Annotated in this window: 54 protein-coding genes (1 of these 54 only partly in view); 28 read left to right on the forward strand and 26 right to left on the reverse strand. The window is 66.7% G+C overall.

Going from position 1 to position 55776, the window contains the following annotated elements:
* Positions 1-41 precede the first annotated feature (41 nt).
* Entirely contained in the window at positions 42-203 is a 162-nt protein-coding gene (locus tag NMG10_RS09550; RefSeq protein WP_254464240.1) for a hypothetical protein, read from the reverse strand.
* A 202-nt stretch (positions 204-405) separates the two neighbouring features.
* On the opposite strand from NMG10_RS09550, the gene NMG10_RS09555 reads away from it, so the two are divergent.
* From NMG10_RS09555 to NMG10_RS09590, 8 genes are all read left to right on the forward strand, one after another.
* Positions 406-1428 (forward strand): LacI family DNA-binding transcriptional regulator, encoded by a 1023-nt coding sequence (locus tag NMG10_RS09555; RefSeq protein WP_203652434.1) that lies wholly within the window; start codon positions 406-408, stop codon positions 1426-1428.
* A 72-nt stretch (positions 1429-1500) separates the two neighbouring features.
* On the forward strand, positions 1501-2271 hold the full coding sequence (locus NMG10_RS09560) for a sugar phosphate isomerase/epimerase (RefSeq protein WP_203652435.1): 771 nt from the start codon (positions 1501-1503) through the stop codon (positions 2269-2271).
* Positions 2264-3223, forward strand: coding sequence for a sugar kinase (locus NMG10_RS09565; RefSeq protein ID WP_254464241.1), 960 nt, complete (start codon positions 2264-2266; stop codon positions 3221-3223). Before NMG10_RS09560 ends, NMG10_RS09565 begins: the two co-directional genes overlap by 8 nt.
* Before the next feature lie 57 nt (positions 3224-3280).
* Positions 3281-4558 (forward strand): MFS transporter, encoded by a 1278-nt coding sequence (locus NMG10_RS09570; RefSeq protein ID WP_028692135.1) that lies wholly within the window; start codon positions 3281-3283, stop codon positions 4556-4558.
* Between the two features lie 10 nt (positions 4559-4568).
* Entirely contained in the window at positions 4569-5555 is a 987-nt protein-coding gene (locus tag NMG10_RS09575) for a D-glycerate dehydrogenase (protein ID WP_254464242.1), read from the forward strand.
* 202 nt (positions 5556-5757) lie between these two features.
* Entirely contained in the window at positions 5758-6504 is a 747-nt protein-coding gene (locus NMG10_RS09580) for a gluconate 2-dehydrogenase subunit 3 family protein (RefSeq protein ID WP_254464243.1), read from the forward strand.
* Between the two features lie 3 nt (positions 6505-6507).
* The gene (locus NMG10_RS09585; RefSeq protein WP_254464244.1) at positions 6508-8295 is read left to right on the forward strand and encodes a GMC family oxidoreductase; all 1788 of its coding nucleotides are present in this window, start codon (positions 6508-6510) and stop codon (positions 8293-8295) included.
* Positions 8296-8306: 11 nt separating this feature from the next.
* The gene (locus tag NMG10_RS09590; RefSeq protein WP_203652439.1) at positions 8307-9620 is read left to right on the forward strand and encodes a cytochrome c; all 1314 of its coding nucleotides are present in this window, start codon (positions 8307-8309) and stop codon (positions 9618-9620) included.
* Between the two features lie 51 nt (positions 9621-9671).
* Here the strand turns inward: NMG10_RS09590 and NMG10_RS09595 are convergent, their stop codons facing one another.
* The 5 genes from NMG10_RS09595 to NMG10_RS09615 form a co-directional block, all read right to left on the reverse strand.
* Positions 9672-10322, reverse strand: coding sequence for a TIGR04211 family SH3 domain-containing protein (locus NMG10_RS09595; protein WP_203652440.1), 651 nt, complete (start codon positions 10320-10322; stop codon positions 9672-9674).
* A 288-nt stretch (positions 10323-10610) separates the two neighbouring features.
* Positions 10611-11984, reverse strand: coding sequence for a nucleotide 5'-monophosphate nucleosidase PpnN (gene ppnN / locus NMG10_RS09600; protein WP_203652441.1), 1374 nt, complete (start codon positions 11982-11984; stop codon positions 10611-10613).
* Positions 11985-12140: 156 nt separating this feature from the next.
* Positions 12141-12929, reverse strand: a complete 789-nt coding sequence (locus tag NMG10_RS09605; protein ID WP_254464245.1) for a hypothetical protein — start codon at positions 12927-12929, stop codon at positions 12141-12143.
* A 69-nt stretch (positions 12930-12998) separates the two neighbouring features.
* Positions 12999-14195, reverse strand: coding sequence for a nicotinate phosphoribosyltransferase (gene pncB / locus NMG10_RS09610; protein WP_254464246.1), 1197 nt, complete (start codon positions 14193-14195; stop codon positions 12999-13001).
* Positions 14192-14842, reverse strand: a complete 651-nt coding sequence (locus tag NMG10_RS09615) for a nicotinamidase (RefSeq protein ID WP_232856144.1) — start codon at positions 14840-14842, stop codon at positions 14192-14194. The genes pncB and NMG10_RS09615 overlap by 4 nt, the downstream gene beginning before the upstream one ends.
* Positions 14843-14984: 142 nt before the next feature.
* Here NMG10_RS09615 and NMG10_RS09620 point away from each other — a divergent pair, with 142 nt between their 5' ends.
* Together NMG10_RS09620 and NMG10_RS09625 are read left to right on the forward strand one after the other, a co-directional pair.
* Complete coding sequence (locus NMG10_RS09620; RefSeq protein WP_203652446.1) at positions 14985-15686, forward strand: NUDIX hydrolase; 702 nt, start codon at positions 14985-14987, stop codon at positions 15684-15686.
* A gap of 56 nt (positions 15687-15742) precedes the next feature.
* Complete coding sequence (locus NMG10_RS09625; RefSeq protein ID WP_232856143.1) at positions 15743-16138, forward strand: hypothetical protein; 396 nt, start codon at positions 15743-15745, stop codon at positions 16136-16138.
* Positions 16139-16141: 3 nt separating this feature from the next.
* Here NMG10_RS09625 and NMG10_RS09630 read toward each other — a convergent pair whose 3' ends face one another.
* On the reverse strand, positions 16142-16759 hold the full coding sequence (locus NMG10_RS09630; protein WP_232856142.1) for a LysE family transporter: 618 nt from the start codon (positions 16757-16759) through the stop codon (positions 16142-16144).
* A gap of 92 nt (positions 16760-16851) precedes the next feature.
* On the opposite strand from NMG10_RS09630, the gene NMG10_RS09635 reads away from it, so the two are divergent.
* Positions 16852-17091 carry a helix-hairpin-helix domain-containing protein gene (locus NMG10_RS09635; RefSeq protein WP_110738643.1) on the forward strand — a complete coding sequence of 80 codons (240 nt, stop codon included), beginning with the start codon at positions 16852-16854 and terminating at the stop codon, positions 17089-17091.
* Positions 17092-17360: 269 nt separating this feature from the next.
* On the opposite strand, the gene NMG10_RS09640 is transcribed toward NMG10_RS09635, so the two are convergent.
* From NMG10_RS09640 to NMG10_RS09660, 5 genes are all read right to left on the reverse strand, one after another.
* Entirely contained in the window at positions 17361-18776 is a 1416-nt protein-coding gene (locus NMG10_RS09640) for an efflux transporter outer membrane subunit (protein ID WP_254464247.1), read from the reverse strand.
* Positions 18773-21952 carry an efflux RND transporter permease subunit gene (locus tag NMG10_RS09645; RefSeq protein WP_203652451.1) on the reverse strand — a complete coding sequence of 1060 codons (3180 nt, stop codon included), beginning with the start codon at positions 21950-21952 and terminating at the stop codon, positions 18773-18775. The genes NMG10_RS09640 and NMG10_RS09645 overlap by 4 nt, the downstream gene beginning before the upstream one ends.
* Before the next feature lie 12 nt (positions 21953-21964).
* Complete coding sequence (gene mexE / locus NMG10_RS09650; RefSeq protein WP_203652452.1) at positions 21965-23206, reverse strand: multidrug efflux RND transporter periplasmic adaptor subunit MexE; 1242 nt, start codon at positions 23204-23206, stop codon at positions 21965-21967.
* Positions 23207-23498: 292 nt separating this feature from the next.
* Positions 23499-24092 (reverse strand): DUF4157 domain-containing protein, encoded by a 594-nt coding sequence (locus tag NMG10_RS09655; RefSeq protein ID WP_234560908.1) that lies wholly within the window; start codon positions 24090-24092, stop codon positions 23499-23501.
* Positions 24079-24642, reverse strand: a complete 564-nt coding sequence (locus NMG10_RS09660; RefSeq protein WP_232856139.1) for a TetR/AcrR family transcriptional regulator — start codon at positions 24640-24642, stop codon at positions 24079-24081. Before NMG10_RS09660 ends, NMG10_RS09655 begins: the two co-directional genes overlap by 14 nt.
* Positions 24643-24731: 89 nt before the next feature.
* On the opposite strand from NMG10_RS09660, the gene NMG10_RS09665 reads away from it, so the two are divergent.
* The gene (locus NMG10_RS09665; protein ID WP_254464248.1) at positions 24732-25463 is read left to right on the forward strand and encodes an SDR family oxidoreductase; all 732 of its coding nucleotides are present in this window, start codon (positions 24732-24734) and stop codon (positions 25461-25463) included.
* A gap of 27 nt (positions 25464-25490) precedes the next feature.
* Positions 25491-26090, forward strand: coding sequence for a 2-hydroxychromene-2-carboxylate isomerase (locus NMG10_RS09670; RefSeq protein WP_232856137.1), 600 nt, complete (start codon positions 25491-25493; stop codon positions 26088-26090).
* Positions 26091-26234: 144 nt separating this feature from the next.
* Here the strand turns inward: NMG10_RS09670 and NMG10_RS09675 are convergent, their stop codons facing one another.
* The 5 genes from NMG10_RS09675 to NMG10_RS09695 all read right to left on the reverse strand — a co-directional run bounded on the left by NMG10_RS09675 (position 26235) and on the right by NMG10_RS09695 (position 30015).
* Complete coding sequence (locus tag NMG10_RS09675; RefSeq protein WP_203652456.1) at positions 26235-26522, reverse strand: hypothetical protein; 288 nt, start codon at positions 26520-26522, stop codon at positions 26235-26237.
* 7 nt (positions 26523-26529) lie between these two features.
* Positions 26530-27075, reverse strand: coding sequence for a cupin domain-containing protein (locus tag NMG10_RS09680; RefSeq protein WP_050705832.1), 546 nt, complete (start codon positions 27073-27075; stop codon positions 26530-26532).
* Between the two features lie 79 nt (positions 27076-27154).
* Positions 27155-28360 carry an MFS transporter gene (locus NMG10_RS09685; RefSeq protein WP_203652457.1) on the reverse strand — a complete coding sequence of 402 codons (1206 nt, stop codon included), beginning with the start codon at positions 28358-28360 and terminating at the stop codon, positions 27155-27157.
* 78 nt (positions 28361-28438) lie between these two features.
* Positions 28439-28972 carry a cytochrome b gene (locus NMG10_RS09690; RefSeq protein ID WP_232856135.1) on the reverse strand — a complete coding sequence of 178 codons (534 nt, stop codon included), beginning with the start codon at positions 28970-28972 and terminating at the stop codon, positions 28439-28441.
* Positions 28969-30015, reverse strand: a complete 1047-nt coding sequence (locus NMG10_RS09695) for a catalase family peroxidase (RefSeq protein ID WP_254464249.1) — start codon at positions 30013-30015, stop codon at positions 28969-28971. The genes NMG10_RS09690 and NMG10_RS09695 overlap by 4 nt, the downstream gene beginning before the upstream one ends.
* A 133-nt stretch (positions 30016-30148) precedes the next feature.
* Between NMG10_RS09695 and NMG10_RS09700 the strand changes: the two genes are divergently transcribed.
* Together NMG10_RS09700 and NMG10_RS09705 are read left to right on the forward strand one after the other, a co-directional pair.
* Positions 30149-30667 (forward strand): sigma-70 family RNA polymerase sigma factor, encoded by a 519-nt coding sequence (locus tag NMG10_RS09700; RefSeq protein ID WP_232856133.1) that lies wholly within the window; start codon positions 30149-30151, stop codon positions 30665-30667.
* Positions 30664-31416: an anti-sigma factor gene (locus tag NMG10_RS09705; RefSeq protein ID WP_203652458.1), complete on the forward strand. Its 753-nt coding sequence runs from the start codon at positions 30664-30666 to the stop codon at positions 31414-31416. The genes NMG10_RS09700 and NMG10_RS09705 overlap by 4 nt, the downstream gene beginning before the upstream one ends.
* A gap of 5 nt (positions 31417-31421) precedes the next feature.
* On the opposite strand, the gene NMG10_RS09710 is transcribed toward NMG10_RS09705, so the two are convergent.
* The 3 genes from NMG10_RS09710 to NMG10_RS09720 all read right to left on the reverse strand — a co-directional run bounded on the left by NMG10_RS09710 (position 31422) and on the right by NMG10_RS09720 (position 34751).
* The gene (locus NMG10_RS09710) at positions 31422-32552 is read right to left on the reverse strand and encodes an HlyD family secretion protein (RefSeq protein WP_254464250.1); all 1131 of its coding nucleotides are present in this window, start codon (positions 32550-32552) and stop codon (positions 31422-31424) included.
* Positions 32549-34177 carry an MFS transporter gene (locus tag NMG10_RS09715; protein ID WP_254464251.1) on the reverse strand — a complete coding sequence of 543 codons (1629 nt, stop codon included), beginning with the start codon at positions 34175-34177 and terminating at the stop codon, positions 32549-32551. The genes NMG10_RS09710 and NMG10_RS09715 overlap by 4 nt, the downstream gene beginning before the upstream one ends.
* 64 nt (positions 34178-34241) lie before the next feature.
* The gene (locus tag NMG10_RS09720) at positions 34242-34751 is read right to left on the reverse strand and encodes a GNAT family N-acetyltransferase (RefSeq protein ID WP_254464252.1); all 510 of its coding nucleotides are present in this window, start codon (positions 34749-34751) and stop codon (positions 34242-34244) included.
* Between the two features lie 268 nt (positions 34752-35019).
* Between NMG10_RS09720 and NMG10_RS09725 the strand changes: the two genes are divergently transcribed.
* The 3 genes from NMG10_RS09725 (at position 35020) to dksA (ending at position 37548) form a co-directional block, all read left to right on the forward strand.
* On the forward strand, positions 35020-35580 hold the full coding sequence (locus NMG10_RS09725) for a carbonate dehydratase (protein ID WP_062362175.1): 561 nt from the start codon (positions 35020-35022) through the stop codon (positions 35578-35580).
* Positions 35581-35582: 2 nt separating this feature from the next.
* Positions 35583-36920 carry a dihydroorotase gene (locus tag NMG10_RS09730; protein WP_254464253.1) on the forward strand — a complete coding sequence of 446 codons (1338 nt, stop codon included), beginning with the start codon at positions 35583-35585 and terminating at the stop codon, positions 36918-36920.
* A 220-nt stretch (positions 36921-37140) separates the two neighbouring features.
* A complete protein-coding gene (dksA, locus tag NMG10_RS09735) occupies positions 37141-37548 on the forward strand; it encodes an RNA polymerase-binding protein DksA (protein ID WP_203652463.1) in 408 nt (135 codons plus the stop codon).
* Here dksA and NMG10_RS09740 read toward each other — a convergent pair.
* Positions 37545-38258, reverse strand: a complete 714-nt coding sequence (locus NMG10_RS09740; protein WP_203652464.1) for an MgtC/SapB family protein — start codon at positions 38256-38258, stop codon at positions 37545-37547. The genes dksA and NMG10_RS09740 overlap by 4 nt on opposite strands.
* Positions 38259-38596: 338 nt before the next feature.
* Positions 38597-39367 (reverse strand): class I SAM-dependent methyltransferase, encoded by a 771-nt coding sequence (locus NMG10_RS09745; protein WP_232856126.1) that lies wholly within the window; start codon positions 39365-39367, stop codon positions 38597-38599.
* Between the two features lie 73 nt (positions 39368-39440).
* Here NMG10_RS09745 and NMG10_RS09750 point away from each other — a divergent pair, with 73 nt between their 5' ends.
* The gene (locus tag NMG10_RS09750; protein ID WP_186712493.1) at positions 39441-39902 is read left to right on the forward strand and encodes a sterol desaturase family protein; all 462 of its coding nucleotides are present in this window, start codon (positions 39441-39443) and stop codon (positions 39900-39902) included.
* Between the two features lie 37 nt (positions 39903-39939).
* Here the strand turns inward: NMG10_RS09750 and NMG10_RS09755 are convergent, their stop codons facing one another.
* On the reverse strand, positions 39940-41256 hold the full coding sequence (locus NMG10_RS09755) for a hypothetical protein (protein ID WP_254464254.1): 1317 nt from the start codon (positions 41254-41256) through the stop codon (positions 39940-39942).
* 210 nt (positions 41257-41466) lie between these two features.
* Between NMG10_RS09755 and NMG10_RS09760 the strand changes: the two genes are divergently transcribed.
* From NMG10_RS09760 to NMG10_RS09795, 8 genes are all read left to right on the forward strand, one after another.
* Positions 41467-42681 (forward strand): sugar transporter, encoded by a 1215-nt coding sequence (locus NMG10_RS09760; protein WP_203652468.1) that lies wholly within the window; start codon positions 41467-41469, stop codon positions 42679-42681.
* Positions 42682-42965: 284 nt separating this feature from the next.
* Entirely contained in the window at positions 42966-43451 is a 486-nt protein-coding gene (locus tag NMG10_RS09765) for a DUF2165 family protein (RefSeq protein ID WP_203652469.1), read from the forward strand.
* A gap of 14 nt (positions 43452-43465) precedes the next feature.
* The gene (locus NMG10_RS09770; protein ID WP_203652470.1) at positions 43466-44560 is read left to right on the forward strand and encodes an efflux RND transporter periplasmic adaptor subunit; all 1095 of its coding nucleotides are present in this window, start codon (positions 43466-43468) and stop codon (positions 44558-44560) included.
* A gap of 18 nt (positions 44561-44578) precedes the next feature.
* Positions 44579-47662, forward strand: a complete 3084-nt coding sequence (locus tag NMG10_RS09775) for a MexW/MexI family multidrug efflux RND transporter permease subunit (protein WP_254464255.1) — start codon at positions 44579-44581, stop codon at positions 47660-47662.
* Entirely contained in the window at positions 47659-49050 is a 1392-nt protein-coding gene (locus tag NMG10_RS09780) for an efflux transporter outer membrane subunit (protein WP_254464256.1), read from the forward strand. The genes NMG10_RS09775 and NMG10_RS09780 overlap by 4 nt, the downstream gene beginning before the upstream one ends.
* Positions 49051-49291: 241 nt before the next feature.
* Positions 49292-49513: an MbtH family protein gene (locus tag NMG10_RS09785; protein ID WP_003256222.1), complete on the forward strand. Its 222-nt coding sequence runs from the start codon at positions 49292-49294 to the stop codon at positions 49511-49513.
* Positions 49514-49517: 4 nt separating this feature from the next.
* Positions 49518-50237: a thioesterase II family protein gene (locus NMG10_RS09790; RefSeq protein ID WP_203652473.1), complete on the forward strand. Its 720-nt coding sequence runs from the start codon at positions 49518-49520 to the stop codon at positions 50235-50237.
* Between the two features lie 170 nt (positions 50238-50407).
* Positions 50408-51169 carry an RHS repeat-associated core domain-containing protein gene (locus NMG10_RS09795; RefSeq protein ID WP_254464257.1) on the forward strand — a complete coding sequence of 254 codons (762 nt, stop codon included), beginning with the start codon at positions 50408-50410 and terminating at the stop codon, positions 51167-51169.
* 118 nt (positions 51170-51287) lie between these two features.
* Here the strand turns inward: NMG10_RS09795 and mrdA are convergent, their stop codons facing one another.
* Positions 51288-53174, reverse strand: coding sequence for a penicillin-binding protein 2 (gene mrdA / locus NMG10_RS09800; RefSeq protein WP_254464258.1), 1887 nt, complete (start codon positions 53172-53174; stop codon positions 51288-51290).
* 233 nt (positions 53175-53407) lie between these two features.
* Here mrdA and NMG10_RS09805 point away from each other — a divergent pair, with 233 nt between their 5' ends.
* Positions 53408-53827, forward strand: a complete 420-nt coding sequence (locus tag NMG10_RS09805) for a TonB-dependent receptor (protein WP_254464259.1) — start codon at positions 53408-53410, stop codon at positions 53825-53827.
* A 423-nt stretch (positions 53828-54250) separates the two neighbouring features.
* On the opposite strand, the gene NMG10_RS09810 is transcribed toward NMG10_RS09805, so the two are convergent.
* Both NMG10_RS09810 and NMG10_RS09815 read right to left on the reverse strand, forming a co-directional pair.
* Entirely contained in the window at positions 54251-54973 is a 723-nt protein-coding gene (locus NMG10_RS09810) for a DUF4198 domain-containing protein (RefSeq protein ID WP_254464260.1), read from the reverse strand.
* Positions 54974-54995: 22 nt separating this feature from the next.
* A protein-coding gene (locus NMG10_RS09815) for a TonB-dependent siderophore receptor (RefSeq protein WP_254464261.1) crosses the window boundary here: on the reverse strand, positions 54996-55776 show its 3' portion. Its footprint extends 1310 nt past the window's final position; 781 of the gene's 2091 nt are visible here — the last part of the coding sequence; the start codon falls outside the window, past its right edge — the gene reads right to left on this strand; its stop codon occupies positions 54996-54998.

A 55776-nucleotide genomic window follows, 5' to 3' on the forward strand; every position in this document is an offset into this window, starting at 1 on the left:
CTAGAACAATCACCAAAAAACCAGAACCAGAACCAGAACCTTCAGGCAATAAACTCCGACTCCACCTCACCATCATCCTGCCGAACACTAAGCACCACAGCCCCCCCACACAACCCAACCAACCCCACACTGGCCACCACGATATCCCCCATCCCCATACCGGCAAGCAGCAAAATCAAACTGATCCTAAACAGTGCGGTCATGGCCATCTCCAAGGCAGGTCGAACGAGCTCCATAAAACCACCATAACCCCGAAGCCCCCCATGTACAGCGCCAGGACAAGCGATTGGCACTGAATCCACCCGCTTTGGCAGAAAGCCCGTCACTTGACGCCACCCCCCATCCCTGATTTCATTGAAACCGTTTTCATCAACCCTGCAAAAGCGCAAACAAGAAGGAAACAGGGTGAACAAAGAGCCAACATCCGTCCGCGGTCGGGTCACCATCAGCGAGGTCGCCAAGGCCGCCGGCGTGTCCAAGGCCACGGTCTCGCGCTATATGGGCGAAGACCGGCAACTGCTCGCCGAAGCCACCGCGCAACGCATCGAGGCCGTCGTCGAACGCCTCGGCTATCGCCCCAACCGCATGGCCAGCGCCCTCAAGCGCGGCCGCACCGGGCTGATCGGCATGCTCCTGGCTGATATCCGCAACCCCTATTCGGTGGCGGTGATGCACGGCGTCGAGACTGCCTGCCGCCAGCACGGCTACAGCCTGGTGGTGTGCAACACCGACTACGACGACGACCAGGAACGCAGCCACCTGCAAGCCCTGCAGTCGTACAACGTCGACGGCCTGATCGTGAACACCCTCGGCCACCGCGCCGACGAGCTGGCCAAGCTGGCCCTCGACCTGCCGATGGTGCTGGTCGACCGGCAACTGGCCGGCCTGGCAGTCGACCTGGTGGGGTTGGACAACACCGATGCCGTCGAGCAGGCCCTTGATCACCTGCAGCGTTGCGGTTATCGCGACATCCTCGCCGTGACCGAGCCGCTCGACGGCACCAGCTCCCGCCAGGAGCGAGTTGACGCCTTCCAGGCCTCCATCGCCCGGCGCCGTGGCCTGCGTGGGCAGGTGCTGGAGGTGGGGGCGGACTTGCCGGAGCAGCTGGGCAGCTTCATCGCCGGGGCAGGGCACGGCCCGCAGGCCTTGTTCACCTGTAACGGCGTTGCCACCCTGGAGGTGGTACGCGTGCTGCACGCCCGTGGCGGAACGCTGTTCCAGGACGTCGGCCTGCTGGCGCTCGACGAGCTGGACTGGTACCCGTTGGTGGGCAGCGGCATCACCGCCCTGGCCCAGCCCACCGGGCGGATCGGTGCCGCAGCGTTCCAATGCCTGCTGGAGCGCCTGCAAGGCAGCGGTTCGCCGGCGCGGCGCCTGGATTTGCAAGCCGAGCTGATCCCGCGAGGCTCCACCCGATCACAAGCCTGACGGCGTCCTTGACGCCGTTGCTGCTGGCGAAAAATGAAACCGGTTTCATCTACAAGAACAAGGACCACACACATGCAATCGCCCATTGTCTCCATCAGCTTGTCGAGTTTCGGTGCCGATGCCGTGCGGCGCCTGGGTCAGGCCAGCTACCTGCCGTTGCTGGCCGCCGCCGGTGCGCGGCGGGTGGAATGGCGTGAGGAACTGTTCGACGCCACGCCCGCTGTCACCACCCTGGCCAACCTGGCCGCCGAGCATGGCCTGCAGAGCCTTTACTCCACGCCACTGGAGCTGTGGCGCGAGGATGGCAGCCTGGAGCCGGCCATCGCCCAGCGCCTGCAACTGGCAAGCGAAATCGGCGCGGTGGCGCTGAAGGTGTCGCTGGGGCATTACCAGCCAGGCTGTGACTTGCAGGCCCTGGCGCCATTGCTGGGGCACAAGACAGCGCTGTATGTGGAAAACGACCAGACGCCTTACGGCGGACGGCTGCAGGTCCTGGAACGATTCTTCCGCGAGGCGCAGGAGCAGGGCGTGGCACCGGGCATGACCTTCGATATCGGTAACTGGTACTGGCATGACGAATCACCGCTGCTGGCGGCACAGCTGCTGGGCCGTTGGGTGCGCTATGTGCACTGCAAGGCCGTGGCCCGGCGTGCAGACGGGCGCCTGGTCGCGGTCGTGCCCCAGGCGCTTGACCTGGCCCAGTGGCGCGAGCTGATGACCTATTTCGCCCCGGACCTGCCGCGGGCCATCGAATACCCCCTGGCCGGTGATGACCTGCTGGCGCTGACCGCGCGGCAGGTCGCGCAACTGGCGCAGCTGGAAGGGCAGGTGTGCCATGGCTGAGCGCGACGTCCTGTGTTTCGGTGAAACCATGGCCATGTTCGTGGCCGCGCAGCCGGGCGAACTGGCCCAGGTCGAGGGTTTCGGCAAGCGCATCGCCGGTGCCGACAGCAACGTGGCCATCGGCCTGGCGCGCCTGGGCCTGGGGGTGCGCTGGCTGAGCCGGGTGGGTAACGACTCGCTCGGCGCCTTCGTGCTCGACACCCTGCGCCAGGAAGGGCTGGACTGTTCGAGCGTCGAGATCGATGACGAGCATCCCACTGGGTTCCAGCTCAAGGAGCGCTGCGATGACGGCCGCGATCCGCAAGTCGAGTATTTCCGTCGTGGCTCGGCGGCCAGCCGGTTGTCGCCGGCCCAGCTGCAACCCACGTTGCTGGAGGCCCGGCACCTGCACGCCACCGGCATTCCGCCGGCCTTGTCGGCCAGCTGCCGCGCGCTCTGCCACCAGTTGCTGGACGACATGCGCGCCCATGGCCGCAGCATTTCCTTCGACCCCAACCTGCGGCCTTCGCTATGGCCGGACCGCCCGACCATGGTGCGCGAGATCAACGCCCTGGCGTTCAAGGCCGACTGGGTCCTGCCGGGGCTTGAGGAGGGGCGCCTGCTCAGCGGCCGCCAGTCGCCGCAGGCCATCGCCGAGTTCTACCTCGAGCAGGGCGTGCAATGCGTAGCGATCAAACTCGGCGCCGAAGGTGCCTACTGGCGCGACGCCCAAGGTCAGCACGGTGTGGTCCCCGGTTTTCCGGTGGCCCGGGTGGTTGACACCGTGGGCGCGGGTGACGCCTTCGCCGTCGGCGTGATCAGCGCCTTGCTCGAAGGGCTGCCGCTGCGCCGGGCCGTGGCCCGGGGCAACTGGTGCGGCAGCCGGGCGGTGCAGAGCCGGGGCGACATGGAGGGCCTGCCGCAACGCCACGAACTGGACCTGCACGAACACGCTTCGATCCAACCACGCTGAATCGCCGGACCGTCCGGCACCTGATGTGACAAGAACAACAAGACCAGGAGAATCCCCATGCAGCTTGATCGACTCGCTCCCAGACGCTGGTGGTACATCATGCCCATCGTCTTCATCACCTACAGCCTGGCCTACCTCGACCGGGCCAACTATGGCTTTGCCGCGGCCTCGGGCATGGCCGACGACCTGAAGATCACCCCGGCGCTGTCGTCGCTGCTCGGCGCGCTGTTCTTCCTTGGCTACTTCTTCTTCCAGGTGCCGGGCGCCCTCTATGCGCAGAAGCGCAGCGTGAAGAAGCTGATCTTCGCCAGCCTGATCCTCTGGGGTGGCCTGGCGACGCTGACCGGCGTGGTGCATGACGTCTACCTGCTGATCGTCATCCGCTTCCTGCTGGGCGTGGTGGAGGCGGCGGTGATGCCGGCCATGCTCATCTACCTCTGCCACTGGTTCACCCGCGCCGAGCGCTCGCGGGCCAACACCTTCCTGATCCTCGGCAACCCGGTGACCATCCTGTGGATGTCGGTGGTTTCGGGCTACCTGGTGCAGCAGTTCGACTGGCGCTGGATGTTCATCATCGAAGGCGCGCCGGCGATTCTCTGGGCCTTCATCTGGTGGCGCCTGGTGGATGACCGTCCGGAGCAGGCCAAGTGGCTGGATGCCCGCGAGAAGGCGGCGCTGCGCCAGGCGCTGGACGCCGAGCAGCAGGGTATCAAGCCGGTGAAGAACTACCGCGAGGCGTTCCGCTCGCCTACGGTGTTGATCCTGTCGCTGCAGTACTTCTGCTGGAGCATCGGCGTGTACGGCTTCGTGCTCTGGCTGCCGTCGATCCTCAAGCAGGCGGCGGCGCTGGACATCGTCACCGCCGGCTGGTTGTCGGCGGTGCCGTACCTGGGGGCGGTGGTGGCCATGCTCGGCGTGTCCTGGGCCTCGGACCGCCTGCAGAAGCGCAAGCGTTTCGTCTGGCCGCCGCTGCTGATCGCCGCCCTGGCGTTTTACGGCTCGTACAGCCTGGGCACCGAGCATTTCTGGTGGTCCTACGCCTTGCTGGTGATCGCCGGGGCCTGCATGTACGCGCCCTACGGGCCGTTCTTCGCCATCGTCCCCGAGCTGCTGCCGGCCAACGTCGCCGGGGGCGCCATGGCGCTGATCAACAGCATGGGCGCGCTGGGCTCGTTTTCCGGCTCGTGGCTGGTGGGCTACCTCAATGGCGCCACCGGCGGACCCGGCGCCTCCTACCTGTTCATGTGCGTGGCGCTGCTGCTGGCCGTGGCCCTGACCGCCGTTCTCAACCCCTTGCAACAGACACGCCGGCAAAGCCTGGCGCCCAGCCGATAGGTACCGTGCAATGAAGAAACGCATCGTCCTCTACAAACGCCTCTCCGACGCGCTCATGGCCCGCCTGCAGGCGCACGCCGAGGTGACCCTGGTCGAATCGCCCAGTGCCGACGGCCTCGCCCGCCTGCGTGCGGCGCTGCCGGGCGCCCATGGGCTGCTCGGCGCCAGCCTGCGCCTGGACGCCCCCTTGCTCGACCTGGCGCCGCAGCTGGAAGTGGTCTCCAGTGTATCGGTTGGCGTCGACAACTACGATATCGACGCCTTCGACCAGCGCGGCGTGCTGTTGACCAACACCCCCGACGTGCTCACCGAAACCACCGCCGACACCGGCTTCGCCCTGATCCTCGCCTGTGCCCGGCGGGTCGTCGAGCTCGACGGCTGGATCCGCGCCGGCCACTGGCAGGCAGGTATCGGGCCGGCGCAGTTCGGTTGCGATGTGCAGGGCAAGACCCTGGGCATCGTCGGCATGGGCCGTATCGGCGAGGCCCTGGCCCGCCGCGCCCATGCCGGTTTCGGCATGCGCGTGCTGTACCACACCCGCCAGCCACGGCCCGAGGTGGAGGCGCGGTTCGCCGCCGCGCATCGCAGCCTGGAGGCATTGCTGGCCGAATCTGATTTCGTCTGCCTGTGCCTGCCGTTGACCGCCGCGACCGAGAACCTGATCGGCGCACCACAGCTGGCGCTGATGAAGCCGTCGGCGATCCTGGTGAATATCTCCCGTGGTCGGGTGCTGGACGAGTCGGCATTGTTCCAGGCCCTGGCCGAGCGGCGCATTCGCGGCGCCGGCCTGGACGTGTTCGTGCGCGAGCCGTTGCCCGCCGATTCACCCTTGCTGCAACTGGACAACCTGGTGGTGACGCCGCACATCGGCTCGGCCACCGAGGAGACCCGCGAGGCCATGGCCCGTTGCGCCGTTGAAAACCTGCTGGCCGCCTTGGCCGGCGAGCGACCGCAGAACCTGGTCAACCCGCTTGCCTGGTCGCGGCGAAACCCATGAGCGGGGCGAGCACTGTGCTCGCCCCGTGCTTGCCATAACAACAGCCCTTGCCCGATTCGATATCCCGGGGTCGTGCCGCGACCCTTTGGCAAAACAAGGCCGCTCCGCCGAGACAGCGCTGTCTCGGCCTGTGGCCCCGGGATCTTCAGCGGTGAAAAGGGCGACGATTTCCGTATGACCTGATCAACAGAGAGACATCCTCATGTCTAAGGACCAACCCGCCTCCGTGCAACCGGCGCGCCGGGCGTTCCTGCGCCAATCCCTGACCCTGATCCCGGTGGCGACCCTCGCCAGCACAGGGCTGGGCGGCGCAGTGCTCGCCGACAGCGCCACCCCGGCACCCGCCGAACCGGCCCGAGCGGCCCCGGCACGGGCCTACCAGCCGAGCTTCTTCACCCGCGAGGAGTGGGCCTTCGTCAGCGCCGCCGTGGCCGTGCTGATCCCCACCGACGCCCTCGGCCCCGGTGCGGCCGATGCCGGCGTGCCCGAGTTCATCGACCGTCAGCTCAACACCCGCTACGGCAGCGGTGGGCTGTGGTACATGCAGGGGCCATTCCGCCCCGACGCGCCCAGCGAGCTGGGTTACCAGCTCAAGCTCAGCCCCCAGGAGATCTACCGGCTGGGCATCGGCGAAACCGACGCCTGGTGCCAGGCGCAGTTCGGCAAGGCGTTCGCCCAGCTCGGCCTTGAACAACAGCAGCAGGTGCTCGAGGCCCTGGACGGCGGCAAGCCGGTCTTTGCCACGGTGCCGGCGGCCACCTTCCTCGGCATGCTCTGGCTCAACACCCGTGAGGGCTTTTTCAGCGACCCCCTGCACGGCGGCAACCAGGGCCTGGCCGGCTGGAAGCTGGTCGGCTTCCCCGGCGCCCGCGCCGATTTCATGGACTGGGTGGAGCGCGACGAGCGCTATCCCTTCCCGTCAGTGTCCATCAGCGGCGAGCGAGGTTGAGCCATGAGCCAAGTGATGAAGAAAGTCGATGTGGTCATCGTCGGGTTCGGCTGGGCCGGGGCGATCATGGCCAAGGAACTGACCGAGGCCGGCCTGCAGGTGCTGGCCCTGGAGCGCGGCCCTGCCCGCGACACCTACCCGGACGGCGTCTACCCGCAGACCATGGACGAGCTGACCTACAACTCGCGCAAGAAGCTGTTCATGGACATCTCCCGCGAGACCGTGACCCTGCGCCACAGCGTCAACGACGTGGCCGTGCCGTACCGCCAGTTCGGCGCCTTCCTGCCCGGCACCGGCACGGGCGGAGCGGGGCTGCACTGGTCCGGCGTGCATTTTCGCGTCGACCCGGTGGAGCTGCGCCTGCGCAGCCACTACGAGGAGCGCTACGGCAAGCGGTTCATTCCCGAGGGCATGACCATCCAGGACTTCGGCGTCAGCTATGAAGAGCTGGAGCCGTACTTCGATTTCGCCGAGAAGGTGTTCGGCACCTCCGGCACGGCCTGGTCGATCAAGGGCCAGGTGGTAGGCCGGGACAAGGGCGGCAACCCGTTTGCTGCCGACCGCTCCAGCGACTTCCCGCTGGCGGCGCAGAAGAACACCGTGTCGGCGCAGCTGTTCGAGAAGGCCGCCCGCGAGGTCGGCTACCACCCCTACAACCTGCCGTCGGCCAACACCTCAGGGCCCTACACCAACCCCTACGGCGCGCAGATGGGGCCGTGCAACTTCTGCGGCTATTGCAGCGGCTATGCCTGCTACATGTACTCCAAGGCCTCGCCCAATGTGAACATCCTCCCGGCCCTGCGCCAGGTGCCGAACTTCGAGCTGCGCAACAACGCCCATGTGTTGCGGGTCAACCTGACCGCCGACAAGCGCCTGGCCACCGGCGTGACCTACGTCGACAGCCAGGGGCGCGAGGTGGAGCAACCGGCCGACCTGGTGATCCTCGGCGCGTTCCAGTACAACAACGTGCGCCTGATGCTGCTCTCGGGCATCGGCAAACCCTACGACCCGGTGAGCAACGAAGGGGTGGTCGGACGCAACTTCGCCTACCAGAACATCTCCACCGTGACCGCGTTCTTCGACCGCGACAGCCACCACACCAACCCCTTCATCGGCGCCGGCGGCAACGGCGTGGCGGTGGACGACTTCAACGCCGACAACTTCGACCATGGCCCCCACGGCTTCGTCGGCGGTTCGCCATTCTGGGTCAACCAGGCCGGCGCCAAGCCGATCTCCGGCACCAAGGTGCCGCCGGGCACGCCGAAGTGGGGCAGTGGCTGGAAGGCCGCGGTGGCCGACAGCTACCGGCACATGCTGTCGATGGACGCCCATGGCGCGCACCAGTCCTACCGCGACAACTACCTCGACCTGGACCCGGTGTACAAGGATGCCTACGGTTTGCCCCTGCTGCGCATGACCTTCGACTGGAAGGACAACGACGTGAAGATGAACCGTTTCATGGTCGAGCGCATGGGCAAGATCGCCGAGGCCATGGGGCCCAAGGCGATCAGCGCGGGCAAGAAAGCCTTCGGCCAGCACTTCGATGCCTCCACCTACCAGACCACCCACCTCAACGGTGGCGCGATCATGGGCACCGATCCCAAGACCAGCGCACTCAATCGCTACCTGCAGTGCTGGGACGTGCACAACGTGTTCGTGCCCGGCGCCTCGGCCTTCCCCCAGGGCCTGGGCTACAACCCCACTGGCCTGGTGGCGGCACTGACCTACTGGTCGGCGCGGGCGATCCGCGAGCGCTACCTGAAGAACCCCGGTCCACTGGCGCAGGCGTGAGGAAAGCCAACATGAAGACATTGCTCATCGCCATGCTGGGCCTGGGCGCCAGCACCTTGCTGCAGGCCGCCGACGCGGTGGACCCGGCGCAGGTCAGACAAGGGGAATACCTGGCCCGCGCTGGTGACTGCGTGGCCTGCCACACCGCCAAGGGCGGCAAGCCATTCGCCGGCGGGCTGCCCATGGAAACGCCCATCGGCACCCTGTACTCGACCAACATCACCCCCCACGCGAGCGGCATCGGCCAGTACAGCTACGAGGACTTCGAGCGTGCCGTGCGCCAGGGCATCGGCAAGGATGGCAGCACGCTGTACCCGGCCATGCCGTACCCGTCCTATGCCCGGGTCAGCGACCAGGACATGCAGGCGCTCTACGCCTACTTCATGCACGGCGTGCAGCCGGTGGAGCAGCAGAACAAGGGCAGCGACATCCCCTGGCCGCTGAGCATGCGCTGGCCGCTGGCGTTCTGGCGTGGGTTGTTCGCGCCGCCGGTCAAGCCGTTCGAAGCCGCCGGGCGAGATCCGCTGGTGGCGCGCGGCGCCTACCTGGTGGAAGGGCTGGGGCACTGTGGCGCGTGCCACACGCCGCGGGCGCTGACCATGCAGGAAAAAGCCCTGGATGCCGGCGACGGCGCGGCGTTCCTGTCCGGCAGCGCGCCCCTGGAGGGCTGGATTGCCAAGAGCCTGCGCGGTGATCACAAGGATGGCCTGGGCAGTTGGGACGAGGCGCAGATCGTTGCCTTCCTCAAGACCGGGCGCAACGAGCGTACCGCGGTGTTCGGCGGCATGAGCGACGTGGTCGAGCACAGCATGCAGTACATGAGCGACGCCGACCTGACCGCCATCGCCCGCTACCTCAAGACCCTGCCGCCGGTGAACCCGGACGACAAGCCGTTCCGCGAGGATCCTGCCGTCGCCCAGGCGCTGTGGCAGGGCAATGACGGCAAGACCGGCGCGGCGCTCTACATCGATAACTGCGGTGCCTGCCACCGCACCGACGGCAAGGGCTACGCCCGGGTGTTCCCGGCGCTGGCCGGCAACCCGGTGGTGCAGGGCGAGGATGCCACCTCGTTGATCCATATCGTGCTGGAGGGCGCGACCCTGCCGGCCACGGCGACGGCACCCTCGACCTTCAGCATGCCGGGCTTCGGCTGGCGCCTGTCGGACCAGCAGGTGGCCGATGTGGTCAACTTCATTCGCGCCAGCTGGGGCAACCAGGCACCGGCGGTGAACGCGGGGCAGGTGGCGCAACTGCGCAAGCAGGCGCCGCCGGCACTGAAGGCCGAGTCGTTGATCGGCGATACCACGGGTATCCAGGAGCCCTGAGCAGTGGCCGGGGGCAACGGGTCTGCACGACCTTGCCCCTGGCCCCGCCACTCAGAACCAGCGGTCGTTGCGTTTACGGCCGCGGGTCAGCGCCGGCAGGATCAACCCCGCCAGCAGCCCGGCCCCGGCGATGCTGCCGCCGTAGACCATGTAGCGCATCATCACCTGCTTGTTCTCGTCACCCAGGCGCGCCTGGGTGTCGCGCAGGGTCGACTGGCTCTGCGCCAGTTGCTCGTTGAGCGCCTTGTTGCGGCTTTCCAGCTCGTCGATCAGCGCCTTGCGCGAGTCGAGGGTCTCCTGCATGCCCTGCACGCGGTTCTTCCAGCTGTCGTCGATGTTCTTCAACTGGCCGGACAACTCGGTCACCTGGGCGTCGAGCTGCGGCAGGCGCTCGTTCTGGCCGGGCACGGCCTGCAGGTCGTTGCTGAGGATCCACACCAGGTCGCCGCTCTGTCCGCGCACCTGGCTGTAGTTGCCCTGGCTGGTCACCAGGCTGACCTTCTGCCCGGACTTGAGCGTGCCGACGATGCGGTGGCCATCGGTGGGGCCGCTGCGCACGTAGGTGCTCAGGCTGTCGCTGACCCAGCGCGCATCGCTGGCCGGCTCTTCGGCGTGGGCCGGAACGGCAAGGGCGATCAGGGCGGCGATCAGGCCGCCGCGCAGGGCGGTGAGGGCAGGGGAAGCGGGCTGGATGTCTGGCATGCTGGTCTTCGCTGAAACAGGACGAATGAAGGCCCGATGACTGGGCCGGCGATCCGGTCGGGTGGATTGACCGTCAGCGAAAGACCGTTTTTTTGTAGGCAGGTTCACTACCTGGTGCAGGAAATGTCTGCAGGATGTTGCTGGCCGTATCTCTAGCAGCGTGGGAGCGGGCTTGCCCCGCGATGCGATCGATGGCACCGACTTTGTCGGTGATCGCGGGGCAGGCCCGCTCCCACGCTGCCCCAGCTAAATCACAGCATGACTTTTTGCTCCATTGCAGCGGCTACCTCAGGCCACCACCTCATAGCACGGCACATACGCCGCCCCGCCGGGCAACTTCATGCGGTGCTGGTCGACGAACGCCTGCAGCAGGCGCCCGAGCGGGTCGAGGATCGCCGCGTCGCCGCGGATCTGGTACGGCCCGTGCTCCTCGATCAGGCGGATGCCCTTGTCCTTGACGTTGCCGGCGACGATCCCGGAGAACGCACGGCGCAGGTTGGCCGCCAATTCGTGGGGCGGCAGTTCGCGGCGCAGGGCCAGGTTGGCCATGTTCTCGTGGGTCGGGTCGAACGGGTGCTGGAAGCCCTCGTCGATCTTCAGCAGCCAGTTGAAGTGGAACGCGTCGTTACGTTCACGGCGGAACTGCTTGACCACCTTGAGCCCCTCGACCATCTGCCGGGCCACTTCGGCCGGATCGTCGATGATGATCTGGTAGTGACGCTGGGCGGCCTCGCCGAGGGTGGCGCCGACGAAGGCGTGCAACTGCTGCAGGAAGGCTTCGGCGCTGCGCGGCCCGGTGAGCACGACCGGGAACGGCAAGTCCTGGTTGTCCGGGTGCATGAGAATGCCGAGCAGGTACAGGAACTCTTCGGCGGTGCCGGCGCCGCCGGGGAAGATGATGATGCCGTGGCCGACGCGGACGAAGGCCTCCAGGCGCTTCTCGATGTCCGGCAGGATCACCAGTTCGTTGACGATCGGGTTGGGCGCCTCGGCGGCGATGATGCCCGGCTCGGTCAGGCCCAGGTAGCGACTGCCGTGCATGCGCTGCTTGGCATGGGCAATGGTGGCGCCCTTCATCGGCCCCTTCATCACGCCCGGGCCGCAGCCGGTGCAGACATCCAGCTTGCGCAGGCCCAGCTCGTGGCCGACCTTCTTGGTGTACTGGTATTCCTCGCTGCTGATCGAGTGCCCGCCCCAGCACACCACCAACTTCGGCTCGACGCCCGGGCGCAGGGTGCGGGCGTTGCGCAGCAGGTGGAAGACGTAGTCGGTGAGGCCTTGCGAGCTTTCCAGGTCGATGCGCTGGCTGGCCAGCTCGCTCTCGGTGTAGACGATGTCGCGCAAGGCGCTGAACAGCATCTCGCGGGTACTGGCGATCATTTCGCCGTCGACGAAGGCGTCGGCCGGGGCGTTGAGCAGCTCAAGGCGCACGCCGCGGTCCTGCTGGTGGATGCGTACCTCGAAGTCCTTGTAGGCCTCGAGGATGGTCTTGGCGTTGTCGACATGGGCGCCGGTGTTGAGGATGGCCAGGGCGCACTGGCGGAACAGGGTGTAGAGGCTGCCGGTACCGACTTCGCTCAGTTGCTGGACTTCACGTTGCGACAGCGTCTCCAGGCTGCCCTTGGGGCTGACGGAGGCGTTGATGACATTGCGTTGGGGCATCTGGTCTTTCCTGTGCGGGTAAAACATCCTTCTTGGACAACACCATACAAGCAAATGTGCGTGGCAACGAGAGGGTAGAGGTAAATCACGTGTGTGTGGGTGGCCCAACGCTCGCGGCGTGTCTTCACTCAGCCCCTCGATTGTCTTCGCGGTACATCAAGCTGGATCTTGCTCGGTGACGAGCCCACGGAGGGTTGAATGGTTGACTGTGCAGTCGATACCGCACGCTTTCAAGGCGGCGCGTACCTCCCTGAGGTCCTGATCCGATGCATTGGGATGCAGCCGAACCTCGTGGATGATCTTGGCGAGTGGGTAGGCAAGGACATACCCCTTGTTTTTACGGCGAATGACGTGATGACTCTGAGCCCGTGCCGCTGGCGACATGCATGAGGTGATCTCGTCGCACTCGTGAGAGAGGACTCCGCCGATCCTTACTTCGTTACGCGCCTCGAAACCTGTCAGGACCGAATACTCGAGAAGATTGAACTCCACACGGAATTCTTTCTCATGCTTAAAACACTCATTCTTGACGCGGAACGGTTGCTGGTTGGCCTGCGGCTTGAGCTGGTCATTGTAGGTCAACTCGTAGAATTTGGTGGTTTGGTTCAACGGTTCGGGCAGCGCGTACTCCAGCGCCAGGTCGGTACTGAAGATGATGACGCCGTCCGTGCCATACTCCTTCCACATCTTGGGTGATTCCTCGTCGGAACAGTACCAGCAGCTCAGATAAGTGGTTTCACGCCCGACTTTTTTGCTGCCGAGCATCATCTCGTCGACTTTCTCCAGCAGTTCCTCGTCGCAATCAACTTCATTACGAAGGTGCTTGGAAAGGTAGCAGTGATCGTAGTCACCTTCGTGCGTATCTGACTGATCACTGGCGGCGCTTACATAGATGCCTTTGTCTTCAAGCAGGTACTTGAACTTGTTTTTGGTCAAGTAACGCATAACGTTTTTTCTGGGGAGCATGCTGCAGTTCCTCGATGCTGGGGTGATGAAATCGAAGGGTGTTGCCCTTCAGCGGTTGAAAACGTGTTTGAGGTAGGTCACGAAGTTCTCGTCCCGGCACTGGGTCTTGCCTGGGCTGTCGGAGATCTTTGCCACCGGGGCGCCGTTGCAGGCAGTCATCTTGATCACGATGTTCATCGGCGTGACGCCGGGTATGTCGCAGGTCAGGTGGGTGCCGATGCCGAAGCTGACGTTGATCCGCCCATGCAGGGCGCGGTAGAGCGCCAGCATTTTCGGGAAGTCGAGGCCATCAGAGAAAATCAGAGTCTTGCCAAGGGGATCGATACCCAGCCGTTGGTAGTGGGCGATGGCCTTTTCGGCCCAGGCCAGCGGATCGCCCGAGTCATGGCGTAGGCCATCGAACAGCTTGGCGAAGTACAGGTCGAAGTCGTGCATGAACGCATCCATGCCGATGCAGTCGGTCAGGGCGATGCCCAATTGGCCACGGTACTCGCGTACCCAGCATTCCAGTGCGGCGGCCTGGCTGTCGACCAGGCGCGGACCAAGTTGCTGGTGGGCCATGAACCATTCGTGGGCCATGGTACCGATGGGCTTGATCTGGTATTCGCGGGCCAGGTGCACGTTGCTGGTACCGACGAAACGCCCGGGAAAATCACGCTTGAGGATATGCACCACTTCTTCCTGTACCCGGTAGGAGAATCGCCGGCGGGTACCGAAGTCGGCCAGTTGCAGACCGGCCAGCTCGTCGTCGCTGGCTTCGGCCCTGAGCCAGTCGAGCTTTTGGTACAGGCGCTCGCCGACCTGCTCGATCAGCACCTCGCGATAGCGGTAGCGGTTGCGTACCTCGCTGATGATCGCCAGCAGCGGGATCTCGAAGAGGATCACGTGCAACCACGGGCCGCGTACGCGGATCGCCAGTTGCCCGGCATCGTCCAGGCCAACCTGCACGTAGCGCAGGTTGAAGCGGAACAGGCTGAGGAAGCGGATGAAGTCCGGCTTGATGAACGGGATCTTCTCCAGGTAGGCCAACTGGTCGTGGGTGACCGAGACATCGGCCAACTGCTCGATCTGGTAGCGGATCTCGGCGAGGTAGGGCGCCAGGTCCTCGTCGTTGCGGCAACGGAACTCCCATTCCACCTCGGCGTTGGGGTAGTTGTGCAGCACTGCCTGCATCATGGTGATCTTGTAGAAATCGGTATCCAGCAGGTTCTGGATGATCCGTGGACCAAAGACGCTGTCGCTCATGGGCGGGCCTCCTTGATTTGGTCGAGCCGGGTATCGAGGGCCTGTTCGTCGGTGCACAGGTGGATGCCGGTGATGGCCATTTCATCGCAGGCCGCCTGTGCGCCCTCGGCGCTCAGGGCGCGGCAGGCCGGCAGGTACAGGAGTACCTCGAAACCGGCGCGGCGCAGTTGCAGGGCAGTGGTGCGCACGCAGTAGTCCAGTGCCAGGCCGCCGACGATGATCGCCTGTACCTGCTGCACCTTGAGGTACTCGATGACGCCGGTGGAGCGGCGCTCGGCCAGGTCGTGGTAGCAGGCGCCGTAGGGGTGCAGGTCGGGTTCTACGCCTTTCCAGACGAAGTAGTCGTAATCGATGGGGGCGGGCAGGCCGGGCAGCAGCTCGAAGCCCGGCGTGCCGGGGACGCAGTGGCTGACCCAGGTCAGGTCGGCATTGGCCAAGGTCAGTGGTTGCAGCATCTGGCCCGGCTCGGCGACCACCCAGGCGGCGTTGGCCGGGTGGGCGTCCTTGCTGCCCAGGCGCAGCGAGGCGCGTTGGGCCATGGTGTTGAGCGCGGGGGCGATCAGGTGGCCGCCCGGAACGGGTAGCTCATGGGGTGCGTTGGCGGTGAAGCCGTTCTGCGCGTCGACGTCGAAGCTGGCAATGTTCATTTGGGGCCTCCTCTCGCTTGGATGGCCATATATTTCACCTGGTGCATTAAGTGTGTCAAGCCATATCCTTAATTAAGTTTTATACTTGACCAACTTAATTGCCCTGGTGGAATATTTGCGTATTTGAAAATGGAGTGCCATCTTGAGCAGCGCAGAAGTCCTGGCCAGCGTGGATATCGTCGCCCTGCGCCTGACGCCTGAGAGCCAGCGCCTGCAGGTCCTGCTGCACCAGCGCCAACGCACGCCCTACAAGGGCCAGTGGGCCTTGCCGGGCGTCATCGTCAATGGCAGTACTGCGGACAACAACCTGGATGCCGCCGCCTGCCGGGCACTTGCGGAAAAGGCCAAGGTGTACCCGCGCCACCTGGAGCAGGTCGGCACCGAGGGCAATGCTTCCCGCGACCCACGGGGCTGGACATTGAGTACTTACTACCTGGCGTTACTCGACCCTGCGGTCGTGGTCGAGGATCAGCAGATTGCCTTCTTCGATCTGCAAGGCGTCCTGGATAATGAGCCGCCGTTGCCGTTCGATCATCGCCTGCTGGTCGAGCGCGCCTATGAACGGCTGGCGGCCAAGGCCGTGTACACCAACCTACCGTTGTATCTGGCACCCGAGCGCTTCACCGTGCTGGACGCCCTGGCCGCCGCGCAGGCGTGCCTGGGACAGCCGGTCAACAACACCTCAATGCGCAAACGTCTGGAGCGCATGAAGAGCGAAGGTTGGGTGCAGGACACCGGAGAGAAGAACCAGCCCAGGCTGGGGCGGCCACAGCAACTGTACCGACATACCCCACAGGGGAGCGGGGCGTTCATGTTCGACCGGAGTTTGCTGGCGGGAGGATAGTCAGGAGAGGTCGCGGCCTCTTCCTGCAGTCGTCGAGTAGCGACTATCCTTGCCCCATGACCAACCTGCCTCCCCAACGCCATCCTTGTCCACCGGGCGCCTGCGACTGCGGCCGCGAACGCCTGGCCGACGGCCCCGAGCGACGCATCCTGCTGCTCACCCGCGAGGAGGAGAAGCGCCTAGTCGAACGCCTGGAAAATCTGAAGGATCTGGAGGACCTGCAGCACCTGCAGGCGCGCCTCTACGAACAACTGGGCATCCGCGTGCATATCGCCCCTGGCTTCAACGAGGTGCGCACCATGCGCGGCATCGTCATCGAGCTTGCGGCGCAGACAGGCCTGTGCCGCAAGACCCGCCAGTCGATCCCGGCCGCCATTCGCCGTGGCCTCGAGCGCAATCCGCAGGTAGCCTTCCGCCTGCTCGACGCCCACGACCTGCTGCGCGACGCCTGAGCCTCAGCGCATCGCCGCCAGCTTGATACCAAAGCCCACCAGACAGACACCGGCCAGGCGCTCCAGGGCATGCGTCACCCGCGGGCTGGCGCGCATGCGCTCGGCCAGGCGGTGGGTGAGCAGCACCGCCACCAGGCCGTAGAGCAGGGTCAGGCCGGCCACGGTCAGCGCCATGAAGGCGAAGGTCACCACGCCCTGGTGGCGCACCGGGTCGATGAACAGCGGGAAGAACGCCATGTAGAACATGATCGCCTTGGGGTTGAGCAGGGTGATCATCATGGTCTGGCGCAGGTAGCGGCCGCTGGCCATGCCGCTGTCGCGCGGCGCACCGCCGGGCTTGCTCAGCACCATGCGCAGGCCGAGCCAGGCCAGGTAGGCGGCGCCGGCCCACTGCACCACATGGAAGGCGGCCGGGTAGGTGGCCAGCAGGGTGGCGACGCCGGCCACCGCCAGCCACATCAGCACCTGGTCGCCGAGGATCACCCCGAAGGTGGCGGCCAGGCCGCCCTTGATGCCGCCCTTGCCGGTGGCGGTGATCAGGGCGAAGTTGCCGGGGCCGGGGATCGCCAGGAGGATGAGGAACGCGATCACGAAAGCGCCGTAGTCGGTCACGCCGAGCATGGGAAGTCTCCTGGGGAAGGTGGGCGGGCAGATCACGATATATGCCATTATTCGCGGGACTTGCAAAGCCATGGCGGCACAGGGAGGTGAAGATGGCGTTCAGCGCGGATGAGCGGGCGGTATTGCTGGCGGTCAAGGGCGTGGGGCCGACCGTGGTGCAGCGGCTCGAGCAGTTGGGTTATGACTCGCTGGCACGACTGGCCGGGGCCGATGCCCTGCAGATCGTCAGCGAGGCGGCCGGGCTGGTGGGCAGCAGTTGCTGGAAGAACAGCCCGCAGGCGCGGGGGGCGATACAGGCGGCGATTGCGCGGGCCAGGGAGGTTGCTTTTTGAAGGGCTGTCCAGATGTGGCACGCACGTTGACCGTTTCCCCTGTAGGAGCGGCCTTGTGCCGCGAAAGGGCTGCGTAGCGGCCCCAGGGGTTCAGCGTTGACACATCAATCGCCGGGGCTGCAACGCAGCCCTTTCGCGGCACAAGGCCGCTCCTACAGAGGGGCGTGCAGGGCCTTTGGAGCAGCATAAAAAAGCCCCGAAGACCAAGGCCTTCGGGGCAAACGGTTGGGGGAGGAACCAACCAAAGGAGTCTTCACATCAGGGGGCGATCAGCGCGAGCTGGCCACCACGTCGGGTTGCCAGCCGCCGCCCAGCGCCTTGTAGATCGCGACGATGCCGCTGTACAGCTCGACCTCGCCCTGGGCCTGGGCGTCTTCGGCGCTCAGGCGTTCGCGCTCGGCGTCGAGCAGCACCAGGTAGTCCACCGTACCTTCGCGGTAGCGCACCGAGGCCAGTTCCGCCGCCTTGCGGCTGGCGTCGCTCTGGCGCATCAGCGCCAGCAGGCGCTGTTGGCGCTTGCCGTAGTCGCTGAAGGCATTGGAGGATTCCTCCAGGGCCAGCAGCACCTGCTGTTCGTAGTTGGCCAGGGCACCCTCGGCATCGGCCTTGGCGCCGCGCAGGCGGGCGCGCACGCTGCCCAGGTCGAAGGCTGCCCAGGTGATGCTCGGGCCCAGCGCCCAGGCATTGGCAGCCGAGGAGCCGATCTGCGAGCCGCGCGCGGCGGTGAAGCCGAGGAAGCCGCTCAAGCTGACCCGTGGGAACAGGTCGGCGGTGGCCACGCCGACGTTGGCCGTGGCCGCCGCCAGCTGGCGCTCGGCGCTGCGGATGTCCGGGCGGCGGCGCAGCAGCTCGCCGGGGTCGCCCACCGGCAAGGCCTTGGCTATGGCGGGCAGGGCCTTGGGCGCCAGGTCCACGCTCAGGGCGTCCGGGCGCTGGCCGAGCAGGGTGGCGATGCGGTTCTTCGCCCGTACCTGTTCGGCCTGCAGCTGTGGCACGGTGGCTTCGACACCCGCCAGGCGGGCGTCGGCGCGGACCACGTCGAGCTCGTTGCCGACCCCGGTATCGCGCAGGGTCACGGTGATGTCCCGCGACTGCTGCTGGGTCTTGAGGTTGGCCACGGCGATCTGCTCGCGCAACTGGGCGCCGCGCAACTGGCCATAAGCGTCGACCAGTTCGGCGATCAGGCTGACCTGCAGCTGCTGCAGGTCGGCCTCGGCGGCGGCTTCCTGCGCTTCGCTGGCTTCGATCTGGCGCTGGATGCGGCCGAACAGGTCGAGCTCCCAGGCCATGTCCAGGCCCAGGTCATAGCGCTCGCTGTTGACCCGGCGCTCGGTCTGGCCAGGCACCTGGCCCTTGCCCAGGTCGCTGCTGGCACGGCTGGTGACCACCGGCAACTGGTCGTTGGCGGCGTCCTCGCGGATCGAGCGCGCGGCCTTCAGGCGGGCGAAGGCCACGCGCAGGTCGCGGTTGCCGTCCAGCGATGCCTGCACCAACTGGTTCAGCACCGGGTCGTCGAACTGTTTCCACCACACGCTCTCGAAGCGGCTGCGGTCATAGGCTTTGGCTTCAAGGCCGGCGTCCAGCTTGGCCGGTTCGGTCAGCGGGGCCTTGTAGTCCGGACCCACCGCGCAGGCCGCCAGGGCCAGTGCCAGCAGGCTCGGGGTCAGGGGGTTGAGCAACTTCATGCATGGTTCTCCAGCGCCACTGCGTGCCCGGCCTTGCGTGCCTGGCGACGCTCGACGAAACGGCGGATCAGGAAGAAGAACACCGGGGTCAGGAACAGGCCGAACACGGTCACCCCGATCATCCCCGAGAACACCGCCACACCCATGGCGTGACGCATCTCGGAACCGGCGCCGGAGCTGAACACCAGCGGCACCACGCCCATGATGAAGGCGATCGAGGTCATCAGGATCGGCCGCAGACGCAGGCGGCAGGCTTCCAGTACCGCAGCCAGCGGGTCGAGGCCCTTGGCCTGTTCATCCTTGGCGAACTCGACAATCAGGATCGCGTTCTTGCACGCCAGGCCCACCAGTACGATCAAGCCGATCTGGGTGAAGATGTTGTTGTCGCCACCGGAGACGATCACCCCGGTGATGGCCGACAGCAGGGTCATCGGCACGATCAGGATCACCGCCAGCGGCAGGCTCCAGCTCTCGTACTGGGCGGCCAGCACCAGGAAGGCCAGCAGCACGCAGAGCGGGAACACGAACAGCGCGGTGTTGCCTGAGAGGATCTGCTGGTAGGTCAGGTCGGTCCATTCGAAGGTCATGCCGTTGGGCAGTTCCTCCTTGAGCAGTTTCTCGATCGCCGCCTCGGCCTGGCCGGAGCTGTAGCCTGGGGCCGCGGCACCGTTGATCTCGGCGGTGATGAAGCCGTTGTAGTGCATGACCCGGTCAGGCCCGGAGGTGTCGCTGACCTTGAGGAAGGTCGCCAGCGGGATCATCTCGCCCAGGTTGTTGCGCACCTTCAGCTGGCCGATCTGCTCGGCGTCGAGGCGGAACTGCTGCTCGGCCTGGACGTTGACCTGGTAAGTGCGGCCAAAGCGGTTGAAGTCGTTGGTGTACAGCGAGCCCAGGTAGACCTGCAGGGTGTCGAAGATGTCATTGATTGCCACGCCGTGGGTCTTGGCCTTTTCCCGGTCGATGGCGGCATCGACCTGCGGCACGTTGACCTGGTAGCTGGTGAACAGGCCCGCCAGTTCCGGCACGTTGTGGCTCTTGGCGATGATGTTCTGGGTCTCTTTGTACAGCGCTTCGTAGCCCAGGTTGCCGCGGTCCTCGATCTGCAGGCGGAAGCCGCCGATGGTGCCCAGGCCTTGGACCGGCGGAGGCGGGAAGATCGCGATGTAGGCGTCCTGGATATCGGCGAACTGGGCGTTCAGGGCTGCCGCGATGGCCGCCGCCGACTGGCTCGGGTCCTTGCGCTCATCGAACGGCTTGAGCGGGGTGAACACGATGCCGCTGTTCGGGCTGTTGGTGAAGCCGTTGATCGACAGGCCCGGGAAGGCCACCGAATCAGCCACGCCCGGTTGCTTGAGGGCGATCTCGCTCATTTTCTTGATCACCGCCTCGGTACGGTCGAGGCTGGCGGCGTCAGGCAGCTGGGCGAAGGCCACCAGGTACTGCTTGTCCTGGGCCGGGACGAAGCCGGTCGGGGTGGACGAGAAGCCCAGGTAGGTCAGGCCCATGAGACCTGCATAGACGAACAGGGCAATGCCGCTGGAGCGGATGACCCGGCGCACGCCGCCGACATAGCCATGGCTGGCGCGGTCGAAGAAGCGGTTGAACGGGGCGAACAGCCAGCTGCCCAGCAGTTTTTCCAGGAAGCGCGAGAAACGGTCCTTGGGCGCGTGGTGGTCCTTCAGCAGCACGGCGGCCAGGGCCGGCGACAGGGTCAGCGAGTTGAATGCCGAGATCACGGTGGAGATGGCGATGGTCAGGGCGAACTGCTTGTAGAACTGCCCGGTGAGGCCGGAGATGAACGCGGCAGGCACGAACACGGCGCACAGCACCAGGGCGGTGGCGATGATCGGGCCGGTCACTTCGCTCATGGCCTTCTGCGTGGCTTCCAGCGGTTTCAGGCCAAGGCCGATGTTACGCTCGACGTTCTCCACCACGACGATGGCGTCGTCCACCACGATACCGATGGCCAGCACCAGGCCGAACAGCGACAGCGCGTTGAGCGAGAAGCCGAACAGGTGCATCACCGCGAAGGTGCCGATCAGCGAGACGGGCACGGCCATCAGCGGGATGATCGAGGCGCGCCAGGTCTGCAGGAACAGGATCACCACCAGCACGACCAGGATCAGCGCTTCGAACAGGGTGTGCACCACGGCTTCGATGGAGCCACGAACGAACACGGTCGGGTCATAGACGATGCTGTAGTCCATGCCTTCCGGGAACTCTTTCTTCAGTTCGGCCATCTTCGCCCGCACTTCGTCGGAGATCTCGATGGCGTTGGAGCCTGGGCGCTGGAAGATCGGGATGGCCACCGCCGGCTGGTTGTTCAGCAGCGAGCGCAGGGCATACTGGCTGGAGCCGAGCTCGACCCGGGCGATGTCCTTCAAGCGCGTGATCTCGCCATTGGCACCGGCACGGATGATGATGTTCTCGAACTCTTCCTCGTTGACCAGGCGACCTTGAGTGTTGATCGACAGCTGGAAGCTGGTCGAGCCCGGGGCGGGCGGGGCGCCCAGCTGGCCGGCGGCGACCTGGCGGTTCTGCTCGCGAATGGCGGCCACCACGTCGCTGGCGGTCAGGTTGCGCGAAGCGGTCTTGTTCGGGTCGAGCCACACCCGCAGCGAGTAGTCGCCCATGCCGAACAGCTGCACGTCACCGACGCCACCGAGGCGCGCCAGCTCATCCTTGATGTTGAGGATGGCGTAGTTGGACAGGTAGAGCATGTCGTAGCGGTTGTCCGGCGAGGTCAGGTGCACGACCATGGTCAGGTCGGGCGAGGCCTTGTCGACGGTGATGCCGATGCGCGTCACCTCTTCCGGCAGCTTGGGCTGGGTACGGGTCACGCGGTTCTGCACCTGCACCTGGGCGTTGTCCAGGTCGGTGCCCAGGGCGAAGGTGATGGTCAGGGTCAGCTTGCCGTCGGCGGTGGACTGCGAGGACATGTACAGCATGTTCTCGACACCGGTGATGGCCTGCTCCAAGGGCGCTGCGACGGTCTCGCCGATCACCTTGGGGTTGGCGCCGGGGAAGTTGGCGCGCACCACCACGGTGGGCGGCACCACTTCGGGGTATTCGCTGATCGGCAGCTGGAACAGCGAGATCGAGCCCGCGATCAGCAGCACCAGCGACAGCACCGCGGCGAAAATCGGCCGGGTAATGAAGAATTTCGAAAAGTTCATCGGTGTTGTCCCTTAACCGCGCGGCGCTTGGGCGCTGGCGACTTTGACATTGGCGCCGGCAACCTTCGGCGCCGGGTTGCTGGCCTCCAGGGCCTGGCGCTGCTGGGCGAGGGCGGCGAGGGTCTGCTCGCTGGCCATCGGCGTTTCCTCAGGGGTGACCGGCGAGCCCGGGCGCACGCGCTGCAGGCCCTTGACCACGATGCGGTCGTCCTTGGCCAGGCCACTGCGCACGATGCGCAGGCCTTCGAGCTTGGGTCCCAGTTCCACGGCGCGGTAGGCGGCCTTGTTGTCCTTGTCCATGACCAGCACGAACTTCTTGCCAAGGTCGGTGCCGACCGCTTCGTCGTTGATCAGCACGGCGTCGTACTGGGCGCTGCCGACCAGCTTCAGGCGCGCGTACAGGCCCGGGGTGAACTGGCCGTCGCGGTTGTCGAACACGGCGCGGCCACGGATGGTGCCGGTGCGCGGGTTGACCTGGTTGTCGACGAAGTTCATCTGGCCCAGGTGCGGGTTGCCGGTCTCGTTGGTCAGGCCCAGGTACACCGGGGTGCTCTGGCCGCGCTGGCCGTCGCGGGCGAGCTGGCTGTACTTGAGGTACACGCGCTCGTCGGCGTCGAAGTAGGCGTACACCTTGTCGGTGGAGACCACGCTGGTCAGCGGGGTGACGTCGGCGCTGACGATGTTGCCGGCGGTGAACTGGGCGCGGCTGACGCGGCCACTGATCGGCGCGGTAACGCGGGTGAAGCTCAGGTTCAGGCGGGCCAGGTCGAGCTGGGCCTGGATCGCGTCGACCCCGGCGCGGGCTTCGGCGGCGGCGCTGCTGCGCGACTCGGCCAGTTCCGCAGAAATCGCGTTGCTGTCGCGCAGGCGCTCGCCACGGCGGGCTTCGTTGGCGCTGCGGATGGCGGTGGCCTTGGCCTGTTGCAGCTGGGCTTCGAGGCGGCGCACTTCTGCCTGGAACGGGCGTGGGTCGATCTGGAACAGCAGGTCGCCTTTCTTGACCTGGGCGCCTTCGGTGAAGGCCACCTGGTCGATCTGGCCGGACACCCGTGGACGTACCTCGACGGTTTCCGGCGCTTCGAGGCGGCCGGTGAACTCGTCCCATTCGTTGATCGGCTGTTCGATCACCTTGGCTACGCTGACCTTGGGCGCGGCGGGAGCCTGCACGGCGTCGGGGGTGCGACCACAAGCGCTGAGCACCACCACTGCCAGGGCAGCGAGGGGGAAGCGCAAGGGTTTGAGTGAGTGATCCATGGAGAACTCCGCCAATGTATTAGTAGTGGGCGGAGTGTGAGTGTCTTGCACGTGGCGCACGAATCAAACGGAGCGAAGGTTATTATCACGCGCAATGATAGGTCGGGTGCCGTCATCGATCCGGACGCATGGTTTCAGGCCGGCATCACCCCGTGTAGGAGCGGCCTTGCGCCGCGAAAGGGCTGCGCAGCAGCCCCAGGATTTCAGCGTTGACGCATCAATTGCCGGGGCTGCTTAGCAGCCCTTTCGCGGCACAAGGCCGCTCCTACAGGGGGATGGTGTAATTCGGCAGTCAGCGTGGCCCGCCGGATGCCTTCTCACGCAACGCCTTGGCCACTTTCGCCTCGATCTCGTAGGCCGGCCCCTCCAGTGCCTGGTAATCCCGGGTATAGCGCCTGGCGAATTCCTCCACCCCCAGTTCCTGGTACTGCTGCACATGCTTGAGCTCATGGGCCCACAGCGCCACGTTGTCCTCGGCATCGGCGCTGCGACGGAAAATGATGGTGTCGATCAGGGTCACCGCGTTGACGTCCGGGTTCTGCAGCAATGCGTTGGCGGCGCTGATCTGCTGTTCATCGCCCACCCGGTAGCGCGCCGCGTCGAGCACGGCGAAATCGTACCAGGGCTCGAGCTGGGCACGGACATGCAGGGGGATCGGCTGGCTGCCGCTGGCGGTGGCCTCATCGCGAGCCTGGCGTAGGGCGAATACCAGGCTGCCGCTGGCCATGCGCTCGACATCCTGCAGCACCTGGCCGCCCTGGTTGGGGTCGATGGGCGCGCAGAAACACACCACCAGGCATACCTGGTATTGCCCGACCGGGCAGTTGTCCTGGGCGAAGGCGGGCAGAGTCAACAGCAGTCCCAGCAGCGTACTAGCGAGCCTCATCGAAGACCCGTCCGACCAGTTTGCGGCTGGCGTCCAGCACCTGCGCCTGCACCGGCTCGCTGGCCAGCATACGGCCCACCACCAGTGCGCCGACGCACTGACTGAGCAAGGCCCAGGCCAGCTCGGAGTCGTCGAGGGTCTCGCTCCACGCCTGGTGCAGCTCCACCAGCCAGTGTTCGGCCTGTTCGCGCACCGGTCGCTCGGCGCGGGCGATCTCCACCCCCAGTGGCGGCAGTGGGCAGCCGCCCTCGGCATTGTGCAGGTGGGCCAGGCTCAGGTATTGCTCGAGCAGGCGCTTGAGCCGGGGCCGATCGGTGCCACGCTCGACCAGACGCGCCAACGGGCTGTTGGCCAGTTCGCGGCGGACGATCTCGCTGAACAGGTCGTCCTTGGACGGGAAATGGTTGTAGAAGGCGCCGCCGGTCAGGCCGATGGCCTTCATCAGCCCGGCCACGCCGGTGGCGGCGAAACCCCCGCGCTTGGCCAGGGCGCCGCTGCTGGCCAGCAGCTTTTCGCGGGTCTGTTGCTTGTGGTCGGTGCTGTAGCGCATGCGCGGAACCTCTTGGCGCGGGCTTGACGATAGGCTGATCGTAGCATAGCGTTCGTTTACTAAACGATCATTCATCAATGGAGCGGTCCATGGCAGAACAACAAAAGGTCGTGCTGGTGATCGGCGCGGGCGACGCCACCGGGGGCGAGATCGCCAAGCGTTTCGCCCGCGAGGGGTATGTCGCCTGCGTGACCCGGCGCCAGGTGGAAAAACTGCAGCCGCTGGTCGATGAGATCCGCGCCGCGGGCGGGCAGGCCCATGGCTTTGGGTCCGATGCGCGCAAGGAAGAGGAGGTGGCCGAGCTGGTCGAGACCATCGAGCGTGATATCGGCCCGATTGACGCCTTTGTCTTCAACATCGGCGCCAATGTTCCGTGCAGCATTCTCGAGGAAACCCCGCGCAAGTACTTCAAGATCTGGGAAATGGCCTGCTTCGCCGGCTTTCTCACCGCCCAGGCGGTCGCCCGGCGCATGGTGACCCGCGAGCGCGGCACCATCGTCTTTACCGGCGCCACCGCCGGTACCCGCGGGGCGGCCGGTTTCGCCGCCTTCGCCGGGGCCAAGCATGGCCTGCGCGCCTTGGCCCAGAGCATGGCGCGGGAGCTTGGGCCGCGCAACATCCATGTCGCCCATGTGGTGGTCGACGGCGCCATCGACACCGCGTTCATCCGCGACAGCTTCCCCGAACGCTATGCGCTCAAGGACCAGGACGGCATCCTGGACCCGGCGCACATCGCCGACAGCTACTGGTTCCTGCATGCCCAGCCACGGGATGCCTGGACCTTCGAACTTGACCTGCGCCCGTGGATGGAGCGCTGGTAAGTCCCACCCTCATACAAGGAACGAATCATGAGCAAGACCGTCGAGTTCTTCCTGGACCTGGGCAGCCCGGCCACTTACCTGGCCTCGACCCAGCTACCCGCCCTGTGCGCGCGTCACGGGGCGCGGTTGGTGTACAAGCCGATTCTGCTGGGCGGGGTGTTCCAGGCCACCGGCAACGCCTCGCCGGTCATGGTGCCGGCCAAGGGGCGCTATATGCGCATCGACCTCAAGCGCTACGCCGACCGCTATGGCGTGCCCCTGACCCTGCCGCCAGGGTTTCCGGTCAACACCCTGACCTTGATGCGCGGGCTGACTGGCGTCCAGTTGTTTGCCGAGGAACGTTTCGAAGCGCTGTTGAAGGTGCTGTTCGAAGGGCTGTTCGTGCACGGGCGCAATCTGGCAGACCCTGCGGTATTGGGTATGACCTTGGCCGCAGGAGGCTTCGAGGCCGAGATGTTCCAGGAGCTGGCCGTGCGACCCGAGGTCAAGGACGCCTTGCGCAAAGCTACCGAGGAGGCGGTCGAACGTGGCGTGTTCGGGGCGCCGACATTCTTCGTCGACGGGCAGATGTTCTTCGGCCAGGACCGGCTGGATTTCGTCGAGCAGGCTTTGGCCCGGCAGGCATGACGATCTGGCCATGCCACCCCCCTGTAGGAGCGGCCTTGTGCCGCGAAAGGGGCGCGAAGCGGCCCCGGCGATCTTTGCGTCAACGCTGAAACCCTGGGGCCGCTTCGCGCCCCATTCGCGGCACAAGGCCGCTCCTACAGGGGATCAGACCAACAGTCGTTCTATTTGATCGCGTTCCCAGAGGCTCAGGTGATCCACCGGATTGGTGCCATAGCGGTGCCAGTCGTCCAGCGTGCCCTGGCGCCCATCCGGGCTCTGGCAGTGGCTGCAGTGGGCCAGTCCCTCGCTGTCCAGCACCAGGCTCAGGCGCCAGCCGTCGACTAGCACCTCGACCTGCCCGCCGGCCAGGCGGGCGACCGTTACCAGCGATCGGACGCCAAGGGCGGCGTCACGCAGGCACTGGTACGCCTCACGGCTGGCGACGGTGGTCATGGGCGGATCAGAAGTTCGCCGGGGTATTGGCGCTGATGATCTCGGCCTCGTCGGGGCCGATGTTCTTGAAGGTGTGGGGCAGGGTGGTAGGGATGTAGTAACCATCGCCGGCGTTAAGCACGCTGACCTGGCCATCGACCCACAGCTCCATGGTGCCTCGGGTGACCAGGCCGCATTCCTCGCCTTCGGCGTGGACGATCGGCTCGCCGGAATCGGCGCCCGGCGCATACAGCTCGCGCAGCATGCGCATCTGCCGGCCTTCGACACTCGCACCGACCAGCAGCATGCGCAGGCCGTTACGGCCCAGGTCGGGCTGCTCGCCGCCACGGAAAACGTAACGTTCCTCGCGCACCGGCTCGTCGAAACTGAAGAACTCCGCCAGGGACATGGGGATCCCTTCGAGCAGTTTCTTGAGGGAACTGACCGAAGGGCTGACCCGGTTCTGCTCGATCTGCGAGATCGTCGAGTTGGTCAGCCCGCTGCGGCGGGCCAGTTCCCGTTGGGAGAGGTTGTTGCGTTCACGCACCAGTTTGAGTCGTGTCCCCGTGTCCATAGCCGCCTTGTTTGCAGAGGTGTCAAAAATAATGGGCGAGGCATTAAAACACACTCTGCAGGCTTGCGCGCTGTGCGTCTCAGTGACGCTGGTCGCTCGCTGCCGGCCACAGCCCCACCAACAACAGCAGGGCACCCACGGCAAGGAACGGCAGGCGCGGGTCGAGGGCATAGACCAGAGTGCCGGCCAGCGGCCCGATCACCGCGCCCATGCCCTGGGCGGCGCCGATCGAGCCGGCCGTGGCACCCTGTTCGCTGGCGTGCATGGCGTTGGCCGCCAGGGCGGAGAATGCCGGGAAGACGAAGCCCATGCCAAACGCGGCGACGAAGAATGCGCTCCACAGCCAGGGTGCGTGGGTTGCCAGCGCTGCGGCAGCGAAGCCCAGGCCGGAGATGCTGGCGCCGACACGGATCATTTTCGCCGGCGGCCACTCGAGCCTGCGCAGGAACACCTGCGCCAGCATCAGCGCCACGCCCACGCAGGTCAGGGCGATGCCCGCGGCCTGGGCGGCGTCGCCGGCCTCCAGGTGCAGGCGATCGAGGGCGAAGAAACCGACGGCGATCTGCGACACGGTGATGCTCAGCATGGCGCTGAAGGCCACCAGCAACGGGCGGCGCAGGCGTGGATCGGACAGGCGCACCGGATTGGGCGCATGAACGTGTGCCAGTGGCTGCGGCTTGAGCTTGAACAGCAGCACCACGAACGCCGTGGCCGGCAGCAGCGACATGGCATAGAACGGCAGGCTCAGGCTGTAGCGCGACAGCAGCGCGGCCAGTGCCGGGCCGACCACCAGGCCGACGGCATTGGCCGCGCCCAGCGAAGCCATGGCCCGCGCCCGGCGCTGGGGCTCGACATGGTCGGCAATCAGGGCATTGCCGCCCACCGGCAGCGCGGCATAGAAGGCGCCGATCAGGCCGCGGGCCAGCATCAGCCCGAAGAACGCCACGCTCGCGCCCGGCAGCCAGCGCAATGCGCCGTCGATGAACAGGCACAGCACCCAGTAGGCCAGGGTGAAGCCGCCGCTGCCCAGCAACAGTACGCGGCGCCGGCCATAGCGGTCGGCCAGGCGCCCCCAGGGCCGCGCCAGCAGCACCCAGACCACGCCGGCCACGGTCACCGCCGCGCCGGCCTGCCAGGTGGCCATGCCCAGCAGGCGGGCGATGGGGCCGATCAGGGCGACGAAGGCCATCATCGACATGGTGCAGGCCATGTTCACCAGCATCAGTGGACGCAGGTCCAGGGTGCTGGACGGGGTCAAGGCGGCAGGGTCCTTTGCAACGTTCATGGGGCAGTCCGGGGCAGTTCGACGAAATGAGCGCCAATGTTAGTAATAATTATTTACATGTGTCGACCCCGGCAATGCTCATTCACTGCGGCGCAGCGGGCCTGGCCACATGCTACGCAAGACGCCGTCGCGGCGCACCAGGGCATGCACCAACGCCGCCCCCAGGTGCAGCAGCACGGTGGCGAACAGCAGGTAGCCGGCCCAGCCGTGGGCCTGGCGCAGTATGGCGTACAACTGCAAGTCGTGGGGGGCGATGGCGGGCAGTTGCAGGGGCCGTGGATAGCCACCGGCCGAGAGCATGGCCCAGCCGAGCAGCGGCATGGCCAGCATCAGGCCGTACAGCAGCAGGTGCGAGGCGCCGGCGGCCAGCCGTTGCAGGCGCGGCAGGTCGCCGGGCAGCGCCGGGTGTGGCAGGGCCAGGCGCAAGGCGATACGCAGGATCACCAGCACCAGCAGGGCCAGGCCTGTGGCCTTGTGCAGCTCGACCAGCAGCGGATGCCGTGGCGACAGGTCGCCGACCATGTTCACGCCGATGAACAGCATGGCCAGGATCAGCGCGGCCATCAGCCAGTGCAGCAGGCGGGCCAGGGGGTGGAAGGCGGTGGCGGTCATGGGCGGGCTCCTTCGCTCAGCGCTTCGTGGCTGCGGCGGTTGAACGACACTGAATAGGCGGCCGAGCGGGCGGCGAGGATCGGGTCGGCGGACGGTTCGATGCCGTGGGGCAGGATCAGCGGGTCGAAGTTCAGGTCGCGGCAAGCGCCTTGCTCGGGGCCGTCGACCCGTTCCAGCACCAGGGTGCCGGCGTCGATGCTGCGACGTTCGACGGGCCAGGGACGGGCAGGGTCGTCCACCGGGTCGCCGGGCTCGGCCAGGGTCAGGCGCAGGGTCCAGCGCAGCGGGCCCTGGGCCAGGCGTTGCTGCAGGTCGTGCTGGAGGAACTGCTGGTCATCGACCTGGGCGGGCAGGGCAGCGAACGCTGTCTGCGGCTCCAGGGCCCAGCGTACCGGGTGGGCGTTGCCCTGGGCATCGATCAGGCGAAAGGCATTGATGCTGTTGTAGGCGGTGCTGGCGAAGCTGTCGCTGGGCTTGTAGCTGGCCGCCCACTGGCGAAACGCCGCGCTTTCCGGGTGGCTGGCGAAAAACGCCTGCAGCTTCGCTGGGTCCGGCTTGCCGGTGGCCGGGTCGGGCGCCCCGGCCAGCACCTGCTGGTAGAACGCCTCGGGCGTGCTCACCGCCAGCACCGGCGGGTTGTTCATGCCGGTGCGCCAGACCTGGCCGTCGTCGCTGCTCAACTGGATGGCCAGGCTGCGTACCGGTATGGCGGTGTCCGGGGCGAAGGGGTTGGCGCCGCCGATGGCGAAACGACCGATCACCGGCACCTGGGCCTGGCTGAAGACGCGGGCGCTGGAGAGCGCCGCAGCCTGCCCGCTGGCCTGGAAGTAACCGCTGACGCACAGGCCTTTGGCATGGTTTTTCCGATAGCCGGGATAATGGCCGGCCTGAGCCTCGAAGGTGTCGATGATGCGCTGCGGGGTCAGCCCTGGCGCGCCGATCCAGCCGGCGGCATAGGCGAAGCCCGCTCCGAGGGCGGCGAGGGTGGCGCCGATGGCGGCCAGGCGCAGGGCCTTGGCGGTGCCATGCAGGGGAGTGGTCATGGGGACGCTCCGGTCAGGTGGGATGAGCCGGTACGACGCAAGGGCGAACGATTTATTCCCGCCGGGGGAATAGATTTCGTGCCGGGCCGTCTGCCCATTACACTGACTGCCCATTGGGGCCCGGAACCCGACCATGCACGATCTGGACGACCAACAATGGCGCGAGCTGCTGCAACGCCTGCGCCGCTTCGCCCTGTGGCTGACCCGCGAGCCCGGCGGCGCCGACGACCTGGTCCAGGCCACGGTCGAGCGTGCCCTGAGCCGCCGTGGCCAGCAGCGCGACGCCGACAGCCTGCGGCCCTGGCTGTTCACCATCCTTTACCGGCTGTTCCTCGACGGCAAGCGCCGCGAGCGCCTGCACGCCCGTTGGCTGGCCTGGTTCGGTCGGGGCCAGGCCGAGGAACCGGCCGGTGGCGAGATCGAGAGCATCGTCCTGGCCCAGGCCGATCTGCGCGCCTTCGCCCGGCTGTCGGCGGAGCAACGCGCCCTGTTGCTGCTGGTCAGCGTCGAAGGCCTGAGCTACAAGGAGGCGGCCGACACCCTCGGCATTCCCATCGGCACGGTGATGTCGCGCCTGTCGCGTGCCCGTGCTGCCCTGCGTGAACTGACCGAGGGCAACCCCACGCCCCCGGCCCTGCGGAGACTCAAATGACGCGCCTGATCCCCACCGAGCACGAGTTGCACGCCTATGTCGACGAGCGCCTGGAGCCGGCTCGCCGGGCCGAGGTCGAGGCGTGGCTGGCGGTCAATCCCGAGGATGCGGCGCGGATCGAGGCCTGGCGCGGCGATGCCCGGCGCCTGCGGGCGGCCCTGGCCGGCTTCGGCGAGCAGCCCAGCGATCCGGCGCTGGACCTGGCGCCCCTGCGCCGCCGCCTGCGCCAGCGTCGGCAATGGCGCCTGGCACAGGCGGCGGTATTGCTGCTGGCCGTGGGCCTGGGCGGCCTGGGCGGCTGGCAGGCACGTGAGGCGACGCTGTTCGCCGGCATGTTGCCCATGGCCGATGCGGTGGAGGCCCACCGATTGTTCGCCGATGCAAGCACGCTGGATATCCAGGCCAGTGATCCGGCGCGGCTGCAGGCCTGGCTGGGACGTCACTTCAACCGTGTCGGCCAATTGCCGGACCTGTCTGGCTATGGTCTGCAGCCGGTGGGCGCACGCCTGCTGAGCAACGAGGCGGGGCCGGCGGCGCTGCTGGTGTTCCAGGACCGCCAAGGGCTGCGCATCAGCCTGTTCCTGCGCTCGCCCGGCGAGCACTTCGAGCGCATGCCCAGCGGCCAGCGCACCGACGGCCAGTTGCAGGCCCGCTACTGGTCCCACGGTGACTACAACTTCGCCCTGGTCAGCGCGGTGGACGATGCCCGTGGCGAGCAGGTGCGCCGGGCACTCGGCGTCAGCCTGTAGGCCAGTCACCTGTCCCGGGTATCGATGCTCACCACCACCGACATCCCCGGCCGCAGCTGCCTGGCCTCGGGCTGGTCGCCATCGACGGTGATCCGCACCGGGATGCGCTGGGCGATCTTGACGAAGTTGCCGGTGGCGTTGTCGGCCTGCAGCAGGGCGAATTCCGAGCCGGTGGCCGGGGAGATCTGCTGCACGTGGCCGCGCAGCTTCAGGTGGTTGAGCGCATCGACGGTGAAGGTCGCCGGTTGGCCGATGCGCACCTTGGCCATCTGCGTTTCCTTCAGGTTGGCGATCACCCACAAGGTGTCCGGCACCAGCGCCATCAACTGCGCGCCGGGATTGACGTAGGCGCCCAGGCGGGTGCCGATCTGCCCCAACTGGCCGTCCCGCGGCGCCTTGACCCGGGTGTTGTCCAGGTCGATGCGGGCCAGCTCCACGGCGGCCCTGGCATTCTCCACCGAGGCCTGCAGCGCGGCACGGTTGACGATTACCGTCTCGCGGTCCTGGCGGGCGATTTCCAGCGCGGCCCTGGCCTGGGCCAGGCTGGCGACGGCGGCGGCATGGCTGGCGCGGCTCAGGTCCAGTTCGCGGCGCGACACCGAGCCGTCGCTGACCAGCGCCTGGTTGCGCTGCAGGTCGGCCTTGGCCTTGTCGGCCTGGGCCGCGGCGTCGCTGATCGCGGCCTGACGCTGGGCGATGCCGGCCTCGGCGCTGTTGCGCTGCTGCAGGTTGTTGGCCAGCGCCGCTTCCTGCTGTTTGAGCTGGGCGATGGATTGGGCCAGGCGCTGGGTGTAGATGCGGTCATCCAGGCGCACCAGCAGGTCGCCCTGCTTGACGAACTGGAAGTCGTGCACCGGCACCTCGACGATATAGCCGCCCAACTGTGGCCCGATGATCGTCACCTGGCCGCGCACCAGGGCGTTCTCGGTGCTCTCGATGGCGCTGCTGAACGGCGGCAGGCGCCAGGCGTACAGCACCAGCAGGATGCCGGCCACGGCCACGGCGGCGAAGCTCAGCGACGACAGCAGGCGCACCCGCCGGCTGCGCGCCGGGCTGGTCGGTTCGCTGGGTGGTTGCGCGCCTTCCGGGGTTTCGGCGATGGCGGTGGTGGTGGTCGTTGGCGTCTCTTGGGTCATCGGCTCGGGGTACCGCTGGTGGAGTGGTTGTAGCGCAGGTACAGGCTGCGGATGAAGATCCAGATCATGGTCAGGATAGCGATGGCGCCGATCAGCATGAACACATCGTTGTAGGCCAGCACATTGGCCTCGCGGGTCGCAGCGTTGGCCAGCAGGCGCATGCCGGCCTCGTTGCGCAGCGCCGGGTCGGCGAACACCCCGGCGTAACCGGCGCCACCGCCCTGCACGCGGGCGCTGACCAAGGGTTCCAGGGCGCTCAGGCGATCCATCAGCTGGTTGGAGTGGAATTTTTCGCGCACGGTCTGGAAGGTGCCCAGCAGCGCTGAGCCGATCAGTCCGCCGAGGTTGTTGCAGATACCGAACAGCACCGAGAAGCTCACCAGGTTGCGCGGGTTGGCGCGCACATGGCCGATGCCCAGCGCCATCGACGGGCCGACGAAGAACGTGCTGCCGAAGGCCAGGAGGAACTGGCTGAGGTACATCTGCGCCGGACGGGTCAGGTTGCTCGAGGTGCTGTCCATGAAGGCGCCGGTGGCCATGGCCGCCAGGGAGATGAACAACGGCAGCACCAGGTGCTGGGGGGTGATGGTCAGGGCGCTGGTGGTCAGCCCCGTGACCGCGCCCAGCAGCATCACCGCGTACAGCGCGCGCATCTGCTCGTTGCCCATGTTCAGTGCCTGGAGAAAACCCACGGCGCCGGTGGACTGCTCGGAGATCACCATGCGGATCAGGATCACGCACAGGGCCAGGCGGATGATCGCGCCGCTGCCCAGCCAGCGGGTCATCAGCAGCGGGTTGCTGCGGTTGTGCTCGATGGCCAGGCCCGAGAGGATCAGGGCGATGGAGCACGCCAGGGCGACGCCGATCCACGGCGCGTCCAGCCACCAGTCGATGCGCCCCAGCGATAGCGCCGCGCAGAGCAGGGCGGTGCCGCTGGCCATCAGGGTGAAGGTGAGGAAATCCAGGGGCTCGAAGGTCTTGAAGCGATCGCCGGGGGGCAGCTTTAGCAGCAGCACGCAGCCCAGCGCGGCCAGGGCCAGGCCCAGCTCGAACAGGTACAGCCCCCGCCACTCGGCGATCTGCAGCAGGTCCTCGGAGAACACCCGGGCCAGCGGCACCGCCAGCTGCGAGGCGCCAAGGCCCAGGACCATCGCCTTGAGCCGCCACTGCGCGGGGAAGGCCTGGATCATGTAGTACAGGCCCAGCGAACTCAGCGCGGCGCCGACCATGCCATGGGCGGCGCGCACGGCGATGGCCGAGTTGAGGTCATTGACGAACAGGTGGGCGAGGGTGACCAGGGCATAGAGCACCAGGAACACCTCGGTGAAGGCGCGCAGGCCGAACTCCTGGCGGAACTTCACCAGCAGCAGGTTCATCGACACGTTGGTCATCACGAAGGCCGCCGGCAGCCAGGCCATTTCGGCACTGGTGGCACCCAGCGCGCCCTGCAGGAACGGCAGGTTGGCGACCACCAGGGCGTTGCCCAGGCCGCCCGTGATGGCCACCAGCAGGCCGACCAGGCCGAAGGCCAGGCGCTTGGCCGGGGCGTGCAGCGGCGTCGAGGGCGAGCCGGGCAGGCTGGGCTTCTCATGGGGGAGCCACTGGCGGGGGGCGTACTTGTCCATCGGGTTGTCCGTTACCGCGGGTAATCCGACTCTACGTCAATGGCCGTTTGGATGAAATCATCGCTCAAACGCCGAGCGCCAGGCGCATGGCGCAGCGATTGCCCAGGCCATGGGCCAGCTCGCCGGCAAGGATGCCTTGCAGGCGCGCATCAAGCTGCGGCGCGGGGATGCGCTCGAAACCATAGCGGGCGTAGAACGGGGCATTCCAGGGGACATCGTCGAAGGTGGTCAGGGTCAGCCAGGCCAGGCCGTTCAGGCGCGCGGCTGTACGCGCCTGGTCCAGCAGGCCGCGACCCAGGCCCTGGCCCTGGGCTTCCTGGCGGACCGATATCTCATGGATGTGCAGGGCGTCGCCTGTGGTGCTGGCGCAGAGAAAACCCAGCGGCAGGTCCCGGCCATCCACGGCAACCCAGCTGCCGCCCTCGGTGACGAACGTCAGGTGCTCGGCTTCGTTCATCACATCGCTGTCGGCCAGCCAGGCCAGGTGCGGCAATTGCCGGAAAGCCTGGGCCGCAGAGCGTTCCAGGGTAGGGAGCAGGGGGATATCGCTGACGAGGGTGGGGCGCACGTGCATGGTGGATCAGGGCCTGTAGGAAATCGCGCAGCCCATTGGGCTGCGCTGTTGCATAAAGAACTGTACCCCTGTGGGAGCGGGCTTGCCGCGAAGCAGGCGTCGCGGTGCTTGGCACCGGCTTTGCCGGTGATCGCGGGGGTAGCCCGCTCCCACGCTGTTCCAATCTGCGCAGGAAGAGTGGAGTTTGCCAGATCGGTGTGTGAAGGTGTTGCATTGTAATTGTTATAACGTAACATTTATGGTCTTCCTTTCATCCAGGGCCTCCACCGTGATCCGCAGAAACCCCTCCGGCCATCTCCCGCAAATCGCCGAATCGGCCTATATCGATCACACCGCCATCATCTGCGGCAAGGTGATCATCCACGACAACGTGTTCGTCGGCCCCTATGCGGTGATCCGCGCCGACGAGGTGGACGGCAGCGGCGACATGCAGCCGATCGTCATCGGCGCCAACTCCAATATCCAGGACGGCGTGGTGATCCACTCCAAGTCCGGCGCGGCGGTGCGCATCGGCCAGTACAGCTCGATCGCCCACCGCTCCATCGTCCATGGTCCGTGCGAGGTCGGTGACCGGGTGTTCATCGGTTTCAACAGCGTGCTGTTCAACTGCAAGGTCGGCGACGGCAGCGTGGTGCGGCACAACTCGGTGGTCGACGGTCGCGACCTGCCACCGCGCTTTTATGTGCCGCCCACCGAGCACATCGGCCCGCATACCGACCTGGAGCGTTACCCGCCGGTCAGCGTGTCGGCCTCGGAGTTCTCCGAGGACGTGGCGCGCACCAACATCGACCTGGTCCAGGGCTACAAGGCCCTGCAGAACGAGTTCTGAACATGGACACATTGCTGGTGCGCAACGCACGGCTGGTCAATGAAGGGCGCGAGTTCGAAGGCGACCTGCTGGTGCGCCACGGGCGCATCGAGCGGATCGCCGGCAGCCTCGACAATGCCCGGGCGGCGCTGGAGATCGATGCCCGGGGTGCCTGGCTGCTGCCGGGGATGATCGACGACCAGGTGCATTTCCGCGAGCCGGGGGCGCCGCACAAGGGCAGCATCGCCAGCGAGTCGCGGGCGGCGGTGGCCGGGGGCATCACCAGCTACATGGACATGCCCAACACCAACCCGCCGACCCTGACCCTGGAGGCGCTGGCCGACAAGAAGCGACGGGCGGCGGCGAGTTCGCGGGCCAACTATGGCTTCCACTTCGGCGTGAGCCGCGACAACCTCGACACCATCGCCGCCCTCGACCCGCGCGAAGTGGCCGGGATCAAGGTGTTCATGGGGGCCTCCACCGGCGACATGCTGGTGGATGACCCGCAGGTGCTGGAAAAGCTCTTCGTCTATGCGCCGACCATCGTCCTGGCGCACTGCGAGCACACCCCGAGCATCCTCGAGAACGAGGGCTGGTGGCGGGCCCGCCACGGAGAGTTCATTCCCCCGGCCGCGCACCCGCTGATCCGCGACGCCGATGCCTGCTACCGCTCCTCGAGCCTGGCCGTGGAACTGGCCCGGCGTTTCGGCACGCGCCTGCACGTGCTGCACCTGACCACGGTGCGGGAGCTGGCGCTGTTCACGCCGGGCCCGGTGAGCGGCAAGCACATCACCGCCGAGGTGTGCTTGCACCATCTGCTGTTCGACGACAGCGACTACGCAAGCCTCGGCCACCTGATCAAGTGCAACCCGGCGATCAAGACCGGCACCGACCGTGACGCTTTGCGCAAGGCCCTGGCCCGCGACCGCATCGATGTGATCGGCACCGACCATGCGCCGCACACCCTGGAGGAAAAGCGCCGGGTGTATACCCGCGCGCCGTCCGGCCTGCCGCTGGTGCAGCATGCCTTGCCGGCGGCGCTGGAGCTGGTCAGCGAAGGGGTGTTGAGCATGGCCCAGGTGGTGAACAAGACCAGCCACGCGGTGGCCGAACTGTTCGCCATCCGCGAGCGCGGTTTCCTGCGCGAGGGGTATTGGGCGGACTTCGCCATCGTCGAGCGCCTGGCCAGCCCACGGGCGGTGGCGGACGACCCGATCCTGGCGCATTGCGGCTGGACGCCGTTCCAGCAGCGCGCCTTCCACCATGTGGTGCGCAGCACGGTGGTGTCCGGGCAACTGGCCTGGCACCAGGGGCGGGTACGCGACCAATGCCAGGGCTTGCCCTTGATGTTCGACCGCTGAATCCCCCCAGATCGCCCATCCCTTCGGGCTGCTCTGTCGCGCACGGAACAGAAGAGCACGCATCACCAACGTGGGAGCGGGCTAGCCCCGCGATCACCGGCAAAGCCGGTGCCATACACCGCATCGCGGGGCAAGCCCGCTCCCACGCTGTTCAAGTCAGCAAGTTACGTTTTGTTCCATGAGGGCGGTCTCGCGCCCCCAGCATTCTGGAGTTACCCCCATGACTGAAGAGCAACTGCTGCAACAACCCGCCAGCGCCTACATGAACGAACCCCAGCGCCAGTTCTTCCGCAACCTGCTGCTGACCCAGCGCGGCGAGCTGCAGACGCGCATCGAGCAGGAGTTCCGCGCCCTGCGCGAACAGGAAGTGCACAGCGACCCCGCCGACATCGGCAGCGCCGAGGAGGAACGTCACTGGCAACTGCGCTCGCTGGAGCGGGAGAAGAAGCTGCTGGACAAGATCGACCAGGCGCTGGAGCGCCTGGCCCGGGGCGATTACGGCTGGTGCGAGGAAACCGGCGAGCCGATTGGCCTGCGCCGCCTGCTGCTGCGGCCCACCGCCACCCTGTGCGTCGAGGCCAAGGAACGCCAGGAGCTGCGCGAACGGCATGTGCGCGACGACGTCTAGTCAGAGGGCAGACCCTGGGCCTGCAATTGCCAGCGCACCGCGCTCACGCCTTTCTCCAGGCTCACCCGCCCGACCAGGCGCTCCAGCTGGGTCGGCGCCTGCGGCGTGCCGAGCAGCTCGGCGCGCACTTCCAGGCGTGCCGGATCGGCCAGGTCCTCGCTGTGCAGCGACTGCAGGCGCAGGCCCGGGTCGCTGAGGCTGTGCAGCATCAGGCTGCGCACCTGGATCTCGTCCTCGGCGCGGCAGACGATGCGCACCTCGTAGCGCTGCTCGACCTCGCTGGCCGGCACCACGTCCTGGCGGTCCAGGCGCTGGGCGAGGTCGCGCAGCAGGATGTTGGCGCACAGCACCACCAGGCTGCCCAGGGAGGCCTCCAGCAGCAAGCCGAGGCTGCACAGCACGCCGACCGCGGCGGTGCACCAGAGGGTAGCGGCGGTGTTCAGGCCGCGCACGTTGAAGCCGTCGCGCATGATCACGCCACCGCCGAGAAAGCCGATGCCCGACACCACATAGGCGGCGATGCGTGAGGCATCGGTGGGTGCCATGCCCGGCACGGCCTGGGTCATCAGCACGAACAGGCAGGCGCCGGTGCTGACCAGGGCGTTGGTGCGCAGGCCCGTCAGGCGCTGGCGCAGTTGACGTTCGGCACCGATCAGGGCACCGAGCAGCAGGGCCACGCTGACGCGCAGCAGAAAGATTTTCCAATCCATAGCGAACTCCGTTCCGCGGGCGATGGCCCGCACGAGCACCGACCGCAGACGGCGCGAATGAAAGCGAGGAATGCGCAGGACCACGCGCCATGCCAGGTGGCAGGGCAGGAAAGGAAGGAGGAATGTTCAGCCCCGCAGGGCCGAAGGGAACCACCGTCTACCGTGTGCGGCGAGACAGTGGCAGGAACGCTGCCGGACTAGCTCGCCGTGTGGGCCTGTCGCAATCGACTGGGGCTACTGTCCAATGCAGTGGACTCCTGTGTGGGGGATGCTTGAGTGCGCGGCGGACCATACGCCTCGACCCGCGCAGGGTCAAGGCGTGAATCATGACAATTGCGTTACGCCAGGCGCTGGCAGACGTAGGCCTGGGTCCGGTAGGGGAAGGCGATGCGCTCGCGGCCCTTGAGGTCCGGGTGGTTGTCGATCAGCTCCTGCAACCGGGCCATGACCCTGTCCTGTTCGGCCTGGGGCAGGGCGGCGATGAAGCTGACCGAGCGCAGGCGTTCGAGGATCACCGTCTGCGGGCTGCCTTGATGGACGTGGGGCAGGGTGGTCAGTTGCGGCGCGCTGAAGCGGCTGCCCGCGAAGGCGTCGCGCCAGCGACCGGTGTGAAAGCGTGGGGTGTCGCCCTCGTAGGGGGTGATGATCTCGGTGATCCGCGCCACCCAGTCCACCGCTTCGTCACGCACGTTCCAGATCAGCCCCAGGCGGCCGCCCGGCGCCAGCACCCGGTGCATTTCGCGCAGGGCAGCGGCGTCGGCGAACCAGTGGAAGGCCTGGGCGCAGACCAGCACCTGCTGGCTGGCGTCGGCCAGCGGGATGTGCTGGGCGGTGCCTTCGAGCACCGGGACCTCGGGCAGCCGCTCGCTGAATCGCTCGCGCATGGCGGCCACCGGCTCCACCGCCGTCAGGCGCGGCGCCAACGCGGCGAGCAGGCGGGTGAACTTGCCGGTGCCAGCGCCCAGGTCGAGGACCGGGGTGCCGGCGCCGATGCCCAGGGTGTCGCGCAGCCAGCCCTGCAAGGCGCTGGGATAGTCGGGCCGGCCCTGCTCGTAGTTGCTCGACTGGCGGGTGTAGCCGGTGCTGGCTGAGACGTGCACATCCTTCATGGAAAATCCCTCCGAATGACCTGGCGGCAATGGTACCCTTGCGCCTTTCGTTGCCAACCCCCCGGACCGATCCATGTTGTTCAATCTCGCCGTGCTGTTCGGCACCCTGGTGGCCATGGAGGGCGTCGGCACGCTGGCCCACAAGTATGTCATGCACGGCTGGGGCTGGTGGCTGCACCGCTCGCACCATGAGCCGCAGCTGGGCATGCTGGAGACCAACGACCTCTACCTGCTGGCCCTGGGCCTGATCGCCACGGCGCTGGTGGCCCTGGGCAAGGCCGGGCATGCACCGTTGCAATGGGTTGGCGCTGGGGTAGCGGGGTATGGCGTAGCCTATGTGCTGGCCCACGATGGCTTTTTCCACCGGCACTGGCCGCGAGCACCGAAACCGGTCAACCGCTACCTCAGGCGCCTGTATCGGGCGCATCGCCTGCACCATGCGGTGAAGGGGCGCCAGGGCAGCGTTTCGTTCGGCTTCTTCTACGCGCCGCCCTTGCGGGTGTTGAAGCAACAGCTGAAGCGGCGGCGGGGCTGAGCTTCACGCCTCTCCCCGACCTTCAGGCGCCGCCGGCCTACCAGGCCAGCGGATGCTCGAATCCCTTCCAGCACAACCAGCGCCTCACCTCGCCATGCGCCCCGGTGCCGATCTGCCATTGCGGCCTGCCGCTGTCCAGGGCGATCAGTGAAATGAAACCGGCATGGCTGGCCACCGCCAGGGTGCGGCCATCGGCGCTGATGTCCATGGCGCTGATGGTCGAGCCGAGGTAGTGCTGCCAGTGCTCGCTGCCGTCCTCGCCGAAGGCGCGCAGGTAGCCATGGGCGTCGCCGACGATGTACTCGCTTTCACGGGCCACGCCGGCGTAGATCCGTGCGCCGTCCTGCAACAGCGGCGTGCGCGGGTCCTCGCTGTAGAAACCGGTATCCAGCCCCGGCAGGTCGGTCACCCGCACGCCGACGGTGCCGCCCCGGTAGAAGTGGCAGGCGTTGAGGATCAGCTGGTCGCCACGCCGGTTGAACAGGGCGAAGTGCGGGTATTCGCTGGCCGGGCCCACTTCGGCGATGGGCTTGAACTGCTCGTCGAGCACCAGGTGTCGGCCGCATTGCTCGCCCAGGGCGATCAGCCGGCCATCCGGTGACAGCGCGGCATGCTCCATGGCCAGGCCCAGGACGATGTCGTCCGGATCGGTGCCCTGGCGCAGTTCATCGAGAATGTCCGCCTGCCGCGGCAACAGGCGCGTGGCACCGCTGGCGGCGAGCACGAAGATGCCGTCGCTGCTGACCAGCAGGACCCGCTGGCCATCGGGGAAGGGCAGCAGCGCGGTGGGTATCGGCGGCAGGTCGAGGGGGTCGAACGGGTAGCCGGCGGGCAACCCTTCCAGGCCATGGGGCCAGGCCAGCCTGGCCACCTGCGGGCCGCCCCAGCCATCGGTCACGCGCACCCCTTCGGCATTGGCCAGGGCGTAGTAGCGCCGTTGCGGGCAGCGGCCGAAATGCTCGACGCCGATCACCGGGGTGACGCCCTGGTCGTCGATGCGCAGCACCTGCCCCCGGTCGAACGGCATGCCGATGCGCGCCAGCAGGCTGCCGTCGTCGAGCAGCAGCAGGCTGCCGATGCCCTGGGCCTGTTCCTCGAACAAGGGCACCAGTGGCAGGTGCGCCGGCGGCCAGGCCTCGCGGAACAGCTGGCGCTGTGCCGGGTCGACGCCGGGCCGGTTGATGGCCCGCAGCGCCGCCAGCCAGGCGTCGAGCAGGTGTTCGGTGGCCGCTGCCTGCGGCTCTTCCAGATCGTCCCAGCCTTGCGCACGGCCCTGCGCGACATAGCGGTTGATGGCCTCGGCGTAGGCGATGACCGCCTCGCGCCACTGCTGCTGGGGGTGCTGCTTGTCCATGGGCGGATCGAACTCCTTGTTCCGCAGGGGGGGGGTGGCGATGCCACAAAAGGGTGCATGGTACTCCGTCCGCACCCGAGGTTGTGAGGGCCGGGCTTGATGCGTACCATGCTGGGCATCCTTCCAATAATCAAACGTGCGTCACCGGCCTGGCACCTGGGCAGGCGATGTGCGTCCTGTTGCCTTGCCCGCGGAGAAAAACCTCATCACATGAATGGACCCGTACCCACCTCAATGCCCCCCACAGCCGGCAACGGCAGCTGGCTGAGCGTCATCGCCCTGGCCCTTGCGGCGTTCATCTTCAACACCACCGAGTTCGTCCCGGTGGCGCTGCTCAGCGATATCGGCCGCAGCTTCGAGATGACCACCGCGCAGGTCGGCCTGATGCTGACCATCTATGCCTGGGTGGTGGCGCTGGCGTCGCTGCCGATGATGCTGATGACCCGCAACATCGAGCGGCGGCGCCTGCTGCTGATCGTGTTCCTGGTGTTCATCGCCAGCCACCTGTTGTCGTGGTTGTCGCAGAGCTTCGCCATGCTGCTGGTCAGCCGTATCGGCATCGCCCTGGCCCACGCGGTGTTCTGGGCCATCACTGCGTCGCTGGCGGTGCGCGTGGCGCCGCCCGGCCAGCAGGCCAAGGCGCTGGGCCTTTTGGCCACCGGCACCACTCTGGCGATGGTCATGGGCATCCCGCTGGGGCGGGTGGTGGGCGAGGCGCTGGGCTGGCGCATTACCTTCCTGTGCATTGCCGGGGTGGCGCTGGCGACCATGCTGTGCCTGATGAAGTCGCTGCCGCTGCTGCCGAGCCAGAACTCCGGCTCGCTGCGCAGCTTGCCTATCCTGTTCAAGCGCCCGGCGCTGGTGATCACCTACGTGCTGGTGACGCTGGTGATCACCGCGCAGTTCACCGCCTACAGCTACATCGAGCCGTTCGCCCTGCACGTGGCGCAGATCAGTGGTGAACACACCACGTTGCTGTTGTTGCTGTACGGTGGTGCCGGCGTGTTCGGCTCGGTGCTGTTCAGCCGCTACAGCGAGCGCTTCCCCCATGGCTTCCTGGTGGGCGCCATCGGCGCGCTTGCCGCGTGCCTGCTGTTGCTGTTGCCGCTGTCGGGCAATTTCCAGGTGTTCGCCGCCCTGAACATGGTCTGGGGCGTGGCGATCCTGAGCTTCAGCCTGGCCCTGCAGTCCAAGACCCTCAAGCTCGCCTCGGACGCCACCGACGTGGCCATGGCGTTGTTCTCGGGGATCTACAACATCGGCATCGGCGGCGGCGCGCTGCTGGGCAGCATCGTCAGCAGCCAGCTGGGCGTGGCGCATATCGGCCTGGTCGGTGGCGGCGTCGCCGTCGTTGGCCTGGTGCTGGCGTTGGCCAGCACCCAACGCTTTCGCGAGGCCCTGACGCGAGTTCCCGGCCAGGCCTGAACCGCGACCTCTGCAGGAGCGGCTTTAGCCGCGATCACCCGCGAAGCGGGTGCCAGGCTCCGCGTTGCCTGCATCGCGGCTAAAGCCGCTCCTACAGAAAAAACCCGCTTCCCGGCACCTCCACCCCTGGGAATCTCTCCCGACTGATCCGCATCAATCCCCCTGGCAACCAGCGCCCCTGTAATAGGGGCGCTTGTGCATCGGCAAGGCTGCCACTAATATCCAAGCGTTTTCTTGTGTAATTGCCTGTTCCCCCTGGCCAGGCCATCAATACGGACGTTGATATGGATTTGCACACCTCCCTGTGGCTGTTCCAGGCCATCCAGGCCGTGGGCCTGGCGTTATGGCTGAGCATCGCGGTATTGAACAACCTGCAGGCTTTCGCCAGTTCCGTCGGCGCCATCGGCGCCACCCTGGCCATGGCGCCGCTGCGCCAACCGCCGGCCATCGACTTCCCCCTGCTGCGCCGGGCCTGCCAGTCGGCCGGCCTGGCCCGCGCCGCGCTGCTGGTGATCCTGCTGCTGCAGATCGTCGCCAGCCTGGCGGCCTGGGTCGGCTGCTACGGGCTGATCATCGCCCAGGATCCGCTCATGGCCCGCGCCTGGCTGAACCTGGCGCTCGCCGCGTTCCTAGCCTTCACCTTCGCCATGCTGCTCGGTGGCCTGTGGTTCGGCTACTGGATTCGCCAGGAAGGCCTGCAGCTCACCCATCTGGTGCTGGTGCTGTGGGCGATCCTGGCGTTCTTCCTGTTCAACCTGAACTGGGCCTGAGGCGAGGACGCGCGATGAATAGCAAGACGATACTTGGCAGCGCCCTGGTACTGGCGCTGGTCACCGCCGGCGGTCTGGCCTGGCGCCACACCGGCCAGGCCCAGGCCACGGCGACACCGGCGCGGCACCTGGTCAAGGTGGCCCTGGCCACGGTGCAGAAAGCACCGCAAAAACGCGCCTTCGCCGGCGTCGGCGAGCTGGAGGCGGTACACCAGGTGCTGGTCTCGGCCGAAATCGGCGGACGGGTGACGGCGATCAACTTCACATCCGGCCAGCAGGTGCGCAAGGGCGATGTGCTGGTCACCCTCAACGATGCCCCGGAGCAGGCCGAGCGCCTGCGCCTGAAGGCCCAGCTGGACAATGCGCGGACCAACCACCGGCGGGTCAAGGACCTGCTGCGCGAGAACGCTGCCACCCAGGAACAGCTGGACAATGCCCTGGCGGCCCGCGACATGGCCCAGGGCGAGCTGGCCCGCACCGAGGCGGTGATCGCCCAGAAGGCGGTGCGCGCACCGTTCGACGGGCGCCTGGGCATCCGCCGGGTGAACCAGGGGCAGTACCTCAATGTCGGCGATCCGGTAGTCAGCCTGATCGACACCCGCAGCCTGTACGTCAACTTCTCCCTCGAAGAGCAGTTGAGCGCCCAGCTGCGCCCCGGCCAGCCGGTCGAGGTGCGCCTGGACGCCTTCCCCGACACGCCGTTCACCGCCCATATCACGGCCATCGACCCGCTGATCGGGCGGTCGCGCACGGTGCAGGTCCAGGCCACCCTGGCCAAACCTGATGCGCGCCTTGCGGCCGGCATGTACGCCAGCGTGCAGGTGGCCAGCCCCGATGACGGCCAGGTGCTGACCGTGCCGGAAACCGCGGTGGCCTACACCGCCTATGGCGACACGGTGTTCGTCGCCCGCCGCGATGACGCCGCCGATGCCCTGGTGGTGCAGCGGGTGGCGGTGCGCACCGGCGAGCGCCAGGCCGGCCGTGTGGTGATCGAGCAGGGTCTGAACGAGGACGACCAGGTGGTGGTATCCGGGCAGTTGCGCCTGAGCGACGGTACCGCCGTGCAAGCCACCGAAGACACCCTGCAGGCCCCGGCCAGCGGCGCCTGACCCCAGCGAGAACATGCCATGACATTCACCGACCTGTTCGTGCGCCGGCCTGTGCTGGCGCTGGTGGTCAGCACCCTGATCCTGTTGCTTGGGCTGCTGTCGCTGCTGCAGTTGCCGATCCGCCAGTACCCGCTGCTGGAAAGCTCGACCATCACCGTGACCACTGAATACCCCGGCGCCCCGGCCGAGCTGATGCAGGGCTTCGTCACCCAGCCGATCGCCCAGGCGGTGTCGTCGGTGGAAGGCATCGACTACCTGTCGTCCTCCTCGGTCCAGGGCCGCAGCCTGGTGACCGTGCGCATGGAGCTCAACCGCGACTCGACCCAGGCGCTGACCGAGGTGATGGCCAAGGTCAACCAGGTGCGTTACCGCCTGCCGGAGCGCGCCTATGACCCGGTGATCGAGCGCTCGGCCGGCGAGTCCACGGCGGTGGCCTATATCGGCTTCGCCAGCCCGAGCCTGCCGATCCCGGCCATGACCGACTACCTCACGCGGGTGGTCGAGCCCTTGCTCAGCACCATCGAGGGCGTGGCCAAGGTCCAGGTGTTCGGCGGCCAGACCCTGTCGATGCGCCTGTGGATCGACCCGGCGCGCCTGGCCGCCCGGGGCCTGACCGCCGCCGACGTGGCCGAGGCGGTACGGCGCAACAACTATCAGGCGGCGCCCGGCAAGGTGAAGGGCCAATATGTGATTGCCAATATCCGCGTCGACACCGACCTGACCTCGGTCGGCGACTTCCGTGAGCTGGTGATCCGCAACGACGGCAATGGCCTGGTGCGCATCCGTGACATCGGCACCGTCGAACTCGGCGCCGCCTCGGCCGAAACCAGCGCCAGCATGGACGGCGTGCCGGCGGTGCACCTGGGCCTGTTCGCCACCCCGGGCGGCAACCCGCTGGTGATCGTCGAGGGCATCCGCCAGCTGCTGCCGCAGATTCGCCAGACCCTGCCGCCGGACGTCAAGGCCGAGCTTGCCTTCGAGACGGCGCGCTTCATCCAAGCCTCCATCGACGAGGTCACCAAGACCTTGCTCGAAGCCCTGGCGATCGTGGTGGTGGTCATCTACCTGTGCCTGGGTTCGCTGCGCACGGTGCTGATCCCGGTGGTGACCATTCCCCTGTCGATGCTTGGCGCGGCGGCGCTGATGCTGGTGTTCGGCTTCAGCATCAACCTGCTCACCCTGCTGGCCATGGTGCTGGCCGTGGGGCTGGTGGTGGACGATGCCATCGTCGTGGTGGAGAACGTCCACCGCCATATCGAGGAGGGGCGCACGCCGGTGGCGGCGGCGTTGATCGGAGCCCGCGAGGTGGCCGGGCCGGTGATCGCCATGACCATCACCCTGGCCGCGGTGTACGCGCCGATCGGCATGATGGGCGGGCTGACCGGCGCGCTGTTCCGCGAGTTCGCCCTGACCCTGGCCGGCGCGGTGGTGGTCTCCGGCGTGGTGGCGCTGACCCTGTCGCCGGTGATGAGCTCGTTCCTGCTCGATGCGCGCCAGTCCGAGGGGCGCATGGCCCATGCCGCCAACCGCTTCTTCGACTGGCTGGCCGAGCGCTATGCCCATGTGCTGGGGTTCTCACTGAAACATCGCTGGATCAGCGTCGGCTTCGCCTTGCTGGTGATGGTCAGCCTGCCGCTGCTGTACAGCCTGCCGCAGCGCGAGCTGGCGCCGACCGAGGACCAGGCCGGGCTGCTCACCGCGATCAAGGCGCCGCAGCATGCCAACCTGGCCTATGTCGAACGTTTTGCCGACAAGCTCGACGCGGTCTACCGCACCCTGCCGGAGACCGTCAGCACCTGGATCATCAACGGCAGCGACGGCATCGCCTCGGGCATCGGCGGCATCAACCTGCAACCGTGGGACGAGCGCGCGCGCAACGCCTCGCAGATCCAGCTCGACCTGCAGGCGGCGGTCAACGATGTCGAGGGCACCAGCATCTTCGCCTTCCAGCTGCCGGCGCTGCCGGGCTCCACCGGTGGACTGCCGGTGCAGATGGTGTTGCGCAGCTCCCAGGACTACCGGGTGCTGTTCGACACCATGGAGCAGGTCAAGGCCAAGGCCCGGCAGAGCGGCCTGTTCGCCGTGGTCGACAGCGACCTGGACTACAACAACCCGGTGGTGCAGGTGCGGGTCGACCGGGCCAAGGCCAACAGCATGGGTATCCGCATGCAGGACATCGGCGAGTCGCTGGCGGTGCTGGTGGGGGAGAACTACCTCAACCGTTTCGGCCTCGACGGCCGTTCCTACGACGTCATCGCCCAGAGCCCGCGTGACCAGCGCCTGACCCCGCAGGCCCTGACCCGACAGTACGTGCGCAGCGAGGAGGGCCGGCTGGTGCCGCTGTCCACCGTGGTGCAGGTCAGCGAGCAGGTCGAGCCCAACCGCCTGACCCAGTTCAACCAGCAGAACGCGGCGACCTTCCAGGGCATCCCGGCGGCCGGGGTCACCCTGGGCGACACCGTGGCCTTCCTCGAACAGGTCGCGGCTGAATTGCCCGTTGGCTTCAGCATCGACTGGCAGTCCGACGCCCGCCAGTACCAGCAGGAGGGCAACGCCCTGATGCTGGCCTTCCTCGCCGCCGTGGTGGTGATCTACCTGGTGCTGGCGGCGCAGTACGAGAGCCTGGTCGATCCGCTGATCATCCTGATCACCGTGCCGCTGTCGATCAGCGGCGCGCTGCTGCCCCTGGCGCTGGGGGTGGCCACGGTGAACATCTACACGCAGATCGGCCTGGTGACGCTGATCGGGCTGATCAGCAAGCATGGCATCCTCATGGTCGAGTTCGCCAACACCCTGCAGGCCGAGCAGCACCTGGACCGGCGCACGGCGATCGGCAAGGCGGCGCAGATCCGCCTGCGGCCGATCCTGATGACCACGGCGGCCATGGTGGTGGGGCTGATCCCGCTGCTGTTCGCCTCGGGCGCCGGCGCCGCCAGCCGGTTCGGGCTGGGCGTGGTGATCGTCACCGGGATGCTGGTGGGGACCTTGTTCACCTTGTTCGTGCTGCCGACCATCTACAGCCTGCTGGCCCGTGACCATGCCAGCACCGCGCATTCGGCGCGGGCACGGTCGTTGGCCGAAACCCTGGAGGGCCAGCCATGAAGCCTGTATTCGTCGTTTCCCTGATGGCCCTGGCCTTGACTGCGTGCAGCGTCGGCCCCGACTACCAGAAGGCCGAGGTACTGGCCACTGGCGTGCACAGCCCGCAGCGCGCGGCCTTCGCCGCCCGTGGCGAGTTGCCGGCGCAGTGGTGGCGGTTCTTCGATGACCCGCAGTTGGTGCGCCTGGTCGACCAGGCCCTGGCCAACAACCACGACATCCGCCAGGCCCACGCCAACCTGCTGGCGGCGCGGGCGCTGTTCGACGACCGCAGCCTCGACCGCTATCCCTGGGTCACTGCCCGCGCCGGCTACAACCAGAGCCTGGAGCAGCAACCGGCCGATGGCAGCGACCCGCGACGCATGCGCACCGAGCAGTACCGCGCCGGTTTCGACGTGCAGTGGGAGATCGACCTGTTCGGTCGCCTGCAGCGCCTGACCGACGCCGCCGAGGCTCGCGCCGACGCGGCGGCGGCAGACCTGCGCCAGGCGCGGCTGAGTATCGCCGCGGAGGTGGCCCGCAACTACTACCTCCAGCTTGGGCTCAAACGCAGCCTGACCGTGGCCGAGGACCAGGTCGAGGCCTGGCGCGAGACCCTGCAACTGACCAGCGCCCAGGTGCGCGCCGGCAGTGGCCAGTACGAAGACCAGCAGAACGCCCACGCCAACCTGTTGCTCAGCGAGGCGGCGGTGCCGCCGTTGCAGGCGGCGATCCAGCAGGCCAGCTACCGCCTCGACGTGCTGACCGGACAGGTGCCGGGCAGCCAGGAGCAGGGCGCCGCGCCGTTCCTGCCGCCGTTGGCGCGCCAGTTGCCGTTGGGCGATGTCGACGCGCTGATCGGCCAGCGCCCCGATGTTGTCAGCGCCGAGCGTGAGCTGGCAGCCAGCACCGAGGACGTCGGCGCGGCCACCGCCGAGCTCTACCCGCGCCTGGACCTGGGCGGCTTCATCGGCTTCTTCGCCCTGCGCAGCGGCGACCTGGGCAGTGCCGGCCGTGCCTACGAGCTGGCGCCGGTGGTGACCTGGCCGGCGCTGCGCCTGGGCAACGCCCGGGCCCGCCTGCGGGTGCGCGAGGCGCTGGCCGAGGGCAGCCAGGCACGCTACCAGCAGGCCGTGCTGCTGGCTCGCGAAGAGGTGGAAAACGCGGTGACGCAACTGGTGCGCAACCAGGCACGGCTGCAAAGCCTGGTGGCCTCCGCCGGCCACGGCAGCGAGGCCATCGACATTGCCAACAAGCGCTACCGGCGCGGCGCGGGGACCTACCTGGCGGTGCTGGAGAACCAGCGTGCGCTGTTCTCGATCAAGCGCGAGGTGGCCGAGGCGGAGACGGCCTCGTACCTGGATGCGATTGCGCTGTACAAGGCGTTGGGGTGGGGGAGTGCGGCGCAGTAGCACCTATCGGTCATGCATGTCGTACTAACAGGGCTGGCAACCATGGCCTGTCAGGCATGGCCACGTTGCAACAGATGTAGGAGCGGATTCATCCGCGATGCGCCGCGCGGGCGGCGCTCGATCTTGAGCGCCGCGCAATGCTATCGTCGAGCGCCCCTAATTTTCCCCAAGCGTCCTTCGTTTTCATGGAAGCCGCCCTGCGCCCGGCGCGTTCGGCACTCATCATTCAAGGAGACAGGCAATGACTTCCGTTTTCGACCGCGACGATATCCAGTTCCAGGTAGTGGTCAACCACGAAGAGCAGTATTCCATCTGGCCCGACTACAAGGCGATCCCCAACGGCTGGCGCGCGGTGGGCAAGAGCGGCCTGAAGAAGGACTGCCTGGCCTACATCGATGAAGTCTGGACCGACATGCGCCCACTGAGCCTGCGCCAGAAGATGGCCGAAGCCGCGGCGCAGTAAGCCGGTGTCGAGCCTGAACCTGCTGTGCCTGCCGTACTCCGGCGCCAGCGCCATGGTCTACAGCCGCTGGCGACGCAAGTTGCCGGCCTGGCTGCAGGTGCGCCCGGTGGAACTGCCCGGTCGCGGCGCGCGCATGGGCGATGACCTGCACACCGACCTGCGCGGCCTGGCCCGGCAGTTGGCCCATGAGCAGCGCGCCGCCACCCAGGCACCCTACGCCCTGCTCGGGCACAGCCTGGGGGCGCTGGTCGCCTTCGAGCTGGCCCACGAGCTGCGGGCGCTGGGCTGTCCACCGCCGCTGGCGTTGTTCGCCAGTGGCACCGCGGCGCCGACCCGCCGCGAGGACTACGCCGGCGGCAAGTGGACCGAACCCCGTGGCGACGCCGAGCTGATCGCCGAACTGCGCAAGCTGGGCGGCACCCCCGAGGAAGTACTGGCCAACCAGGAGCTGATGAGCCTGACCCTGCCGATCGTGCAGGCGGACTTCCTGCTCTGCGGCCGCTACGCCTACCAGCAGCGCCAGCCGTTGCAATGCCCGCTGCACGTACTTGCCGGCGAGGATGACCGCGCCAGTGACGAACAGTTGCAGGCCTGGGGGCGGGAGACCGTGGGTGCGCATTCGCTGGCGAAATTCCCCGGCGGGCATTTCTTCATCCACGAGCATGAAGACCAGGTGCTCGATGTGCTCTGTCGGACCCTGGAGCCGCTGCGGCTTTGTGCCTGATCGGTGGTTGCTGGCGCGTTGTAGCGCTGCTTCAAACGTGGCTTAGCTGTTTTCCCTGCGTTGGGGTGGTCGCTGGTTCTCCGGCGACCAGGCCTGATATTTTTGCCAGTTGCAGGCCTGTTGTGTTGCACGCAGAGTCATACGGATAGACAACTCGTTCAGGAGTTTTCATGCCGGACTCGACCATCACCTCGAATACTGCATTGCTGGCAACCGACCGGCATGGCTCGGTACTGCGTCAGCACGCAGTACAGGCCAGTCTCCCAATTCCCTATACAGCATTCGGGTTTCGGCCTGTTGCCAATGAACTGCCCTCGGTGCTGGGGTTCAATGGCCAAATGCAAGAGCTGAACATCAGAGATTATCTGCTTGGTAATGGCTACCGGGTGTACAGCCCGATGTTGATGCGCTTCTTGTCACCTGACAGCCTGAGTCCCTTTGGCGAGGGGGGGCCAAACGCTTACGTTTATTGCAGCGGAGATCCAGTGAACGCTGTCGATCCATCAGGACACACGCTTACCTACAAGATAAAGATCAAGATCGACCGTCCCAGCGGACCAGTTCCCGGCGGAGAGTATGTCCCTAGCCTACAAAAGGTCTCAAACCGCACTGGAGATACCGTGAATCTCGTGCATGAAGCGCAATCCTACGAGGCTACGTCGGACGTGGTTAAGCTTTATGTGTTCGAGTCCAACCAGGGCGAACCCATCCTTGTCAACGATTTCCACGTAAATGAAATGCAGGGGATAGCTGACCGCAAGGAAGCGATATCTAGGGAGGGGACTGGTGGGAAAGACGTTCTGAAAACCTTGGACAAGCGGGCCAAGGAAATAGCCAAGATGGGCGCCAGTATGTATTTAAAAGCGCTTGATCCCGAAATTGGAAACGTGAATTTTGTGCAGGATAGTACCCCCCTGGTCAGGGAAAGCTGAGGTCAATATTTAATATCAGCGAAGGAAATCATTCACGGTGCGCAGCGCGGGCGACGCTTCGTCTCACCGCTTTCTACCACTTTGCGCCAAGTATCCAAGCCTCGATTCAGGCACGGCCCTATGTATGCGGAACAGCCTTGACCATCCCCGCATACTGCGCCTTCAAATGCCCCTGCTCATCCAGCAAATACGCATCCATCACCTCCCGCACCACCGGCCCCGCCACCCGACCACCGGCCTCGCCGTTCTCGATCATCACCGCCACCACCATCGCCGGGTGCTCGGCCGGTGCGAAGCCGACGAACAGGGCGTTGTCGCGGTGGCGCTCGAGGGTCTTGTTGCGGTTGTAGCGTTCACCCTGCTTGATCGCCACCACCTGCGCCGTGCCGCTCTTGCCGGCGATGCGGTACTGCGCGCCGGCGGCGGCGGCGCGGGCGATGCCGCGCGGGTCGTGCATGACCATCTGCATGCCCTGGCTGACCTGGTCCCAGGCGTGCCGGTCGTGCAGCACGATATCCGGCATCGGGTTGGGGTCGACCGGCGCCTGGCCGCCGATGGTCAGCGCCAGGTGCGGGCGGTGCCAGGCGCCCTTGCTGGCCAAGAGGCTGGTGGCCTGGGCCAGTTGCAGCGGGGTGACCTGCATGTAGCCCTGGCCGATGCCGAGGATCAGCGTCTCGCCGGGGAACCAGGCCTGACGCCGGGTAGCGCGCTTCCAGGCCTGTGACGGCATCAGCCCGGGGGCTTCCTCGAACATGTCCAGCGAGACCTTCTGGCCCAGGCCGAACTCGGCCATGTAGTCGTGCAGGCGGTCGATGCCCAGCTTGTGCGCCAGGTCGTAGAAGTAGGTGTCGTTGGAGCGCATGATCGCCGTGTACATGTCCACCCAGCCATCGCCCGTGCGGTTCCAGTTGCGGTACTTGTGGTCGTAGTTGGGCAGCTCGTAGTAGCCGGGGTCGAAGACCCGGCTGGCGGGGTTGATCACGCCGCTGTCGAGGCCGGCGATGGCCACCTCGGGCTTGACCGTCGAGCCGGGGGCGTACAGCCCGCGCAGCACGCGGTTGAACAGCGGCCGGTCGATGGAATCGCGCAGGGCGGCGTACTGCCTGTAGCTGATGCCCTTGACGAACAGGTTGGGGTCGAAGGCCGGGTTGCTGACCATGGCCAGCACATCGCCGTTGGCCGGGTCGAGCACCACCACCGCGCCGCGCCGGTCGCCCAGGGCTTTCTCGGCGGCCTGCTGCAGATGGGCGTCGAGGCTCAGCACGATGTCCTTGCCCGGCACCGGGTCGTGGTGGTTGAGCACGCGCATCACCCGGCCCTGGGCGTTGGTCTCGACTTCTTCGTAGCCCACCTGGCCGTGCAGTTCGTTCTCGTAGAAACGTTCTATACCGGTCTTGCCGATCGACTGGGTGCCGCGGTAGGCGGTGCTGTCGAGGGCCTTGGCTTCCTTTTCGTTGATGCGCCCGACGTAGCCCACCGAATGGGCGAAGTGCTCGGCCAGCGGGTATTCGCGGATGAACTGCGGCTCGACCTCCAGCCCCGGCAGGCGGAACTGGTTGACCGCGATCAGGGCGATCTGCTCTTCGCTCAGGCCCACCAGCAGGGTCACCGGCTCGAACGGCTTGCGTCCGCGGCGCAGGTCCTTGTCGAACTGCTGGCGGTCGTCCTCGGACAGCGTGAGGATCTGCGCCAGGCTGTCGAGCACCCGCGCCGGGTCGCCAGCCCGCTCGCGGGTCATGGTCAGGTTGAAGCTGGGCTTGTTGTCGGCCAGCACCACGCCGTTGCGGTCATAGATCAGGCCGCGTTCCGGTGGAATCGGCAGCACGTGCACGCGGTTGTTCTCCGACACCGCGCTCTGCTGGTCGTGCTGCAGCACCTGGAGCACATAGAGCCGACCCACCAGCACCGCCACCAGGCTCATCACCAGCAGGGCGCAGGCCAGCAACCGGCGGTTGACCAGGTGCTTTTCCGTTTCGTGGTCCTTGAGGGGAATGGGCTGGGGCATGGGCTTCGTGGTGTCACGCAATGGGGTCGCGATGCTACGCGGGCGGGCAGGGGGGCTCAAGGCGAGCCCAGCCGCGCAGCCACCACGCAACGCCGCTCGGCCCCGCTTCCAGGGGGTTGGCGGCAAATATGAAGTTTCCTTCATGGAACGCTGGGAACGATCGGATTTGTGCCGAAGGGATGGGATTTGTCAGAATACGCGACAATTAATCATTATCATTCGCAAGGTAATCCATGCAGTCGGCTCTTGCTTCCCATGCCCCGGTGCGCATCCTCGCCATCGAGGACAGCGACGGCAACCCGCTGTCGGTGGTGCCGGAGTACACCGTCAACACCATACTCGACTGGCAGGTGACCGAGGCCCTGTCGCTGAGCCTGACAGGCACCTACTACGGCAAGCAGGAGCCGCGGCGGTTCAACCCGACCCGCGAGGTCAGCGTTACGGCTCAGAACGAGCTGAAGACCCTTGATCCGTACCATGTCTGGGGCATCGGTGGCACTTACGCGCTGAACAAGAACCTGTCGTTCGGCGCCGGTATCAGCAACCTGTTCGACAAGCGCGTTTACCGCGAAGGGGCGGGGACCCGCGCCGGCGCCGCCACCTACAACGAGCCGGGGCGCGCGTTCTATGCGTCGGTGACCACCTCGTTCTGATGACAAGCGGGGCTGCTGCGTGGAGTACAGGGTTGCAAGCATCACCAGCGTGGGAGCGGGCTGGCCCCGCGATGCGATGTGTGGCACCGGCTTTGCCGGTGATCGCGGGGCAAGCCCGCTCCCACGCTGTTCCAGTTAATTCAATGATTTAAGTTTTGTTCCATGAGAGCGGCCTTGTGCCGCGAAAGGGGCGCAACGCGCCCCCAAGGATTGCAAACCGTGAATCTCTCCTGGCCCATGCTCTCGCGCATCGTCGCCGCCGTGCTGTTGGCGCTGATCGGCTTCTGGCCGCAACTGCCGCAGCGCCTGGGATGAAGCAGAAAACCATCACCCAATCCCTTTCATGGCTGCACACCTGTTGCGGTTTGCTGTTCGCCAACTTTCTCATCGGCACCCCGGTCGCTGCGGCCTGGCGTGACGTGGCTATTCGTGGTGCGGTTCGCCCAGGAAGGTCAATGAGCTGAACAGGCTCTGTTGCGCCACGGGGGAACCTTCGGGCAAAGGCTGCGTGGCTTGGGCGGCAATGATGTTCAGGCCCTCGTTGCGCACCTTGATCAGCGCCCGGCCGTCCGCGCCGGTCGTGGCGCTGACCTGATCAGGCGCGCCCCGGTAGTCGCCCTGCAGGGGAATACCCGGCGCGGGCTTGCCGTCGATCAGGACCTGCACTTCCAGCAGGTTGCCGGGCCCCACCTTGAGCGGGTCGCTCAGCGGCACGATGGCCAGGCGCAGCATGTCCAGCTTGGGCAAACGGGCGCTGCCCTGGTAGATGGCCAGGCTGTACTTGAAGCTGTGAGTCGAGGCGATGGCATCCTTGACCTGGTTGCGGTCCTGGTTGACCCATTGTTTGTCCGGGCGCTGTGACCACGGTCCGTTGTCCAGTACCACGGCCAGCGCCGCGGGCGGGGAGAGCGGTTGCAGGCGAGCATGGTCGGCCAGGCGCTCGACGCTGACCGGAATCATCTTGCCGGCGCTGTCGAACGCCCAGGCGCGCTTGATCTTCTCGGCCTTGTAGGCGTCATCCTCGGCGCCATGGCCGTATACCGCCTCGATATTGCCGCGTCGCTGCTCGGTCCACAGGCCGTGGGCGCCGGCGTCGGCGCTGATGGTCATGGCCAGCAGGGCGGCCAGTTTCAGTGATGGATGCATGACAGTCCCTTGAATCAGAGGTTTAGAGGTTCAGGGTCAGGCTTACGCTGACGTTGCGCGGCTCGCCGGGCAGCACCCACGAACTGTTGTACGAACGTTCGTAGTACTTGCGATCAAAGAGGTTGTTGAGGTTCAGCCCCACGGTGACCTGTTCGCTTGCCTTGTAGTGCGCCAGCAGGTCGACCGTGCTGTAGGCATCCAGGGTGAAGTGGCTGCCGGCCTGGCCGGAGCGCTCGCCGACATAGTTGAACGCCGCGCCGATGTCCGAGCCGCGCAGGACACCGTCCTGGAACTCGTACACGCCCATCACGCTGCCACTGTTGCGGGCAATGCCCAGCAAGTCGCTGCCCTTGGGCAGGGCCGCGTCGCCCTTGGTGACCTCGGCATCGATGTAGGCGTAGGCACCGATCACCCGCACCGCGTCGGTCAGTTGGCCGCTGAACTGCAGGTCCAGCCCCTGGCTGCGCGCTTCGCCCGCCGCCACGCTTTCGCCGAGTGCGTCGGTGGTGATGACGTTTTCCTTGTCGATATGGAACAGCGCGATGGTCGCGCCCAGACGGTTGTCTAGCAGGTCGAGCTTTAATCCGGTCTCGTAGCCCAGGCCTTTTTCAGGCTTGTAGACCTGGCCCTGGGTGCCGATGGTGTTGGGCTTGAACGAGGTCGAGGCGTTGGCGAACACGCCCACTTGCGGGGTCAGTTGGTACAGCAGCCCTATGCGCGGCGTGGCGACATCCTTCGCCTGGCTGTTGCTGACCCCGGTGGAGCGGTTCTGCGCAGTCTGTTCAATGCGCTCCAGACGCACA

The sequence above is a fragment of the Pseudomonas sp. DVZ6 genome (genome assembly GCF_024259445.1).
In the GTDB taxonomy this organism is placed as follows: domain Bacteria; phylum Pseudomonadota; class Gammaproteobacteria; order Pseudomonadales; family Pseudomonadaceae; genus Aquipseudomonas; species Aquipseudomonas peradeniyensis.

Coding starts and splice junctions, on each gene's coding strand:
- NMG10_RS09550 (WP_254464240.1), bottom strand. CDS start 203: ATGACCGCACTGTTTAGGATCAGTTTGATTTTGCTGCTTGCCGGTATG.
- NMG10_RS09560 (WP_203652435.1), top strand. CDS start 1,501: ATGCAATCGCCCATTGTCTCCATCAGCTTGTCGAGTTTCGGTGCCGAT.
- NMG10_RS09565 (WP_254464241.1), top strand. CDS start 2,264: ATGGCTGAGCGCGACGTCCTGTGTTTCGGTGAAACCATGGCCATGTTC.
- NMG10_RS09570 (WP_028692135.1), top strand. CDS start 3,281: ATGCAGCTTGATCGACTCGCTCCCAGACGCTGGTGGTACATCATGCCC.
- NMG10_RS09575 (WP_254464242.1), top strand. CDS start 4,569: ATGAAGAAACGCATCGTCCTCTACAAACGCCTCTCCGACGCGCTCATG.
- NMG10_RS09580 (WP_254464243.1), top strand. CDS start 5,758: ATGTCTAAGGACCAACCCGCCTCCGTGCAACCGGCGCGCCGGGCGTTC.
- NMG10_RS09585 (WP_254464244.1), top strand. CDS start 6,508: ATGAGCCAAGTGATGAAGAAAGTCGATGTGGTCATCGTCGGGTTCGGC.
- NMG10_RS09590 (WP_203652439.1), top strand. CDS start 8,307: ATGAAGACATTGCTCATCGCCATGCTGGGCCTGGGCGCCAGCACCTTG.
- NMG10_RS09595 (WP_203652440.1), bottom strand. CDS start 10,322: ATGCCAGACATCCAGCCCGCTTCCCCTGCCCTCACCGCCCTGCGCGGC.
- ppnN (WP_203652441.1), bottom strand. CDS start 11,984: ATGCCCCAACGCAATGTCATCAACGCCTCCGTCAGCCCCAAGGGCAGC.
- NMG10_RS09605 (WP_254464245.1), bottom strand. CDS start 12,929: ATGCGTTACTTGACCAAAAACAAGTTCAAGTACCTGCTTGAAGACAAA.
- pncB (WP_254464246.1), bottom strand. CDS start 14,195: ATGAGCGACAGCGTCTTTGGTCCACGGATCATCCAGAACCTGCTGGAT.
- NMG10_RS09615 (WP_232856144.1), bottom strand. CDS start 14,842: ATGAACATTGCCAGCTTCGACGTCGACGCGCAGAACGGCTTCACCGCC.
- NMG10_RS09625 (WP_232856143.1), top strand. CDS start 15,743: ATGACCAACCTGCCTCCCCAACGCCATCCTTGTCCACCGGGCGCCTGC.
- NMG10_RS09630 (WP_232856142.1), bottom strand. CDS start 16,759: ATGCTCGGCGTGACCGACTACGGCGCTTTCGTGATCGCGTTCCTCATC.
- NMG10_RS09635 (WP_110738643.1), top strand. CDS start 16,852: ATGGCGTTCAGCGCGGATGAGCGGGCGGTATTGCTGGCGGTCAAGGGC.
- NMG10_RS09640 (WP_254464247.1), bottom strand. CDS start 18,776: ATGAAGTTGCTCAACCCCCTGACCCCGAGCCTGCTGGCACTGGCCCTG.
- NMG10_RS09645 (WP_203652451.1), bottom strand. CDS start 21,952: ATGAACTTTTCGAAATTCTTCATTACCCGGCCGATTTTCGCCGCGGTG.
- mexE (WP_203652452.1), bottom strand. CDS start 23,206: ATGGATCACTCACTCAAACCCTTGCGCTTCCCCCTCGCTGCCCTGGCA.
- NMG10_RS09655 (WP_234560908.1), bottom strand. CDS start 24,092: ATGAGGCTCGCTAGTACGCTGCTGGGACTGCTGTTGACTCTGCCCGCC.
- NMG10_RS09660 (WP_232856139.1), bottom strand. CDS start 24,642: ATGCGCTACAGCACCGACCACAAGCAACAGACCCGCGAAAAGCTGCTG.
- NMG10_RS09665 (WP_254464248.1), top strand. CDS start 24,732: ATGGCAGAACAACAAAAGGTCGTGCTGGTGATCGGCGCGGGCGACGCC.
- NMG10_RS09670 (WP_232856137.1), top strand. CDS start 25,491: ATGAGCAAGACCGTCGAGTTCTTCCTGGACCTGGGCAGCCCGGCCACT.
- NMG10_RS09675 (WP_203652456.1), bottom strand. CDS start 26,522: ATGACCACCGTCGCCAGCCGTGAGGCGTACCAGTGCCTGCGTGACGCC.
- NMG10_RS09680 (WP_050705832.1), bottom strand. CDS start 27,075: ATGGACACGGGGACACGACTCAAACTGGTGCGTGAACGCAACAACCTC.
- NMG10_RS09685 (WP_203652457.1), bottom strand. CDS start 28,360: ATGAACGTTGCAAAGGACCCTGCCGCCTTGACCCCGTCCAGCACCCTG.
- NMG10_RS09690 (WP_232856135.1), bottom strand. CDS start 28,972: ATGACCGCCACCGCCTTCCACCCCCTGGCCCGCCTGCTGCACTGGCTG.
- NMG10_RS09695 (WP_254464249.1), bottom strand. CDS start 30,015: ATGACCACTCCCCTGCATGGCACCGCCAAGGCCCTGCGCCTGGCCGCC.
- NMG10_RS09700 (WP_232856133.1), top strand. CDS start 30,149: ATGCACGATCTGGACGACCAACAATGGCGCGAGCTGCTGCAACGCCTG.
- NMG10_RS09705 (WP_203652458.1), top strand. CDS start 30,664: ATGACGCGCCTGATCCCCACCGAGCACGAGTTGCACGCCTATGTCGAC.
- NMG10_RS09710 (WP_254464250.1), bottom strand. CDS start 32,552: ATGACCCAAGAGACGCCAACGACCACCACCACCGCCATCGCCGAAACC.
- NMG10_RS09715 (WP_254464251.1), bottom strand. CDS start 34,177: ATGGACAAGTACGCCCCCCGCCAGTGGCTCCCCCATGAGAAGCCCAGC.
- NMG10_RS09720 (WP_254464252.1), bottom strand. CDS start 34,751: ATGCACGTGCGCCCCACCCTCGTCAGCGATATCCCCCTGCTCCCTACC.
- NMG10_RS09730 (WP_254464253.1), top strand. CDS start 35,583: ATGGACACATTGCTGGTGCGCAACGCACGGCTGGTCAATGAAGGGCGC.
- dksA (WP_203652463.1), top strand. CDS start 37,141: ATGACTGAAGAGCAACTGCTGCAACAACCCGCCAGCGCCTACATGAAC.
- NMG10_RS09740 (WP_203652464.1), bottom strand. CDS start 38,258: ATGGATTGGAAAATCTTTCTGCTGCGCGTCAGCGTGGCCCTGCTGCTC.
- NMG10_RS09745 (WP_232856126.1), bottom strand. CDS start 39,367: ATGAAGGATGTGCACGTCTCAGCCAGCACCGGCTACACCCGCCAGTCG.
- NMG10_RS09750 (WP_186712493.1), top strand. CDS start 39,441: ATGTTGTTCAATCTCGCCGTGCTGTTCGGCACCCTGGTGGCCATGGAG.
- NMG10_RS09755 (WP_254464254.1), bottom strand. CDS start 41,256: ATGGACAAGCAGCACCCCCAGCAGCAGTGGCGCGAGGCGGTCATCGCC.
- NMG10_RS09760 (WP_203652468.1), top strand. CDS start 41,467: ATGAATGGACCCGTACCCACCTCAATGCCCCCCACAGCCGGCAACGGC.
- NMG10_RS09765 (WP_203652469.1), top strand. CDS start 42,966: ATGGATTTGCACACCTCCCTGTGGCTGTTCCAGGCCATCCAGGCCGTG.
- NMG10_RS09770 (WP_203652470.1), top strand. CDS start 43,466: ATGAATAGCAAGACGATACTTGGCAGCGCCCTGGTACTGGCGCTGGTC.
- NMG10_RS09775 (WP_254464255.1), top strand. CDS start 44,579: ATGACATTCACCGACCTGTTCGTGCGCCGGCCTGTGCTGGCGCTGGTG.
- NMG10_RS09780 (WP_254464256.1), top strand. CDS start 47,659: ATGAAGCCTGTATTCGTCGTTTCCCTGATGGCCCTGGCCTTGACTGCG.
- NMG10_RS09785 (WP_003256222.1), top strand. CDS start 49,292: ATGACTTCCGTTTTCGACCGCGACGATATCCAGTTCCAGGTAGTGGTC.
- NMG10_RS09795 (WP_254464257.1), top strand. CDS start 50,408: ATGCCGGACTCGACCATCACCTCGAATACTGCATTGCTGGCAACCGAC.
- mrdA (WP_254464258.1), bottom strand. CDS start 53,174: ATGCCCCAGCCCATTCCCCTCAAGGACCACGAAACGGAAAAGCACCTG.
- NMG10_RS09805 (WP_254464259.1), top strand. CDS start 53,408: ATGCAGTCGGCTCTTGCTTCCCATGCCCCGGTGCGCATCCTCGCCATC.
- NMG10_RS09810 (WP_254464260.1), bottom strand. CDS start 54,973: ATGCATCCATCACTGAAACTGGCCGCCCTGCTGGCCATGACCATCAGC.